Raw genomic sequence first — 57671 nt, forward strand, 5'->3', positions numbered from 1 at the left:
GCGCACCGCGCTCCGCGACGCAGGCCTGCCGCACACCCTCAACGACCTCTTCTGATCGGACAGGACCGCCCATGTACGACATCCCGGCTCCCATGCTCGCGAAGGCCGCGCCGTCGATCCCCGATCCGGCGAAGCGGCCGATGCTGTACGAGCCGAAGTGGGACGGCTTCCGCGGGCTCATCGCCTGGGACGGCGAGAGCCTCGAGATCGGATCGCGCGGGGCGAAGCCGCTCACCAGGTACTTCCCCGAGCTCGTCGAGCAGCTGGCCGAGATCCTGCCCGGCCCGTGCCTGCTCGACGGCGAGATCGTCGTCGCGACCGGAGCATCGGGCTCGCAGCGTCTGGACTGGGAGGCGCTGAGCCAGCGCATCCATCCCGCCGCGTCGCGGGTGGCGAAGCTCGCGGCCGAGACCCCGGCGATGTTCATCGCCTTCGACCTGCTCGCCGACGGCGATGAGGATCTGCAGCAGCATCCGTTTCGGAAGCGCAGGGCGCGGCTCGAGCACCTGCTGGCGGATGCCCGGCATCCGCTGCACCTGACCCGCACCACCGACGACCCCGACCTCGCGCGCAGCTGGCTGGCCGAGTTCGAGGGCGCGGGCCTCGACGGCATCGTCGCGAAACCGCTCGATGATGCGTACGCGCCGGGCAAGCGCACCCTGATCAAGATCAAGCACGCCCGCAGCGCCGACGTCGTCGCGCTCGGGTATCGCGTGCACAAGAGCGGATCGGGCGTCGGGTCGCTGCTGGTCGGGCTCTACGACGACGCGGGCGTGCTGCGGCAGGTGGGCGGCGTCGCCGCCTGGACGGATGCCATGCGCCGGCAGCTCGTCGACGACCTCGCACCCCTCGTCGAGCGCGACGAGGCGGGCGACGCGGTGACGGGTGAGAGCGAGCGCTCGCGGTTCACCGGCGCGAAGGACATGACGTTCGTGCGACTGCGCCCGGAGCGTGTGCTCGAGGTGCGCTACGACCAGCTCGAGGGCGACAGGTTCCGCCACACCGTGCAGTTCGAGCGCTGGCGTCCGGATCGCGACGCCCGGTCATGCACGTACGACCAGCTCGACACCGTGGCCGGCTACGACCTGGCCGACGTGCTGGAGTAGACCGCTCAGTCGTCGACCCGCTCGCCGTTCTCGTCCCAGTTCTCGGCGACCTTCTTGCTCGGCTGCACGCGCGGCGGCTCACCCGGCATCTTCGGGAACTCGGGTGGGAACGGCAGCTCGCCGAGCCCGTTCTCGACATCGCGGTTCCACCACTCGAGCAGCGTGTCGATGCGCGCGGGCGAGTCCTGCATGCCCGCCCACGGGTCGCCGATCTCAGCCAGCCGGGCGGGGACCGTGCGCACGGTGAACCTCGCAGGGTCCAGATCGTCCAGCTCGTCCCAGTGGATAGGCGTCGACACCGGGGCATTGGGCCGCGCCCGTGGGCTGTAGGCGCCGGCGATCGTGCGATCGCGGTTCGCCTGGTTGAAGTCGACGAAGATCCGCTCGCCGCGCTCCTCCTTCCACCAGCTGGTGGTGACCCGGTCCGGCATTCGCCGCTCCAGCTCGCGTCCCGCGGCGATCACCGCGTGCCGCACGGTGAGGAACTCCCACTCGGGCACGATCGGGCTGAACACGTGCAGGCCGCGGTTGCCGCTGGTCTTGATGAACGGATCGAGTCCCGCCTCGCGCAGCACCGCGCGCAGCTCGAGGGCCGCCGGGATGGCCTGCTCGATACCGGTGCCCGGCTGCGGATCGAGGTCGATGCGCAGCTCGACGGGGTTGTCGGTGTTCGACGCCAGAGACGCCCAGGGGTGGAACACGACGGTGTTCATCTGCACCGCCCACACGATCGCGCTGGGCCGGGTGAGCACGATCTGCGGATGCCGCCGCCCGCTGTTGTACGTGCACATCACCGATTCGACATAGTCGGGGGTGCCCTTGGGCGGGTTCTTCGAGAAGAACTGCTCACCGGAGATCCCGTCGCGGAAGCGCTCGAGCGAGACCGGGCGATGACCGGTGGACGTCAGGAACGCCGTCGAGACCTGCTGCACGTAGTCGGCGTACTCGGCCTTGGTGATCCCGGCGCCGTCGTCCGTCGGCCAGACCACCTTGTTCGGGCTCGACAGATCGACGACGCGTTCGCCGTCGGGGTCCTGCACGGTCAGCTTCACTCGTTCAGAGGCCATGCTCTGACACTAGGCCGTGCGTCGAGCCGAGCACAGGGGCTTGCGACCGCCGCCGTCGGAGGCCTCAGACCGTGCGGACGGCACGCGACATGTCTGCCGGCGACCCGCCCATCAGCGCAGGCGTCAGTCGTCGCCGATCTCGACCCCGAGCACCATCACCGCACTCAGCGAGTCGCGCTCGATGGCGATGGACGGGCCGGCGATGTCGACCAGGACGCCCGCGATCTCGGAGTGCTCACCGAGGATCTTCGCGAGCTGCTCGGGCTGGAACGGCATCGGCGAGTCCTTGCGGCCGAGTGCCACCACCTCGAGCGGGTGCGAGAACACCTGCAGGAACCGACGACCGTCGGTCGCGTGCGCTTCGGCGATCCCGACCGGCTGCCCGTTGGAGCCGTCGTTGACGGCCACCCAGCAGCGCGTGCTCGCGAGTGCCTCGGCGACGCGCACCGCACTCTGATCGTCGCGGGGCGCGGCCAGAGCCGTCTTGATCGCCATGCGCTCGTCGGCCTGCTCCATGGCCTTCTGCAGCAGCTCGGTGGGGAACACCGCCCGGTTCGGCGCCGAGCCGTTGTCGAGGATGATGCCGTTGAAGCCGCCGGCGATCACCTGCTGGTACACCGCCGTGGTGGGCTGGGCGATGGCGGACATCGCCGCGGCATCCTCAGCCCCCTGCAGGGACCGCTGCAGAGCCCGGCCGGAGCTGTACGCCAGCATGAACGAGCGGTCGCCGTCGCGCACCACGCCGACCGAGAGCGGCTTGCCCGCACTGATCTGCTCGCGCGCGTCGCCGTGCACGCGCAGGTACAGGTGGCCCTGCAGCGACTGGCGCATGACCCCCAGCAGCTGCTCGTTGGTGGCGCCCTCCGCCAGTTCGGCGAGCGCCTCGCGCAGCAGGACGTTGTCGGTGAGACCGTCGACCGTGTGCGTCTGCTCCGGCGGCATCGCGGGAGCCAGCGGCAGACGGGGCACCGCCTGCGCGGCGGGTGCGGCCTGTGCATCCGGAGCGACCTGCGCATCCGGAACGACCTGTGCGGACGGCGAGAGCGGGCGGCTCGGCGCCGGAGCCCCTGCCGTCGGCGCGGCACCCTCCGTCGGCAGGCTCACCTCGGGGCCGGCTTCCGCGCCCACGCCGCGGAACGCCTGCACCGAGATGCTGACATCGGGGACGGACTCCGTCGGCGCCTCGGACGCGGCCTCGTCGACCGTCTCGGCGTCGGTCTCGGACTCGGCGGCGGATGCCGTGTCGGCGGCCGGCTGATCGTCGGACTTCTTACGGCGTGAGAAGAGGGCCATATCAGTCAGCCTAACCGCACGCGGCGGGCGGGAGACGACGACGCCGGCGCAGTGGCCCGGTCGTCAGAGCTTGGTGATCGGGGCGATCTTGATGAGCAGCTTCTTCTGCCCCGCCGAGTCGAAGCGCACGTGCGCGATGCGCTTCGCCCCCTCGCCGGTGACGGCCTCCACGCGCCCCTCACCGAAGTCGTCGTGGCGGATGCGGTCGCCGGCGGCGAGCTCGAGCTCCCCGTTGTCGCGCACCTTGCCGGTGACCTTGTTCGGGAAGCGGTCCATCGCGGTCGACAGCGGCTTGAGCGACTCGCTGCGTCCGAGCGGCTGCGGGCTGAAGCGGTCCCGGCCCTGCGAGCCCCCACCCCAGCCGCCCGCGCGTCGGGCGTTCAGAGCACGGGACTGGGTGCCGCCGCGCGAGTTCACGTCGCCAGGCGACTGCCGCCAGTCGATGAGGTCGCCGGGGATCTCCTGCAGGAACCGGCTGGGCATCGCGACGGACACCTCGCCGAACTGGGCACGGGTCATGGCGAGCGAGAGGTGCAGGCGCTTGCGCGCGCGGGTGAGGCCGACGTAGAACAGGCGCCGCTCCTCCTGCGGCCCGCCGGGCTCTCCGGCCGAGATGCGATGCGGGATGAGATCCTCCTCGACCCCGGTGACGAACACCGCGTCGTACTCGAGCCCCTTCGCGGTGTGCATCGTCATCAGCGAGACGGTGCCCGACTCGTCGTCCAGGTCGTCGGCGTCGGAGACCAGCGCCACCTCGGTGAGGAAGTCGGCGATCGCGCCGTCGGGATTGTTGCGTGCGAAGTCGCGCGCCACGGCGACGAACTCGTCGAGGTTCTCCAGACGCGCCTCGTCCTGCGGATCGCGGCTGGCGCGCAGCATGTCGAAGTAGCCGCTCTTGTTCAGCAGCACCGTCAGCCCCTCGGCGACCGAGGTCGCCGGCGGCACCTCGCCGGATGAGGGGGTGAGGATCTCGGCCGCCTCGTTCAGCACCGCGTCGAGCTGCGTGATCGCGGCCTGGATCTTCGGCCCGACCCCCAGCAGCGGCGCGTTGCGCAGCGCATCGCGGAAGCTGAGGCCGTTCTCCTCCGCGAACCGGGCGATCGACGTCTCGGTGACGTCGCCGATGCCCCGGCGCGGACGGTTCAGGATGCGCCGGACGGCCATCTCGTCGGCCGGGTTCGCCACGGCCACGAGGTACGCGAGCGCGTCCTTGATCTCGGCGCGCTCGTAGAACTTGGTGCCGCCCATGATCTTGTAGGGCACCGCCGCGCGGATGAAGATCTCCTCCAGCGCACGCGACTGCGAGTTGGTGCGATAGAAGACCGCCATCTCGGAGTACGGGATGCCGGTGCGCCGCAGCGCCTCGACCTCATCGGCGACGAACTGCGCCTCGTCGTGCTGCGAGTACCCGGTGAAGCCGACGATCTTCTCGCCGGCGCCGCGGTCGCTCCACAGATTCTTCGCCTTGCGGTCGAAGTTGTTGCCGATCACGGCGTTCGCGGCCGAGAGGATGTTCTGGGTCGACCGGTAGTTCTGCTCGAGCAGCACGACCTTCGCCCCGGGGAAGTCGCGCTCGAACTCGCTGATGTTGCGGATGTCGGCACCGCGGAACGCGTAGATGGACTGATCTGAGTCGCCGACCACGGTCAGCGACGCGCCCTCTGCGTCGGCGCCGGACGGCGCCTGAGGCTCGGGCTCGAAGATCATCATGCCGTTCATGGCATACGGCTCGGGCTCGGCGCCCTGCCCGGAGACGGGACGCGTGAGCTCGTGGATCAGCGCGTACTGGGCGTGGTTGGTGTCCTGGTATTCGTCGACGAGGATGTGCCGGAACCGGCGGCGGTAGACGTCGGCGACATGCGGGAAGGCGCGGAACAGGTAGACCGTCTGGCCGATGAGATCGTCGAAGTCGAACGCGTTCGCCTTCTGCAGCGCCCGCTGGTAATCGGCGAAGATGTCGGCGAACTTCCGCTCGGCAGGGTCGCTGAGGTTCGCCTGACGAGCGAAGCCCTCGGCATCCGTCAGCTCGTTCTTCAGCTTCGAGATGCGCGACTGCACCGACCCGGGCGTGTGGCCGAAGGCGTCGGCATCGTGCTCCTTCACCAGACGCTTCAGCAGGGCTCGCGAGTCGCCGGAGTCGTAGATCGTGAACGACTTGGTGAACCCGAACTGCTCGGCCTCGCGCCGCAGGATGCGCACGCACGCCGAGTGGAAGGTCGAGATCCACATGCCGCGGGCGACGTCGCCGACGAGTCCGGTGACCCGCTCGCGCATCTCGGCCGCCGCCTTGTTCGTGAATGTGATCGCGAGGATCTGGCTGGGCCACGCCTCGCGCTGGCGCAGCAGAAGGGCGATGCGCCGGGTGAGCACGCTGGTCTTGCCGGAGCCGGCGCCAGCGACGATGAGCAGCGCGCTGCCGCGGTGGGTGACGGCTTCGAGCTGCTGCGGGTTGAGCCCCGCCAGCAGGTCGTCGCGCCCGTCGGAGGGGCGGGAGGTCGCGGAGGCGGGAACGATGAGAGGGGCGTCGGTCATGGCCCTTCGAGTCTATTCGGGGCCTCTGACACCGGGGTACGCTCGAAGCGAGCTGGGAAGGACGGTGCCGTGATGATGACCGAGCTGAGCGAGCAGGAGTGTCTCGAGATGCTCGCGACGACGACCGTGGGAAGGATCGGCTTCCTGGTGGACGACCGCGTGCAGATCATCCCGGTCAACTTCCTCCTCGACGGGCGCGACGTCGTCGTCCGCACCGCGTCTGACGGGCCGCTGAGCACGCTGCCGTCCAGCCCGGTTCTCGTGGCGTTCGAGGTCGACCATCACGAGGCTCTCGCGGCGACGGGCTGGAGCGTGCTGCTGAACGGACGCGTGTCGACGATGTCGGAGCAGCAGCTGGAGTCGATTCCCGGCTCGTCGACGCGGCTGCCGTGGGCTGAGGGCGACCGGTCTCTGGTGCTGCGCCTCACCCCCGAGTCGATCTCAGGACGGCGGGTGCACCGAGCCCGCTGAGCCGCGGCGGCCCGGCGATCACGATCAGGCGATGCGGGTTCCCGGTGGCAGCCGACGCGCCGGCGTGCGGGTGCGCGACCACGCGCCGGCGAACAGCCCTCCGGCGATCACCAGCTGGATGCCGAGACCCACGAACCAGCTCGGCACCGTGCCGCGGATCTGCTCCTCCGGCGTCGGCTGCGCATCGTATCCGCCGTCGCAGACGTCCCACCGCTGCGCGTCCGGCGGCAGCTGCGCCATGCGCACGCCGTACCTGATCTGGCCGAACATGTCCTGCGGGTAGCCGTCGTCGAACACCGTCGGCCATGACGACGAACGGGTTGGCGGCGAGGAAGCCCCATACGTAGTCGAACCGCGGCTGCTCGTAGGTGTACTCCTGCCACTCGTCGCAGATCGGCTCGCCGGACTCGTCCCAGCCGCGTTCGTAATGGGTCACCTCGGTGCGGATCGCCGATCCGCCGAGGCCAAACGCGATGAGCGTGCCGACCACGAGCGCCGCCACGACGAGGTAGGTGGCGGCGATCGAGAACAGCGGCCGGGCGATGAGCCCGCTGAGCCCGACTCCCATCGCGGCAACCACGACGATCTCGAGCAGCAGCACGAGCAGCGAGACGAAGAACATCCCCGGCGTCATCCCGCCGCCGAAGATCCCCGCCACGAGGAAGGGCACGGCGATCAGCAGGAACGCGCAGCCGGTGACCACAGCGGCCAGCAGCTTGCCGAGCATGATGTCGCCGGTCGTCGCGGCGGTCACCTGCACCGGGGCGAGGGTCGCCGCCTCGCGGTCGCCGTTGATGGCGTTGCCGCTGAGCGTCGGCGAGACCAGCACGACCAGCAGCAGCACGAAGTTCACGATGATCGAGAAGACGCCCGCTCCGGGCAGGTCGCTGCCGGAGTAGACCAGGAACGACAGTGCCGTGATGCCCAGCAGCAGCACGGCGAAGATGCCGAGCAGCACGTACCAGCCCACGCTGCGCAGCCGCTGCGTCAGTTCGAGCCGGGCGATGGTGAGGATGCGGGCGACGCTCATGACGCACCTCCTTCGTGAGGCGTCTGCTGCGGGGAATCGGCGCGAGACCCCGGATGCCTGAGTGCGAGGAACGACGCCTCCAGCGCGCTCTGCGCCGGAGCGTACTCCAGCACCGGCAGTCCGGCGCTCACGAGAGTGCGCAGCGCCGTGATCGCGGCGGCCTCGTCGGCGACGACGAGCAGTGCGTCGCCGCGGTCGGCGCCAACGAGATCGCGCGACATGCCCAGGGCATCCGCCACCGCGGCCGCTGCGTCGGGCCCTGCCAGACGCACCCGGTACGTGCGCGTGGTCGGCGCCTCCGCCGCGGCCACCACCGAGCCCGCGACGAGGAAGACCGTGTCGTCGATGACCTCCTCGAGCTCGGCGAGCACGTGACTGGAGATCAGGATGGTGGTGCCCTGCGCTGCGAGGTCGCGCAGCAGGAGCCGAAGCTGGACTCGCGCCTCGGGGTCGAGCCCGGATGCCGGCTCGTCGAGCAGCAGCACCCGCGGACGGTGCACGAGAGCCCGCGCGAGGCCCAGCTTCTGCTTCTGCCCGCGCGAGAGCACGCGCGCGGGAGAGCCGGCGTGCTCGGTGAGACCCACGAGGTCCAGCAGCTCGTCCGCCCGCGTCCCGGCGTCCGCGACCGGCATGTCATGCAGCCGCGCCGTGGTCACGATGCTCTCCCGTGCCGTCAGCGACGGCCACGCTCCGAGGGTGTCGGGCATCCAGCCGAGCATTCCGCGCACGGCCCCGGGGTCGTCGACGGGGTCGACGCCCTCGATGCTGATGCGTCCGGCATCCGGCGCGAGCAGCGACGCCAGCATCAGCAGCAGCGTCGTCTTCCCGGCCCCGTTCGGCCCCACCAGACCCGTGATCCGCCCGGGCATCGCGTGGAACGTGGCGTCGACCACCGCATCCACCGACCCGAACGACCGCCTGACCCCCTGCGCGACCACTCCGCTCATGGCCCGAGCCTAGGGCAGAGGTGACAGAATCAGCCCATGCGCACGATCCTCAACATCATCTGGGTCATCTTCGCCGGATTCTGGCTCTGGCTCGGATACATCATCGCGGGAGTCGTGCTGTGCATCCCGATCATCACCATCCCCTGGGCTGTCGCGTCGTTCCGCATCGCCGGCTACTCGCTGTGGCCGTTCGGACGCCAGGTCGTCGACCGGCCCACCGCAGGACTGGGATCGGCTATCGGCAACGTCGTGTGGGTGATCCTCGCCGGATGGTGGCTCGCCCTCGGCCACATCTTCTCGGGCATCGCCCTGTGCATCACGATCATCGGCATCCCGATGGGCATCGCCGACTTCAAGCTGGTGCCCGTCTCGCTCATGCCTCTGGGCAAGGAGATCGTGCCGAGCCGCGGCGGGGCCTTCCGGGCCTGAGATCGCGGCGCGCTCAGCGGAAGAAGCCGACCCCGAGATCGGGGTGGTCGACGAAGACTCCGTCGACACCGGAGTCGGCGATCTCGCGCCACTCGCCCTCGTAGTCGCCGAACGCGGCTTTCCCTCCGCCGGCACGGAAGCGCGAGTCGAGGAACGTGTTCTCGGGCCGGCAGGTCCACGTGAACACCCGAAGGCCCCGCGCATGCGCGTCATCGACGATCGTGCTGCCCGGCGCCAGCAGCATCCGCTTGCTCACGCTGATGCCGTCGACGGTGCCCGCCAGCCGATCGAGTCCTGCCGGCGTGACCGCCGAGGCGTAGTCGGGGGCGTCTCGGCCGAGAGAGGCGACGAGATCGTACGGCTTGCCGCTCGACTCGATGAGATAGACGAACGATGCCGCGATGCCGGTCTTCTGCAGCCGGTGCAGGATCGTCGATTCGAACGACTCGATGATCAGCGGCAGACCGCCGTCAGCCCAGCCGCCGGCGCGCAGGTCCCGCTCGATGAGCGGCGCGAGGTCGAGGCCGATGCTCTGGAAGTAGGTGGCGTGCTTGATCTCGAGCACGATGCCGATCTCGCGGCCGTGCTCCTGGGATCCGGTGCGCACCAGATCGAGCAGGTCGGGCAGGCGCAGGATCGGCTGGCCGTCGTCGAACGAGGCGCTGGAGCGGCGGATCTTCGGCAGCCGTTCGCGGGTGCGCAGGGTCGACAGCTCGGCCCAGGTGAAGTCCTCGGTGAACCAGCCCGTCAGCGAGACGCCGTCGATGCGCTTGGTGGTGCGGCGATCAGCGAACTCGGGGTGCGCGGCGACGTCGGTCGTGCCCGAGATCTCGTTCTCGTGCCGCAGAACGAGAACGCCGTCCTTCGTCGCGACGACGTCCGGCTCGACCGCATCGACGCCCATCGCGAGCGCGAGCTCGTACGACGACCGACTGTGCTCGGGGCGGTATCCGGGTGCGCCGCGGTGGCCGATAACGAGCGGTGTTCTCCTGGGCACGCTCACAGCGTAAAGCACCCGTTCCATAGGTTCTCGCGAGTATCTTTGAGGAAAGAGTTGACCGATCCCTCGGGAGCAGAGGCCACCATGAGCAATTTCGCATTCAACAACCCGGCGTTCCAGCAGCAGGATCCGCGAAATGTCGCGTCCTATCCCGGCTCGCCGCAGGGCACGTACGCCCCGCCGCCCGCGCCGGGTGCCGCCGGCAGCGCGTCGTTCCAGCACGCGGGGATGGATGCCGCCGCCAACGCCCAGCTCGAGGGCATGTACACCTCCCCCTCGGCCGGCGCTCTCGAGACCGACCGGATGACCGTCGAGGACACCGTCTGGAAGACGGCCGGCCTGTTCGGCATCCTCCTCGTCACCGCCGTCGCCGGCTGGGTGTGGACGGCTTCGAGCTTCATGAACACCGGCCAGGCGAACATGCTGCCGTGGATCGTCGGCGCCCTGGGCGGGTTCGTGCTCGCCATGGTCATCACGTTCACCTCTCGCAAGAAGGTGCGTCCCGCGCTGATCTGGGCCTACGCCGCGTTCGAGGGGCTCTTCGTCGGCGGCATCTCGGCGTTCTTCGAGATCGTCTGGCCCGGTGTCGTCGTGCAGGCCACGCTCGCGACCCTCGCCGTGGTCGGTGTGACGCTCGCCCTCTTCGCCAGCGGCAAGGTGCGCGCCAGCGGCAAGATGACGAAGATCGTCATGATCGCGATGGTCGGCTACCTCGTGTTCCAGCTGCTGAACCTGGTGCTCATGTGGACCGGCGTGCTCGACCCCGAGCTGACGTTCGGTCTGTACAGCGCGAAGGTCGCGGGCATCCCGCTCGGTGTCATCATCGGCATCCTGGTGGTGTTCATGGCCGCGTACTCGCTGGTCATGGACTTCGACCAGATCCAGCAGGGCGTGCGCAACGGCGCTCCCCGCAAGTACGGCTGGCTCGGCGCCTTCGGCATCATGGTGACCGTCGTCTGGCTGTACGTCGAGATCCTCCGCATCCTCGCGATCCTGCGCGGAAACGACTGATCAGAACTGATTCCTGAACGGGCCGCTATCTCCGGAGGGCGGCCCGTTCCGCGTTCCGGACCAGCTTGTACCGCATCCCGAACGCGAGCACAAGGGTATGCCGCGGATTCATCAGGTTCAGGCAGGGTTGATGCAGCCGGAAAACCCCGGTATCACTCACAGATCGGAGACAATCATGGGCTTCCTCGCCTTTCTCCTCCTCGGACTCATCGCCGGCGCCATCGCGAAGCTGATCCTTCCCGGCAAGCAGGGCGGCGGCTGGATCGTCACCCTTCTGCTCGGCGTGGTGGGCGCCCTGCTCGGCGGCTGGCTGGGCAGCGTCCTCTTCAACGCGCCTCTGGAAGAGTTCTGGAGCCTGCAGACCTGGCTGCTCGCCATCGGCGGCTCGATCATCGTGCTGCTGATCTACGGCCTCGTGGTCGGCCGCGGCAGCCGTCGCGCCTGACTCCCCCACCGGCCCGCCCCAGGCCGGAGAAGTGCGGCCGCTGCCCCTGGCAGCGGCCGCACTTCTGTGTCGGCGCGGACGCCAGACGCGCCCTGAGACGAAGAAGGGGCCGCTCTCGCGACCCCTTCTCTCACTCCCACTCGATGGTCGCCGGCGGCTTCGAGGTGACGTCGAGCACGACGCGGTTGATCTCGCGCACCTCGTTCGTGATGCGGTTCGAGATCTTCGCGAGCACGTCGTACGGCAGGCGGGTCCAGTCGGCCGTCATGGCGTCTTCGCTCGACACGGGACGCAGCACGATGGGATGCCCGTACGTGCGCCCATCGCCCTGCACACCCACAGAGCGGACGTCGGCCAGCAGCACGACCGGGCACTGCCAGATGGTCTGGTCGAGGCCCGCCTTGGTGAGCTCCTCACGGGCGATGGCGTCGGCCTCGCGCAGGATCTCGAGGCGTTCGCGGGTCACCTCGCCGATGATCCGGATGCCCAGGCCGGGGCCGGGGAAGGGCTGACGGCCGACGATCGCCTCGGGGATGCCGAGCTCGCGGCCGATTGCGCGGACCTCGTCCTTGAACAGGGCGCGCAGCGGCTCGACGAGCTCGAAGTCGAGGTCGTCGGGCAGGCCGCCCACGTTGTGGTGCGACTTGATGTTGGCGGTGCCCGCTCCCCCGCCCGATTCGACGACGTCAGGGTACAGGGTGCCCTGCACGAGGAACTTCACCGGAGCGCCGCCGGTGGCCTTGGCCTCTTCGACCAGATCGCGCTGCACCTGCTCGAACGCGCGGATGAACTCGCGCCCGATGATCTTGCGCTTCGTCTCGGGGTCGGTGACGCCCGCGAGGTGACCGAGGAAGGTGTCGACGGCGTCGACGGTGATGAGGCGCACGCCGGTGGACTCGACGTAGTCCTTCTCGACCTGCTCGCGCTCGCCCTTGCGAAGCAGCCCGTGGTCGACGAAGACGGCGGTCAGCTGATCGCCGATCGCCTTGTGCACCAGGGCGGTCGAGACGGCGGAGTCGACGCCGCCGGAGAGAGCCGAGATGACGCGAGCGTCGCCGACCTGCTCACGGATGCGCTCGATCTGCTCGGCGATGACGTTGTCGCTGTTCCAGTCGGCCGGCAGGCCCGCACCGCGGTGCAGGAAGTTCTCGATGATGGCCTGGCCGTGGTCGGAGTGCTTGACCTCCGGGTGCCACTGCACGCCGTACAGGCGACGCTCCTCGTTCGCGAAGGCGGCGACCTTGGTGGCGTCGGTGGTGGCGAGCACGTCGAATCCTTCGGGAGCGCGTGACACCTGGTCGCCGTGGCTCATCCAGACGTTCTGCTCGGCCGGCTGTCCGGCGAGCAGCGGGCTGGTGGTCTCAGGGATGTGCGCATCGGTCGCCCCGTACTCGCGCAGCCCGGTGTGGGCGACCTCGCCCCCGAGGGCCTGCGCCATGTACTGGAAGCCGTAGCAGATGCCGAGCGTGGGCACGCCGAGCTCGAACACGGCCGGGTCGAGCTGGGGTGCACCCTCCTCGTACACCGACGACGGGCCGCCGGAGAGGATCAGCGCCACGGGGTTCTTCGCGGCGATCTCCTCAGCGGTCGCGGTGTGCGGCACGATCTCGCTGTACACGCCTGCTTCGCGGACGCGGCGGGCGATCAGCTGCGCGTACTGCGCTCCGAAGTCGACGACCAGCGCAGGGCGCTGCTGAGTCTCGGTCTGCTCGGTCAACGGGCACCTTCCGGGGTGGTGGTCGCGGGGGCTGCGGACTGCTCCGCGGCCTCGCGGTGGGCGAGGTAGGCCTTCACGTCACGCGCGACGCGCGTCTCCATGAAGAAGGACAGCAGAGGGATGACGCCGCCGAGGGCGAGGAGGATGAACCGCACGAACGGCCAGCGCATCATGCTCCACATCCGGAAGCAGGCGAACAGGTATACGACGTAGAACCAGCCGTGGGCGACGAGGATGCCCTGCGAGACGTTGAATCCATCGCCGGTCGATTCGAGACCGTCGGCGGTCTCGACGACCTCGGCGAACCAGAGCGGCCCGCCGGAGCCGCCGAGGAAGAGTTCGAGGTGGATCGGCGTGTACTTCAGCACCATCTCGGTGACGAGCAGCAGCAGCATGACGCCGGTGATGATCGAGGCGATCTGGTAGAACTTCAGCGCTCCGCGGATCGCCGGAAAGCTGGCGACTCTGGGCTCGGGCATGCCCTCCATTCTACCCGCCGCGCTGATACGGCGAAGGCCGCCGGACACGTGCCCGGCGGCCTCCGCGATCAGGGTGTGATCACCAGCGGGAGATCAGGTCCCAGATCCAGTCGACGATCTGCTGGATGATGCCGGCCACGCCACCGGCGCGGTTGACGTGCACTGTCGCGGTGGCCGCGTCGCCGTCGGCCTGCACCACGGCCAGGGTGTACTTGCCCGGCTGAGTGCTCTTCGGCACGCGCACCGTGGTCGAGAACGTTCCGTCGTCTGCGACCTGCACGGTGCCGACCTGCACGGCCTGCCCCTTCTTGGGGCGCAGCTCGACGGTCACGGTCTCGCCCGGAGTGAAGCGCTCACCGCTCACCGCGAGGGTGCCACCGGCGCTGACCTTCGAGGAACCGGTCTGAATGGTGCCCTCGAACGGACCGGGCTCCGGCTCGTCCGCAGCGACGGTGAACGGCAGCGTCACCGCGGCGCCGACGTTCGGCGTCGCGACAAGCGGCTGGCCCGCGGATCCGGCCGGAACCGTGAACTGGATGCTCGCCCGGCCGACCTCGTCGGTCGTGCTCACGACGGCGGGGTCGACCGCGGCCGAGCCGACGGAGACGCCGCCCAGCGACAGCTCGACCGTCGTCGGCACCTGCTCGCCCGCACTGAACGCGAGCGACGACAGCGACACCGTCACCACGTCACCGGCCTGGTATCCGTCCGCACCCGGCCCCGGGGTGATGGTGGCTCCCACGGCTCGCTGGTCGAGGTCGGGGCTCGCCGTCTTGTTGGCGTCGAACCAGTCGACCATCGACTGCAGGTCGATCTTGCCGGTGTCCTTCGCGCTCGTGCCCTTCGCCAGTGTGAAGAAGTTGTCTCCACCGGCTGCCAGGAAGGAGTTCGCGGCCACAGTGTACGAAGCCGACGGGTCGAGCGCCGCGCCGTTCAGGGTGATCGACGTGATCCGCTCGCCCTGAGCCGCGGCGGGATCGTACGTGTACGACAGCCCCTCCGAGACGCCGAGCTTGAGGAACGGACGGCTGGCACCCGCCGGCTGCCACTGCTCTTCGAGCACGGCCTTCAGCTGTGCACCGGTGAGCTGCGTGGTGACCAGAGTGTTGGCGAACGGCTGCACCGTCGCCGCCTCACGGTAGGTGACGTTGCCGTCGGGGTCGTTCGCGTTCGACGAGGCGTAGGTGAGGTTGGCCCGGATGCCACCGGGGTTCATCAGCGCGATGTCCGCGCCGGTGGCCCACTTCTGCACATCGGCGACGAAGTTGCCGATCGTCGACTCGCCACCGCGGTTCTCGGTGCCGTCGGCCTGGCGAGCACGGTTGAAGTTCGCCGTGATGTCGCCGACCTTGACGGCGCCGAGCACGTCGGCCTCCTTCTTGGCGGCGTCGACGATGGCCTGCACCTCGGCGACCGGCTGGTAGTTGCCCGCCAGCGGACGGATCTCGTTGGTGATCGAGATCAGCTCGTTGCTCTCCGGGTCGACCTGCAGGTTCATCACGCCCATGTTCTCGCCGTACTGACCCGCCGACACGACCGGGCGGCCGTCGATGACGTGGTTGTAGGCGAGGTGGGTGTGCGCCGAGACGATCGCGCTCACGTCGTCGCCGACGCCGTAGACGATCTGTCCGAGCGCCGACTCCGGGGTGATGCTGTCGACGGAGACCGTCGTCGCGCCCTCGTGGACCAGCAGGATGATCACGTCGGCTTCGCCGTTGGCGTCGTCGCCGTCGCGGAGGTTCGCGGCTGCCGTGTTCACCGAGTCGACGATGTCGCGCACCTCGAGGTCGGCGATCCCGGCCGGCGACACGAGCGAGTCGAGCTCTTCCGTCACCGCGCCGACGAAGCCGACCCGGACCCCGTCGACCTCCTTCACCCACGACGGGGCGAGCGCGGTCTCATCGGTGCCCTTCAGGAAGACGTTCGACGAGATGTACTCCCAGTCCGCGCGCTCCTGCACGCGGTCGCGCAGGTCGGCCCAGCCCTGGTCGAACTCGTGGTTGCCGGCGGCGCTCACCTCGAGACCGGCGGCGTTGAGCGCGTCGATCGTAGGGTTGTCGTCCTGGATGAACGAGGTGAACGTCGATGCGCCGATCAGGTCGCCGGCGGCGGCGAAGATCGTGTTCGGGTTCGCCTCGCGCACCGACTTCACCGCACCGGCAAGCACTGCCGCACCGGCCGCCTTGCCGTCCGCCTCGATGCGACCGTGGAAGTCGTTGATCGTGGCGATGTCGATGCTCACGGGAGGCTCGGTGGCCGAGACGCCGACGAGGATCGGATCGTGGTCGCTCGAGCGGAACGGGGTGCCCGTCTCCGTGGCACCGTACGCGTAGCCGCGGTCGCTCCACTCCGGCGAGTTGATCGTCCACGCATCCGCACCGGTGATGGACCTCGCCAGTGACGGCGAGGCGATCACATGGTCGAGCGATCCCAGTTCTCCGTCGAACGTGTAGGTGTAGCTGCCCGGCGAGTGCGCGGGCACCGTGTCGACCCAGCCCTTCGACGTGAACACGTCGATCGGGTCCTCATGACCGTAGGCGTTGAAGTCTCCGATCAGCAGCATGTCGTCGCCGTTGGCGGCCTTCAGCCGGTCGGTGAAGGCGAGCAGCGACTGCGCCTGCTTCACCCGATCGGCGTTGAAGAACCCCTGTCCGTCGGCCGGCTGCGTGCCGCTGCCCGACTTCGACTTGAAGTGGTTGGCGATCACGGTGACCGTGCGCCCGTCCGCGTCGAAGGCCTGAGCGATCGGCTCGCGCGCGTTGCCCCACACCGTCTCGTCGTCGATGGTCTGCGCGTCGCCGACCGGCTTCACCTCCTTCGCCTTGTAGATGATCGCGTTCGTGATGAAGTCGGTGGTCGCCGCGTTCTGCAGCGACGTCGGTGTGGGCACGTACGCCCAGACCCCGCTGCCCGCTTCGGCGTTCAGCCCGTCGACGAGGTCGGCGAGGGCGGTGTCGGCGGGCTCGCCCAGCTTCACGGAGTTCTCGATCTCCATGAGCGAGACGACATCGGCATCCAGCTTGTTGATCGCCGAGACGATCTTCGACTTCTGGATGGCGAACTCCGCCGCGGTCTTCGCTCCGCGGGCGTCGGCGTTCTCGCTCACCAGCGTCGTGAAGTAGTTGTACACGTTGAACGACGCGATCTTCACGTCGCCGCCCACCGAGGGCACCTCGGGTCGCGGGTTCTTCGTCGTGAAGCTGAACTTCTCGGCCGCCGGCGATGCGCTGTCGAGCGGCGTCACCGGCTGCAGACGCCAGTCGTCGAAGCCGTACTGCAGCACCAGGCCCTTGCCGCCGAAGTCGACCGCGTCGCCGTTGCGCACGACCGCGTCCTTGGTGAAGTAGGGCTGGTCGTTCAGGTGGTCCTTGTTGGTCACCTGGATGTTGTAGCCGTCATCGAGCAGGATGCGATCGGCGCGGTTCGCCGCGGCGATGGCATCCGCCTCGGCGCCGGGGCGCTTGAGCTCGGTGCCCTTGACGTTGAGCTCGCCGGGGTTCAGCCACAGCGTGCCGAAGTTGAACAGCTGGTGGCTGGAGGCCACCAGGTAGTCTCCGGTGGGCAGCACGAGCATGTTCTCGTACGCCTCGCGTGCCGAGCCGACGACGCTCGTCGGCAGCGGGGTGAGGGCGGGTACGCCGACCGCTGCGGTGACGACCGAGACACCGGATGCCGATGCCGGGGCGATCTGCGTCTGGCCGAAGTACTCGTCGACGACGCCGGTCACCGAGACCAGGTCGCCGATCGCGCCGGGAACGGTCTTGCCGTCGAGGAAGACGAAGATGCCGTCGGATGCGTCGGGCGTCTTGTCGTCTGCTCCGCCGGACCCGGCGGTCTGGATGACGATGCCCTTGTAGCCGCCCGTGCGGTAGTCGGCGGTGATGACGCCCTGCACGGTGACGGTCTTGCCCTTGAGCGGCGAGACGTCGCCGGTGCCCTGCACCTCGGCGATCGTCGCCTTCACGGTCGGCTCGGGCTCGGGGTCGGGATCGGTGCCGCCCCCGCCGGTGCTGCCGGAGTTGGTGGGGGTGATCGTCGCCGACAGTGTGAAGTCGGCCTTGTTGACGTCGGTGTCCTTGCCGTCGGTGCGGTTCAGCGACTTCACGTCGGTGTTGCTCGCCGGTGCGCCGGCGACAGCGCCCTCGAACGTGTTCGAGGTGCCGTAGCCGAGCAGGTCGACGATGCCGTCGGCGCCGGCCGCGTCGCCGGCGGGCAGGGTGACGGCGGTTGCGCCCTGCACCAGGGCGATCGTGCCCGTGGTTCCGCTCGGGTTCAGCGATGTGGTGCTCTGGTCGGGGGTCGGCAGCGCAGCCCCGGCCGGGGTCGTGCCGTTGCCGGGCGCCTGCACCAGGAAGTAGCCGCCGGCCTTGATGGTGCCCGTGAGTGCGACGACGCTGTTCGACGCGCCGGTGCCGGTCGCCGAGCGGTACTGCAGCGACATCCCGTCGAGCACGACGTCCTTGTCGGTCGGGTTGTACAGCTCGATGAACTTGTTCTTGAAGGCGGCGCCGGAGCTGCCGCCGGAGAGGTAGGCCTCGTTGATGACGACGCCGGTTCCGGCGACGTTCGCGAAGGCGGGTGCGGCGATGAGCGTTCCCATGCTCATCGTGAACGCCGTGGTCAGCGCGAGCGCCGCGATGCGCCCCCGCTTCCTCTGGTCGGCGACCGGAACCGAGCGGTTCGGGTCAGCGGGGCGGGGCATCATGAATGCGGTCTCCTCGTTCAGAATGGTCGGCGGATCTCGTGAATCCGCCTTCGCGAGCGCGAAGACGCGCACGCGCATGAAAGTGACCATAGGCCTGACCTCCGACATGCGGCAAGAGCATTCGCCCACCGGTCACCGGATGGTCACCGGGTGGACGCTTCAGGCACGGGCGTCCTCGAAGTCCTCGACCTCGCGCTCCCACGCGTCACGCGCGAGGCGGTACCAGAGATAGAACGCGAATCCGGCGAAGATCGCCCATTCTGCGGCGTAGAAGATGTTCAGCCAGTTGACCGGCGACTTCTCGACGGGGGCGGGCGAGTGGATGTCGATGAGGCCGGTCGGGGCGGTGAGGGACGCCAGATAGGGCCGGTACACGTCGAGCTGCTCGATGTCGTGCCACTGGCCGAGCAGCGCAGCGGGAGACATCCGGGTCAGGGCGAAGACATCGTCAGCCGGGGGCAGCTCGACGCCCTCGTCGTCGATGAGGCGGCCGGTGAGCTCCACGTCGACGGCACCCTGCTCGGTGAGCGCCTCGGCAGCGGCATCCGCCTTCTCGCGCGTCGGCGCCCAGCCGAGCGCGACGGCGAGTGCTGTGCGCTCCGCGACCCGCAGCTGGCCGGTCACCCAGTAGCCCTCCTCGCCGTCGTTGAACCGCGACGAGACCACGATGAAGTCCTCGGCGACCCACTCGCCGCCGGTGCTGACCTTCTGTCCGCCGAGCGGCTCGGGCAGGTACTGCCCGGGCTCGATCACCTCTGTCAGCGGACGCACCTGCTCGGTCGCGCCGGGCGGCGGCGGGTCGGTGTCGATCGCGCGCGCCAGCTGCCACTGACCGAGCCAGGCGAACACCCCGGCGACGACGAGGCACAGCAGGAGCACGCCGATCCAACGGCCGCGCAGCATCACCTCGCGCAGGGTCGGCGGGAACTCCTGCGCGTCCGCGGTGGGCCGCTGCTCGGTCATCCCAGCTCGTACGGCGCGAGCACGACCTCGACCCGCTGGAACTCCTTCAGGTCGGAGTAGCCGGTGGTCGCCATCGACTTGCGCAGAGCGCCGATGAGGTTCGCGGTCCCGTCTGCGACGGGGGCCGGTCCGAACAGGATCCGCTCGAGGTCGGCGACGCGGTCGACCTCGACGCGGCGCCCGCGGGGCAGCTCGGGGTGGTGCGCCTCGGCGCCCCAGTGGAAGCCCTGGCCGGGGGCATCCGTCGCGCGCGACAGCGCCACGCCCAGCATCACGGCATCCGCGCCCATCGCGAGAGCCTTCACCATGTCACCCGACGTGCCCACGCCACCGTCGGCGATGACGTGCACATAGCGGCCGCCCGACTCGTCGAGGTAGTCGCGTCGCGCCGCGGCGACATCGGAGACGGCGGTCGCCATCGGCGCGTGGATGCCCAGGGTCACGCGCGTCGTCGACGCCGCTCCCCCGCCGAAGCCGACCAGCACACCCGCGGCACCGGTGCGCATGAGGTGCAGCGCCGCGGTGTACGTGGAGGCACCGCCGACGATGACGGGGACGTCGAGGTCGTAGATGAACTTCTTCAGGTTCAGCGGCTCGACGGCGCTGGAGACGTGCTCGGCCGACACGGTGGTGCCGCGGATGACGAACAGGTCGACGCCCGCCGCGACGACCGTCTCGTACAGCTCCTGAGTGCGCTGCGGTGTGAGGGAGCCCGCCACCGTCACGCCCGCCTCGCGGATCTCGGCGAGGCGCTGCTTCACCAGCTCGGGCTTGATCGGCTCGGAGTACAGCTGCTGCATGCGCACGGTCGCGTTCTCAGCCGGGAGCGCGGCGATCTCGTCGAGCAGGGGCTGCGGGTCGTCGTAGCGCGTCCACAGGCCCTCGAGGTCGAGCACGCCCAGTCCGCCGAGCCTGCCCAGGGTGATGGCGGTGGCGGGGCTGACGACGGAGTCCATCGGCGCGCCGAGCACCGGGATGTCGAACGAGAACGCATCGATCGTCCACGCCGTCGAGACGTCGGACGGGTTGCGGGTGCGTCGCGATGGGACCACCGCGATGTCGTCGAACGTGTACGCGCGGCGCGCGCGCTTGCCTCGGCCGATCTCGATGTCCATGCTCACCCTTCCAGCCTACCCGTGGTGCTCGCGTGGCCCCGATCGTGCGCTCACCGCCTCGGTTCAGTTCGGCCGCCCGGGTCGGTTCTCCTCCGAGGTAGGCGAACGCGCGGGCGTAGGTCGCATCGTGCTGCCGTCGTCCTACGCCGGAGCGTTCGCCTACCTCGGGTGAGTCGGCCAGGCGGCGCGACTCGTTCTGCACGACGCCCTCTGCGGCGGATTCCATCCACATTCGCGGTCTTCGCGGCGCGTCGGATGCCCCGGACAGGCACGCTCGTAGGCCATGACGATACCTCTGGTGAAGTGGATGCGCGAGCGACGCGGCGTCGCACACACCTCCGAGGTGCGTGCGGCCGGCTATTCAGCATGGACAGTGCGCACGGCGATCGAGGCGGGGAACATCGAGCGGGTGCACCGGTCATGGTTGGTGAGCGCCGACTGCTCGCCCGAGCGCCGGGCGGCGGCACACGTCAGCGGGCGGATCACGTGCGTCACCGCCGCACGCGAGAAGGGTCTGTGGACTCCGGATGCCGAGAAGATCCATGTGGCCGTCGCACCGACGGCATCCCGCAACGGCGGCGCGGGACTGAATGTGCACTGGGCGCAGGGGCCGCTCGCGGTGCCACGATTCAGCACCGACGAGCCGCTGCTGAACGTGCTGTTCCACGTGGCGCGCTGCCTCGATCCGAGCGAAGCCGCCGCCGTCTGGGAATCGGCGCTGCGGAAGGGATCCGTGAGTCTCATCCAGCTGAGGCGCACCCAGTGGGGCGCACTGCGACCGGCGCAGGTGCTCGAGATCGTCGGCGCACTGTCGGACTCCGGTGTCGAGACGACCTTCGTCTGGATCGCGCGGGCGTGCGGAGTCGAGGTTCGGCAGCAGGTCATGATCGACGGACATCGCGTCGATGCGCTCATCGGCGAGCGCCTCGTCGTGCAGCTGGACGGCTTCGAGTTCCACGGCACCGCGAAGGATCGCCGCCGCGATCTGCGTCAGGATGCCCGCCTCACCCTGCTCGGCTACACCGTGCTCCGTTTCGACTACCAGCAGGTCATGTTCGATGCGCGCTACGTGATGGAGACACTGATGAACGCCATCGCGCAGGGCCTCCATCTGGCATCCCGCCGCTGAGCGGTTCGCGGACGTAGGGGATCACGCGAACGTAGGACGACGCATCCGGCATCCGTCCTACCTCCGCCTGTTCGCCTACGCCGGATGAAGGACCCGGAGCACGCCCGCGGCGTCACGGCTCCGACATGCGGGCGAGCAGCTCGATGAGCAGCGCCTCGGCGACGGGTCGCGGCAGCCGCTCGATCAGCGCCATCAGCATGGCCGTCGGCTTGTCGGCCGGCACCGACCCGGCGCCGGCGAGCCGCAGCAGTCGCCACGCGGCGGCGGGGCCGGGAACGCGCCCGCCCTCGCCGTACCCGAGCACGCGCAGCACCGTCAGCAGCATCCGCGGGTCGGCCGGCGGCCGGCCGCGCACCTCGTCGGCGGCCGCGACGAGCGCGCGGATGAAGTCCTCCGAGCCCCGCTCGAGAACGGGGGTGAGCGTCAGGTGGGCGCTGTGCGGGATGCGCACGCCGTCACGCTGCACGAGACCGGGCTGCGGCTGGATCTTCCAGCCGTGCGTGAGCATCGCGTCGGCCAGCCGGTGCGGGTCGACGCGGTCCGGCGCGGCCAGGCTGTCGTCCGAGCCGAGCGCGATCGCGGGTCCGGTGGGGTCGCCGATCACCCGCAGACCAGGGATGCCGTCGACGGCCGCCCTGACGGCGAGGGCGACCCGGTGGATCGACCCGGTGAGCCTGCGGTACCCGTCATCTCCGAGATGCTGCGTGATCGCCCACGCGGCGGCGAGCGGCGACGCCGAGCGCGACCCGAGCAGGGTCGCGTTCACGACCGGGTAGCCCGCCCAGCCGGTCGTGGCGAAGAACTGCGCGCGGTGGCGGCGGCGTCCGCGCTGCAGCAGCACCGAGGCGCCCTTCGGCGCGTATCCGAACTTGTGCAGATCGGCCGAGATGCTGGTCACGCCGCGCACCCGGAAGTCCCATGCGGGCAGATCCGGCCACCACGGCAGCACGAATCCGCCGAAGCAGGCATCGACATGGCAGGAGATCCCCCGGGCGGATGCCGCGGCCGCGACCTCGGCGATCGGATCGAGCATGCCGGTGGGATACGACGGCGCGGAGACGACGACGAGCGCGACGTCGTCGTCGAGCCGGTCCGTCACGTCGCTCGCGGTGACGACGCCGTCCGGCGAGCATGGCACCAGGTCGAGATCGAGGTCGAACAGCTGCGCGGCCTTGGTGAACGCGGCGTGCGCGCTGGTCGGGGCGACCAGCCGGGGGCGCCGCCCGGTGAGCGCGGGGTTCGCCTGCCGCCACCGGTCGCGCGTCGTCTTCACCGCGAGCAGGCAGCTCTCCGTTCCGCCGCTGGTGACGGAGCCGACGACCGTGCGGCCGCCGTACAGCATCCGGCGGGTGAATCCGATCACATCGCGCTCCATCGCCGCGATCGACGGGAACACGGTCGGATCGAGCCCGTTCAGCGGCCGCGCGAGACGAGCGGCGGCGTCGGCCAGCTCCTCCAGCTCGTCGAGACCCGAGTCGTAGACGTACGACAGCACGCGGCCGCCGTGGGTGGGCGCGTCGGCGGCGCGCATCCGCCGCAGACGCTCGAGGATGTCGCTCACGCCGAGGTCCCGACGATGTCGTGCTCGCGCAGCCGGTAGCGAGCCAGCACCACGAGGCTGGCCAGCATGAGGGCCGCGGGAAGCAGGCTGAAGGCCACGGCGATGCCCGAGATCGCGGCGGCAGGCTGGGCGACCTCGACCTCGGCGGTGGTCTCGATGTACCCGGTCGCGGCGAGCACGATCGACAGCACGGTCGCACCGAGCGCCATCCCCGTCGTCTCCCCCGCCGTCCACACTCCGCTGAAGACCCCCGAGCGGTTGTCGCCGCCACCGGCCGTGCGATCGTGGGCGATGACGTCGGGCAGCATCGCCATGGGCAGCGTCTGCATTCCGGCGTACGCCGCACCGGCGAGAGCGACCGGCGCGAGGATCCACCATCCGGGCATCCACACCATCAGACCGAGAACGACGGTCGCGACGAGGAAGACCGCGCTCGCGAGCCGGAAGGCGCGCTCCTTGCCGACGCGGTCCGCGACGATCTTCCACACCGGCGCCATCAGCAGCGCGGGAGCGATCAGCGCGAGGAACAGCGGGGTCACCGCGCCCTCGTCGCCGAGCACCCAGCGGGCGACGAACTGCGCGGCGGCGAGCATGAGTCCGGTCGCGAGGCCCTGCAGCATGAAGGTTCCGAGCAGCACACGGAAGGGCTGACTCTCGCGCAGCGCGACCACGCCATCGCGGTAGTGCGTCGCGATCGACGCGCCGGGGCGCACGGGCAGCGGCGGACGGTCGGGGGCGACGGTCGACGCGACGAACAGCCCCGCGCCGAGAAGCACTGCCGCGACGGCAGCCATCACGAGGTAGCCGAGCAGCGGATCGTCGGGGAACATGCCGCGGATCTCCGGCCCGCCGGCACCGAACAGCAGGATCGCCACGGTCAGCATCACCACGCGCCAGGTGAGCAGGCGGGTGCGCTCGCGATAGTCGTCGGTCAGCTCGGCGGGCAGCGCGATGTACGGCACCTGGAAGAGACTGAAGCATGTCGCTGCGAGCATGAAGGCGATGAGCACCCAGGTCGCGGAGGCGAACGGGCCGATCCCGGCCGGCACCGCGAAGGTGAGGGTGAACGCGATGGGAAGCCCGATGGCCCCGATGAGCATGAGTCCGCGCCGCGACCCGGCGCGGGCGAGCGCGGTGTCGCTGATCCCGCCGATGACCGGGTCGATCAGCACGTCCCACACCTTCGCGCCGGTGACGATCGCGCCCGCGGCGAGCGCGGTCACCCCGAGCGAGTCGGTGAGGTAGTAGACCAGCACGAGCCCCGGCAGCGTCGCGAACCCGCCGGTGCCGAGTGACCCGGTCGCATAGCGGGCGATCTGTCCCCGAGTGAGCGGATTCGACGCTGAGCGCATGCGGCTCACTCTAGTGCTGGCGCCGCGGCCCGCGTCCGGCGGGTCGGACGCGTGGGCCTCGGACATGCGGCGGGGGCGGATGCCCGGCATCCGCCCCCTCCGTCAGGCCGTGACCCGAGGTCGGCTCACTTCTTGTAGTTCGGCGCCTCGACGACGATCTGCACGTCGTGCGGGTGCGACTCCTTGAGCCCGGCGGCGGTGATGCGCGCGAAGCGGCCGCGGGCCTTGAGCTCTTCGATGGTGCGCGCGCCGACGTAGAACATCGACTGACGCAGCCCGCCGATCAGCTGGTACGCGACGGCCGAGAGCGGCCCGCGGTACGGCACCTGCCCTTCGATGCCCTCGGGGATCAGCTTGTCGTCGCTGGGCACGTCGGCCTGGAAGTAGCGGTCCTTCGAGTACGAGGTCTGCTTGCCCCGCGTCTGCATGGCGCCCAGCGACCCCATGCCGCGGTACTGCTTGAACTGCTTGCCCGACTGGAAGACGATCTCGCCCGGCGACTCGTCGGTGCCGGCGAGCAGCGAGCCCAGCATGACGGCGTCGGCACCGGCGACCAGCGCCTTGGCGATGTCGCCGGAGTACTGCAGGCCGCCGTCGGCGATCACCGGCACGCCGGCCGGGCCGGCCGCGAGCGATGCCTCGTACACGGCGGTCACCTGCGGCACGCCGACGCCGGCGACCACGCGGGTGGTGCAGATCGAGCCGGGGCCCACGCCGACCTTGACGGCGTCGACGCCGGCATCAACCAGGGCCTGTGCGCCCTCGCGCGTCGCGACGTTGCCGCCGATGACGTCGATGTGCTCGAAGGTGGGGTCGGCCTTGAGCCGCTTGACGAGCTCGATGACGCCCTGCGACTGGCCGTTGGCGGTGTCGACGACGAGGATGTCGACGCCGGCATCCCGCAGCGCCTCGGCGCGCTCCCACGCGTCACCGAAGAAGCCGATCGCCGCGCCGACGCGCAGCCGACCCTGGTCGTCCTTGGTGGCGAGGGGGTACTTCTCGCTCTTGTCGAAGTCCTTGATCGTGATGAGGCCGGCGAGCTTGCCGTCCTCATCGATGAGCGGCAGCTTCTCGACGCGGTGCTTGGCGAACAGGGCGATGACCTCGCCGGCGGCGACACCGACCTTGGCGGTCACCAGGTTCTCGCTGGTCATGACGTCCTTCACCAGCGTCGTCTGGCGCTCGAAGCCCGACACGAAGCGCATGTCGCGGTTGGTGACGATGCCGACGAGCTTGCCGTCGTCATCGACGACGGGAAGGCCCGAGATGCGGTACCGGGCGCACAGGTTGTCGACCTCTTCGACGGTGGCGTCGGCGGTGGTGGTGATCGGGTCGGTGATCATGCCCGATTCGCTGCGCTTGACGCGGTCGACCTGCGACGCCTGGTCGGCGATCGAGAGGTTGCGGTGCAGAATGCCGATGCCGCCCTCACGCGCCATGGCGATCGCCATGCGCGCCTCGGTCACGGTGTCCATCGCGCTGGAGAGCAGCGGGGTGGCCACGGAGATGCGCCGGGTGATCCGCGAGGAGGTGTCGGCCTCACTGGGGATGACGTCGGTGTGCCCGGGAAGCAGGAGCACGTCATCGTAGGTGAGTCCGACGAAACCGAACGGGTCGTGCTGCTGCATGGAAGCTGGCTCCTCTGCGCCGGAGGCGCGATCGAATGACGAATGCGCGGGACGTCGGCGACCGGAGGGGGCTGACCCGCGGTGTATAGATTCTAAGCGCGCCGCGGCTGCGGTTATTCCGAGAACGCCGAGAGCCCCGACAGGGCACGGCGACCGGGCGGGACACTCCCGATATTCCGATCCGGCCGCGGATGGTGCGATCGGCGTCGGCGACGGGATACGCTCATTCCGACGCCCAAGCCGGACGACGACCCGAAGTCGTCCGAGGCACTCGATGTGGAGGATGCGTGGGACTCAGAACTGTGGCGCTTCAGCGCCCCCGAAACGGCGTGATCGCGGTGCTCGCGGCTCTGCTCGCCGCTTTCCTCATCTTCGGCGCTCCCGCCGGATCGGCCCACGCCGAGACGACGCCCGACGGGCAGGAGATCACCGACTTCTACTTCGGCGGCAACATCACCTACAAGGGCGAGCCGATCGAGGGCGTGAAGATGTCGGTCGACGGCAACGGCTTCAAGGCCGAGACCGAGACGGGTGCCGACGGCAAGTGGAGGCTCTACGTCCCCGAGAAGGAGAAGTACACGATCGCCGTCGACGAGGACACCCTCCCCGAGGGCGTGATCGTCGACGCGTCGCAGCTGCCCGAGGGCGTCACTCCCGTCGAGGGCACGAGCGGGTCGTTCGAGGCCGAGTTCGGTCTCACGGGCACGAAGATCGTCAACCTCTTCCTCGGTCAGGGTGAGCGGATCACCGTCTCGTTCGCCGATCAGCTCATCTCGCGCACGATCGGCGGCATCAACTTCGGCCTGCTGCTCGGCCTGGCCTCGATGGGCGCCGCGCTCATCTACGGCACCACCCGCCTGTCGAACTTCGCGCACGGCGAGATGGTGACCTGGGGCGGTGTCGTGGTCGTGCTGTTCACCTCGTTCTGGAACCTGCCGCTGTGGGCCGGCATCATCGCCGCCGTGATCGGCGGCGGAGCGCTGGGCTGGGCGATGGATGCCGGGATCTGGCGCCCCCTGCGCCGACGCGGTCTCGGCATCGTGCAGCTCATGATCGTCAGCATCGGACTCTCGCTCGCCCTGCGCTACGTGCTGCAGTTCATGATCGGCGGCGACACCGCGCAGCTGCCGGGCGCGAGCCCCGCCCCGATGCAGCTCGGCCCGATCTCGCTGTCGTACATCGACCTGATCGGCATGGCGATCAGCCTGGCCGCGATCCTCGGCATGGCGTACTTCCTCACCCGCACCCGGATCGGCAAGGCGACCCGCGCGATCTCCGACAACCCGCAGCTGGCGGCCGCCTCCGGCATCGACGTCGACCGCGTGATCCGCTACGTGTGGATCATCTCCGGCTCGCTGGCGGCGCTGTCCGGCATCCTTTGGGCCTACTTCCGCCCCGGCGTGAAGTGGGACATGGGCATGCAGATGCTGCTGCTGATCTTCACGGCGATCACGCTCGGCGGCCTCGGCTCGGCCATCGGCGCCCTGGTCGGCTCGCTGATCGTGGGCATCGCGGTCGAGGTCTCGACGCTGCTGGGTGTCCCCTCCGACCTCAAGTACGCCACCGCTTTGGTCGCGCTGGTCGTCATCCTGCTGGTCAGGCCCCAGGGCCTGTTCGGCCGCAAGGAAAGGCTGGGCTGACGCATGGACTTCGGATCGATCTTCGGCAACACCGCCGCCTATCTGTTCAGCCCGGTCACCATCGCCTACGCGCTGGCCGCGACCGGTCTCGCCGTGCACTTCGGCTACGCGGGTCTGCTCAACTTCGGCATGGCGGCGTTCATGGCCGTCGGCGCCTACGGCTACGCCATCCCCGTGCTCACCTTCGGCGCCCCGTGGTGGCTCGGCATGCTCATCGGCCTGGCCGGCGGTGCGCTGTTCGCGCTGCTGCTCGGCATCCCGACCCTCCGGCTGCGAGCCGACTATCTCGCCATCGCGACCATCGCGACCGCCGAGGTGGTGCGCCTGCTCTTCCTCACCCGCCTCTTCGAGGATGTGACGGGCGCCGCGGGCGGCCGCACCGGCTATCACGCCGGCTTCCGCGCGGCGAACCCGATCCCGGAGGGCACGTACGGCTTCGGACCGTGGACGTACAACGCCACCGAGCTGTGGAACATCGTCTTCGGGCTCATCCTGCTGGCGCTGTCGATCCTGCTGGTGTGGGCGCTGATGCGCAGCCCGTGGGGCCGCGTGCTCAAGGGCATCCGGGAGGACGAGGACGCCGTGCGCTCGCTCGGCAAGAACGTCTTCGCGTACAAGATGCAGGCGCTCGTCGTCGGCGGCGTGATCGGCGCCGCTGGTGGCATCGTGTTCGTGCTGCCCTCGGCCGTCGTGCCCGGCAGCTACTCGACCTCGCTGACCTTCTTCCTGTGGACGGTGCTGCTGCTCGGCGGCGCGGCCACGGTGTTCGGTCCGACGCTCGGCGCCGTGCTGTTCTGGGTGCTGTTCGCCTTCCTCGGCAACCTGCTGCCGCAGATGGCGACCGCGGGCTACCTGCCGATGTCGTCGTCGCAGGCCGAGATCGTGCGCTGGATCCTCGCGGGCGTGGCGCTGATGCTCATCGTGATCTACCGCCCGCAGGGCATCCTCGGAGACAAGAGGGAGATGACCTTTGTCAAGTGAGAACCAGCCGGTGGATGCTGCGGGCGCAGCCCCCACACCGGCGAAGCGTCAGAAGTCGACCGGCCTCGCCAAGGGGCCGGCCGCTCCCGGGGTCGCGAAGGTCGACCCGATCCTCGTCGTCGACGGAGTCGAGCGCCACTTCGGCGGCTTGACCGCCGTCAACGTCGAGCATCTCGAGATCCCCCGCGGGGCGATCACCGCCCTCATCGGCCCCAACGGCGCCGGCAAGACCACGCTGTTCAACCTGCTGTGCGGGTTCGACAAGCCCAACAGCGGCACCTGGCAGTACGACGGGAATAACCTCGCGGGCATCCCCTCGTTCAAGGTCGCCCGGATGGGGCAGGTGCGCACCTTCCAGCTGACCAAGGCGCTCTCGCTGCTGACCGTGCTCGAGAACATGAAGCTGGGCTCGCCGGACCAGCCCGGCGAGCGCTTCTGGCAGAGCCTGATCCCCGGCATCTGGAAGAAGAAGGAAGTCGAGATCGAGCAGAAGGCTCGGGAGCTGCTGACGCTGTTCAAGCTGGATGCCAAGGAGAAGGACTTCGCCGCTGCGCTCTCGGGCGGTCAGCGCAAGCTGCTCGAGATGGCCAGGGCGCTGATGAGCGATCCGCAGCTGGTGATGCTCGACGAGCCGATGGCCGGGGTGAACCCCGCGCTCACGCAGTCGCTGCTCGATCACATCCTGGGGCTGAAGGACCGCGGCATGACAGTGCTCTTCGTCGAGCACGACATGCACATGGTGCGCCACATCGCCGACTGGGTCGTCGTGATGGCCGAGGGCCGCGTGGTCGCCGAGGGCCCGCCCGAGACGGTCATGGAGGACCCGGCTGTCGTCGACGCGTACCTCGGAGCCCACCAGGACGTGGATCTCGGGGCCGTCACCGGCCGGATCGTGATCCCCGACAGCGGCTCGACAGCAGCCGCCACGCGTCTTCGCGAGCGGATCGAGGCCGAGGCCGAAGCAGAGGCCGAAGAGGAGAAGAAGTGATGGATGCCTCCGAAGAGGTCGTTGTCGAACTCACGAACGTGCACGCGGGCTACCTGCCAGGGGTGAACATCCTCAACGGAGCCAACCTCGTCGCCCGCAAGGGCGAGCTGATCGGCATCATCGGGCCGAACGGCGCGGGCAAGTCGACCCTGCTGAAGGCGATCTTCGGCATGGTGCAGGTGCGCGAAGGTGACATCACGCTGAACGGCTCGAGCATCGTCGGACTGAAGGCCGACAAGCTCGTCTCGCGGGGCGTCGGCTTCGTGCCGCAGACGAACAACGTGTTCCCCTCGCTGACCATCGCCGAGAACCTGCAGATGGGGCTGTACCAGAACCCGAAGGTCTACGGCGAGCGCCTCGAGTTCGTCACCGAGATCTTCGCCGAGCTGGGCAAGCGTCTGAACCAGCGCGCCGGCTCGCTGTCGGGCGGCGAGCGCCAGATGGTGGCGATGTCGCGAGCGCTGATGATGGACCCGTCGGTGCTGCTGCTCGACGAGCCCTCGGCCGGCCTCTCCCCCGTGCGGCAGGACGACGCGTTCATCCGCGTCTCCGACATCAACAAGGCGGGCGTGACGACGATCATGGTCGAGCAGAACGCCCGCCGCTGCCTGCAGATCTGCGACCGCGGCTACGTGCTCGACCAGGGCCGCGACGCGTACGAGGGCACCGGCCGAGACCTGCTGAACGACCCGAAGGTGATCGGCCTGTACCTCGGCACGCTCGGCCAGGACGCCGCCTGACCCCCGGCCGTCGTCGAGCGCGCGCCTCGTCGCCGGGAGCCACATGTCGGTCATACGCGCCGCATAACCGGCATCCGGCTCCTCGCGCGCACTCGCGCCCGCCACGCTCCCGCGACCGCCGCGCCCCCGCCGGCCGGGAGCCAAACGTCGACCGCGGGCGCCTGATAACCGGAATCCGGCTCCCGGACGCACTCGCACCCGCTGAGCCCCCCCGCCGGGAGCTAAGTGACGCCCACCGGCGCCTGATAACCGGCATCCGACTCCCGGACGCACTCGCACCCGCCGAGCCGCCCGCCGGGAGCCGAATGTCGGTCATCGGCGCCGCATAACCGGCATCCAGCTCCCCGCACGAGCCCGGACATGCAGAAGGCCCCGGATGCCGAGTGGCATCCGGGGCCTTTCCCCGCGACTTACTTGATGCGGGTGTTGTTGTTGTCGGCGCCGTACTCGTAGACGCCGATGGCCGCGCCCTTCGGGTCGTTGTTCTCGTCGAACGTGACCGAGCCGGACAGGCCCTCGTAGTCGGCGGTTCCGCCGTCGTTGATGATCTTGGCGCACTCCTCGAACGTGGTGCACTTCTCACCGTCGCCCTCGCCGCCGGACACCTCGCGCATCTTCGAGGCGATGTCCTTGCCCTCGACCGAGCGGGCCTCGAGCGCGGCCAGCGCGACGAGGATCGTGGCGTCGTAGGCCTCAGCCGAGTAGGTGACGTCGTTGATCTTGTCGTTGCCTGCCGCGGTCCAGACCTCGTTCAGCTGCTCGAGGAAGTCGTCGGGCAGCTCGGCGCCGGCACGGGTGCCCTTGGAGCCCTCGAGCTTGATCGGCAGGTTGTCCTTGCCGTAGTTCGAGAGGTTTCCGTCGACCATGTACAGCTTGCCGGTGTCGACGCCCGCGTTGCCGAGCAGCGGTGCGATCGTCTTGAACTGCTCGTACGAGACGATGGCGACGGCGTCGGGCTTGGCGGCCGAGACCGTCTGCACCTGCGCGTTGTACTGGCCGTCGCCCTGGTTGTACGAAGCCTCGGCGACGACCTTGCCGCCGGCCGACTCGAACGTGTTCTTGATGGCCTCTGCCAGGCCCGTGCCGTACGGGTCGTTCTGGTAGATGATGCCGAGGGTGGTGTTGCCGTCCTCGGCGATCTGGTTGCCGAGCACCTCGCCCTGCAGGTTGTCGCTCGGAGCGGTGCGGAAGTACATCGGGCTCAGACCGGTGAAGTCCGCCGAGGTGTTCGACGGCGAGACGGTGACGATGCCCGCGCCGACGTTGCTGTCGAGGATGAGCTTCGACACCGACGACGAGGCGGCACCGATCATGGCGGTGATGCCCGCGCTCTGCAGCTTGGTGATCGACGTCTCGTACGCCTTATTGTCGAGGTCGCCCTCGTCGGCGCTGGTGAGCTCGACCTGCACGCCGGCGTCGGCCTCGTTGATCTGCGAGACGGCGAGCGCGACACCGGCCTCCATCGGGGCGCCGAGGAACGCGAGCTGGCCGGAGACCGGCAGCAGCGAGCCGAGCTTGAGCGTGAGGTCGGCCGCTGCGGGCTTCTCGCCTGCGGGCTTGTCACTGGGGTTCTCCGCGGGCGTGCTGCTGCAGCCCGCGATGATGAGTGCGGAGGCGCTGACCATCGCAGCCGCCGCGAAGATCCTCGCCGGACGCGAGCCCTTCATTGCGTTCATGTTGCTCCCTTGCGTAACTGAACGTGGAATTCCACTTCGGGTGACTCTCACCCTATTGGTTCGTGTGCGCAGGGGCCCGCCGCTTCGATCTCGGTCGCCTAACGATCCGCACGCCGGGCGGGACGGTGTTCAGACGAGGTCGACGGGAGCCGTGACGGGCGACCCCGTGTGCGTTCGGCGGCTGTTCAGCAGCAGGTCTGCGACGAACACCACGATCGCGATCCAGACGATGGTGAAGCCGATCCAGCGCTCCAGCGGCATGGGCTCCCCGAGCAGCGCCCACCCGACGACGAACTGCATCACGGGGGTGATGAACTGCAGCATCCCGACCAGGCTTAGGTCGATCCGCCTGGTGCCCGCGGCGAACAGCAGCAGCGGTACGGCGGTGGCGATGCCGGCTCCGGCGACGAGCGCGGTGTGCAGCGGCGAGATCTGGCCGAACGTGAGACCGTCGGTCTGCCCGACGATGATGAGCGTGACCACCGCGATCGGGATGAGCCAGAACGATTCGAGGGTGAGCCCGCTCGTGGCATCCACCGCCGCCCCGATCTGCTTCTTGACGAGCCCGTAGACGCCGAACGAGGCGGTGAGGGTCAGTGCGATCCACGGGAACGTGCCGTAGGCGATGACGATCACGACGACGGCGAGCGCCGCGACGCCGATCGCGACCCACTGCAGCGGCCGAACCCGCTCGCGCAGCACGAAGACCCCCAGCAGCACTGTGAAGATCGGGTTGATGAAGTAGCCGAGGCTGGTCTCGATCACGTGCCCGGTGAGGGTGCCGATCAGGAACGTCTGCCAGTTGACGTAGATCAGCACTCCGGCGAGCGCCGTCCAGCCCAGCAGCCGGGGCTGACGGATGATCGCGATGAGCGCGGGCCAGCCGCGCATGACCGTGAGCAGGATGCAGCAGAAGACGAACGAGAGCAGCACGCGCCACGCGACGACCTCCCACGGGCCCGTGGGAACCAGCGCGAGGAAGTACAGCGGCAGCACCCCCCAGAGCAGGTACGCGCCGATCGTGTACGCGACCCCGCCGCTCTTCGTGCTCACCGATCAAGCTTAGCGATCACTGCCTCTTCCATCCGTGCACCCTTGCATCTACCATGGGTCGATACTCAAGGCTGAATTCTGGGGAAGACGGCGATTCACGATGGGGACAGCAGAGCTGCTGCTCGCCCTGGACGCAGGGCATACCCGTCTGCACGCGATGGTGGTGTCGGCGGGGGCGGATGACGAGGCGATCACGCGTCGGCTGCGACTCGGCGCGGATCGCGATGAGGTGAGCGCCGGCGCGTTCATCACCGAAGACGGCGAGGTGCTCTTCGGTGACGAGGCGCAGCAGCGAGCTCTCGCGCAGCCCGAATGGTGGGTGCGCGACGTCGTCTCCCACGTGGGCGATCCGGTGCCGCTCGTCGTGGGCGGCTTCGCCGTGCCCGCCGAGGAGCTGGTCGCCCGGATGGTGCGGTGGGCCGTGGCCGCCCTCGTCGCCGCGCACGGCGCGGCACCGAGCTGCATCGCCGTGACCCACCCCACCGGATGGCGGGGACACCGCATCGGCGCGCTGCGCGCCGCGCTGCAGGCAGCCGATGTCGGCGATGTGCTTCTCGTGCCGGCGGGCTACGCCGCGGCCCGGCATGCGGCGGCGAGCGGACGCGCGCGGGTGATCGCGGTGTACGACCTCGGCGGCGAGACGTTCGAGGCGAGTGTGCTCGACGGCGCGGAGCTGGCCGGCCCTCCGAGCACGCTGGCGCTCGGCACGACGGATCTGGATCTGTCGCTGCTGGAGCACGTCGTCGCTGTGGCTGGCGGCGCGGGCACACGCCGCCCGGGGACCGCCGGAGAGCTGGTGGCCTCACGCGCCTCTGTGTCCGGTGCGAAGGAGGAGCTCTCGCACCGTTCGGATGCCGCGGTCGCGCTGCGACTGCGCGGCACCGAGACGCAGGTTCGGCTGACCCGGGCCGAGCTGGAGGATGCCGCCGAGCCGATGATCGAGCGCACGGTCGATGCGCTCGATCGCGCCCTCGACGACGCCGGTGTGCGCGCGGATCAGCTCGATGAGATCGTGCTCGTCGGCGGAGGCTCGCGACTGCCTCTGGTGGCGCAGACCCTGTCGCGTCGGATGGATCGTCCTCTCACCGCACCGGATGATCCGCAGTTCGCCGCGGCGCTGGGTGCCGGGCTCATCGCGTGGGAGCACACCGCCGACCGTCGTCGTGAGCGCGCCGCGATCGCCCCGCCGGAGGCCGCTCCGCCCGAGCGCACCCCGCTGCTGGCCGCTCTGCTCGCAGGGATCCGCGGCGTGCGGGTGCCCTACGGTGCGGCCACGGCGCTGGTCGCCGCGGGCGTCATCATCGCCGCAGGCATGGTGTTCGGCGCCGGCACGCCGATGAACGAGTCGATCAGCACCGCAGCCGGTGCGGCCGGGGCGGATGCCGAGGACGACGTCGGAGTCCGCCGCGCCACGTCGGGGTTCAGCGCTGCCGACTCCGAGCCGGCTGATGATGCGGCGGAGGAGACGGACGGCGCCGTCCGCGCGGAGCCGGACGCCGAGGATCCCGCCGCGCAGGCGACGGATGACGAGCCGGAGTCCACCCCGGCAGGCGGTGGCTTCCGGGTGGCGCCGGCCGACGACCCCGCTGCCGATGCGGACCCTGTGCCGTCCGGCGCCACGGGTTCGAGTTCGGCTCCGCAGGCGGCAGGTGGCACGGGCACGTCCACCGGGTCCGGATCCGCACCACAGCCGACGACAGAGCCGGCGCCTCAGCCTGTGACAGAGCCGACGGCGGGGCCCACGCCGCAGCCCGCACCCGAGCCGGAACCAGGGCCCGCCCCCGCTCCCGCGCCGGAACCCGAGCCCACGCAGGACCCGGAGCCTGCCCCCGCTCCCGAGCCCACGCCGGAACCCGAGCCCACGCCGGATCCCGTGACCGATCCGGCGTCAGGATCCGAGCCTGAGCCGCAGCCCACCCCCGACCCCGGCGGCCCGACGCCCGAGCCCACGCTCAGCGCAGAACCGCTCGCCGAGCCCGCGTGACCCATGTCCACGGCATCTGCAGAGCGCTCGTCGGCCATGCCGGCGCCGTTCCTGTCGTGGGAGCGGCACGCCCGCCCGGCACTCGAGACGCTGCCGACTCAGACGCCGCGGGTCGTCGTGGTCGGCTCTGCGGGTGCGGGCAAGTCCCGCGCCCTGAATCGCCTGCGCGCCCTCGTCGACAGCTCGCCGCGGCGCACGCTGCTCACCACCGCCGCCGACGATCTCGGCGGCGTACCGGCAGAGGACGTGCTGCTCGTCGACGACCTGCATCTGCTGGATGAGCAGACCCTGACCGCGCTGCGCGAGCGTGCCGCCGATCCGCGCGCGGCGCTGATCGCGGCCACGCGCCCGGGGCCGCTGTCGCCGACGGCGCAGGCCGTCGTCCGGCTGCTCGAGCGGGGAACCCCGCCGATCGTGCTGGGTCACGTCTCGCGCTCCGACCTGCTCGATCACCTCGACGCGCTGCAGCGGCCGATGCCGTCGCCGTGCGTCGACCACATCCTGCGCGAGACCGCGGGCGTGGCGTGGCTCGTGGTCGCGGCGCTGCAGCATCACGATCCCCGCGATTGCGCCGATGATCCGGGGCACCGTGAGCTCGAGCGGGCACTGGCCGAACTCGTCATGCACCGCTTCGACACCGCCGATCTCTCCCTGCAGCGCGCGGTCGAGCGGATCTGCGTCGCCGGCCCGCTGGCGGGACCGCTGCCCGACATCCTCGGCGAGAGCGGCAGCACGCCCGCCGACGACGGTGCTCACGACGAGCTGCTGCTGCGCGGACACGCCGAGGGCCTGCTGCTGCGCGGCGGCGACGCGGCCCCGATCGTCCGCACGGCGGTGCGGCGCTTCCTGCCCACCCACCGGCTCGTGACGCTCAGCGCGGCGCTGCCCGACACGGTCGACCAGCCGGTGGAGCTGCGCCGGGTGCACAGCGCCCGCGTCGCCGCGGCGCTGGAGGCGCGCGCCGACCGCCTGCTGGCGTCATCCCCCGACCGCGCGAGCGCCCTCTACGACGCGGCCATCGAGTGCGGCGCTTCTGCGGCGCACTCGGCCGAGCGCCGGGCGCGCGCCGCCTGGGCGGAGGGCCGGATCGACGCGTGCGCGGCGATCCTCGACACCGCCGTCGACGACGACCCCGGGTTCCTGCACGGCGAGGCCCTGCGCCTGTCCGCCGCGGTGTGGTCGGCGCGGGGAATGCTGGCGCGGGCGGATGCCGCGTATCGACGCTCGCCGGGCGGCGCCGCCCCGGCGGTGACGCGGGACGCCGGGCACGCGCCGACATCCGGGGAGGATCTCACCCGCGCGGATGCCGCGGTCGCCGCGCTCGGTGCGGGTCGTCGGGCCGAACCGCAGCGCGAGGCGTCGCAGACGCCCTCGGCAGCCCCGACCGTCGCGGATCCGGACGCCGCGACGACCATGAGCGCGGCCGCCCAGCTGCTGCGCGACGGCCTGCGACGCACGCTCGCCGAGGAGGTCGACGAGGCGAGCCTTGCGGATCTCGCGCGAGCCGCTGAGCTGTACACCGCGACCGGTGGTGACGGCCCGCTGTGCGAGCCGCCCGCCGTCATCGCCGCGATCGTCGCCCTAAACCTCGGGCGCCCCGTCGCCGCGGCGCAGGTGCTCATCGACGCCGCCGAGCGCCGTCACGGCGGGCGCTGGGCGCGACGCCGGCTGCTGCTGTGGGCCGCGTGGGTCTGCGTGCAGCGCGCCCAGCCCGCTCGGGCGCTGCAGCTGCTCGCGCAGGCCGACGACGGTCGCGCCTGGACCCCGCGCGACGCGCTGCTGCGGCATGCCGTGCACGTGGCCGTCGCGCGCCGGCAGGACGACGCCGCGGCCCTGAGGGCGGCATGGGAGCGTGCGCGGCCCGCCCTGCTGCGCGTCGATCCCGACGTCTACCTGCTGCATCCGCTCGGCGAGCTGATCATCGCCGGCACCCAGCTCGGCGATGCGGCCCGGGTGTCGCTGCATCGCGACCGCGCCCTGGATCTGGTGGGCAGCCTGGGCGAACCGCCGCTGTGGTCGGCGCATGTGCACTGGGCAGGCGTCCAGCAGGGCATCCTCACCAGCAGTCCCGCGCTGCTCGCCCCGCACGCGAAAGCTCTCGTCGCCGAGGCGCCGCACAGCCGCGTCGCAACGGGCATGGCGAGGGCGGGTCGGGTCTGGACGGAGGTGCTCGCCGGCACGGTCGACGCGTCGGCGGTGATCTCGGCGGCCAAGTCGCTGGCGGCGGTGGGCCTGCTCTGGGATGCCGCGCGGCTCGCCGGCCATGGCGCCGCTCGCAGCTCCGACCGCCGCGTGGCCGCCCAGCTGCTCGCGTGCGCTCGCGATCTGCACCCCAGCACGGCTCCGCGCACGGAACCCGACGCCGCGGCGGATCACGCCGACGACGCCGCCGCTCAGCTCGCCGTGCTCAGCGATCGCGAGATCGAGGTGGCTCGGCTGGTGATGCAGGGCAAGACCTACGCCGAGATCGGAGCGAAGATCTTCATCTCCCCCCGCACGGCCGAGCACCACATCGCGCACATCCGACGTCGGCTCGGAGTGCAGACGCGATCCGAGATGCTGACGCGTCTGCGGACGCTGCTGGGATCGGACGAAGGCGCCGCCGCAACCCCGCAAGCAACCCCCGTAGATCGGCGCCGCACAATCGGGGGATCCCCCGATGCCACGGGTACGACGCCGTCATAGCATCGCCTTCAGGCTCCTCGGCTTCGCACCCCGAAGACCCGGGGGACGGCGAATTCGCACGCGTTGAAGGGGACAGCTGATGACTTCACCGATCGAGACCATCGCGGACGCGCTGATCGCATTCATCCTGAGTCTGCTGAACGATCCCGAAGCCGCCGCGGAGTTCACCGCCGACCCGCAGTCGGCTCTGAACGAGCACGGTCTCAGCGGCGTCTGCATGGCGGACGTGGCTGCGGTGCGCCCGGTCATCGTCGATCGTCCGGACGTGATCCACTACGTGCGTCCGCCGAACTGGCCGCCGCCCGGTGACGACGAAGATGCCGGACCCATCCGCGAGATCGTGCGGATGATCCAGCAGTACACCACGACGATCGAGCAGAACACGGCGATCGATGCCCGCTCGACGCTGGTGGATCAGTCGGTGAATCAGAACATCTGGACCGAGGGCGGGGATGTCACCCAGCTGTTCGACCAGGAGGCCGTGATCGCCTCGGGCGACCACTCGGTCGCCGCCGGCGACGACGTCGCGGTCGTCGACTCCGACGTCGACGTGACGATGGGCGATGTGTCGGTCGGCAACGAAGAGTACGACGGCAGCTTCAACCAGGTCGGCGGCGACGCCGACGACGCGCCGCCCGCCGTGCCGGAGGACACCGCGGACGAACCGAACGCACCGGTCGCCGTGGCGGCGCCCGCGGATGCCGCAGCGGCCGCCCCTGCCGCAGCCGACCCTGTGCCGGCTGCTGCGCAGAGCGCCCCGGTCGCCGACGCCGCACCGACCGCTGCGCCGGCCGACGTTCCCGAGCCCGCCGACGTGCTCGAGAGCGACATGACGGCGGGCGCCAGCGACTCGTACGAGACGGATGCCGCCGCGGCGACCCTCGACGACCAGCCGGCCGATCTGCCTCTCGACGATGACTGAGCAGGCCCGGTCGGCGGTGCCGGCGCACTCCGCCACGGAGCGCACCGGCACCGTGGAGGGCGCCGGCACCGTGGAGCCGTTCAGCGCGAAGCGCCGGCCCGAACGGCCCACGCTCGCCAGTCCCTACGCGCCCCCGGTCGTCGTGAAGGTGCCGCCGCCGTTCTCGGTGCGGTTGAGCCTGCTGCTCTGGGTGCTCAGCTTCACCGTGGGCGCCTTCGCCGCCGTGTATCTGTTCATCATCCGCAAGGATCTGCTGCCGCTCATCGCCGACGTGGCCGAGGGCGTGACCTCGGGCCGCAGCGCGGCGACCTACGAGTCGGCGGCCGACATCGTCTTCTGGGTGTTCTTCGGTGCCGCGGTCACGGTGCTGGCGGTGCAGATCACGCTGCTCGTGTCGTTCATGGGCCGCCGGGGCAACGTGCGCTGGTGGCAGCTGGCGACGCTGGTGGTGCTGGCTCTGCTGGTGCTGCTCTCACCGGAATGGGTGGCGCTGGGCGCCGAGGGCGCGGTGCTGCAGCCGCTTCTCACGGCGCAGGCGGCGCTGGTCCTGCTCGCCCTGCTCGCGGCCACCCTGCCCCGCGCCATCGCCTGGTCCGCCCGTCACGTGGATGTCCGGCGCGGGCCGCAGGGGGCGAGCGGCGGCGACTTGTGAGCTGACCTCGTCCGCGGCGAGGATCTCGGCGAGGCTGCGCAGCACCGCCTCGCACACCGCGACGCTCTCGCGCGGAGCCAGCGGCGCCGCCGCCAGCACCCGCCACCGGTCGACCAGCGACGACGCGGCCGCCGCGACCTCGGCATCCGTCGCCGTGGCCGCGAGCCCCAGGCGGGTGCGCGCGTCCAGCCCCTCCGCACCGAGGAGGCGCTCCGCCGTGCTGCGGTGCTCGGGCGGCAGGGGCAGGCCCTGCGATCGTGCCTGGGCCAGCAGCTCGAGCTCGCGCAGGGTGTGCGCCGAGGCGGTGAACCGCTCGACGCACGCCTCGATCCGCTCCGCGCCCGGCCGCGGCGAGCGGCGCAGCAGCGCCTGCACCTGCAGGATGACCCCGCGCGCTTTGAGCACGGCGGCCCGGGGGTGCAGCTGTGTGCGCACGAACTCCTGCAGCTCGTGCACTCCGCTCTGCTCGACGAGTCCCTCCGAGAGCGCCGAGGACGTGTGCGCGCCGGCACGGATCAGGGCCGTGGCGAGCCGCACACCGAAGATGCCGAAGCGTGCCAGCAGATCGCGGCGCACGCTCTCGCTGAGCCCGGTCGCAGAGCTGGGTCGGGTGAAGCGGTCGGCTGAGACCAGCAGCGCCTCACGGTCGGCGCGGTCGAGTCCGGCGAGCTCGCGCAGCGCGATGAACTCGCTCTCGCGCAGAGTGCGGGCGCCCTCGGCGAGCAGCCCGGCGACCGGGATGACGCGCAGCGCCAGCGCGGCGAGGCTGCCGTCGCGCTCGTAGCGCAGCGCCACACGGCGGGCCGACAGCAGGGAGTCGATCCGCCCCGAACCCACCTCGTCGGCCCGCGAGAGCACGGCCACCGCGCACACGCTCTGCGCGGCGCCGGCGGCGGTGTCGCGGAAGGCCTGCAGGAACTTCACGTCGGCGCCGTGCAGGTGGCGCAGCAGATAGATCACCGCGTCCGCGGACGACGCCGCGTCGTCCGAGGTGAGGAAGCGCTCGGTGCGCGCTGCCACCTCCGTCGAGAGCGAGGCGATGCCGGGGGTGTCGATGAGGATGGCCGACGACAGGCCGTCCAACGGCCAGCCGACGTCGATCCAGTCGATCTCGTCGGCGCCGCGCCCACCCAGGTCGAACGCCAGCAGCCCCCCGGAGCGACGGATCGGCATCCGCGTCGTCGAGCCGTCTGCGAGGTGCATCGTGATCGTCGGCGTCGCCGAGTGGCGGTACCAGGTGACGATGCGGGTGCACTCCTCCGTGTCGGTGGCGGCGATCCGCTCGCCCAGCAGGGCGTTGAGCAGCGTCGACTTCCCCGCCTTGACCATGCCGGCGATCGCGAGCCGCAGCGGCTCGTCCAGCCGCACCTCGAGCCGGTCGATCAGCGCGACGGCCGCGCGATCGCCGGCGTACACCTCGCGTGCCACGCGGAGCAGATCGCGGGTCTCGTCGATCACCGCGGCGGTCATCGTCGGCCTTCGGTGGCGGTCATCGTCGGCCTTCGGTGGCCGAGTCGGCTGCGCCCGCGACACCGGCGGAGCCGACGGTGACCGCACGGGGCGCGGTCCGTGCCGAGACGGCCGCGTGCTCGGGCAGCGCCGGGATCGCTCGACGTACCCGCTCGAGGTCCTCGATGCGCTTCTGCAGCTGCTGCACGCGCTGGTCTCGGCTGGCGGTGAATCCGGATGCCGCCTGCCGCGCCTTGAGCAGGGCATCCGAGAGCGAGCTGTGCAGCTCTTCAGCGAGCGACCCGAAGTGATCGCGGGCCCCGCGCTGCACCAGCCGCAGCCGGTCCTTCAGCTGCTTGCCGACCTGGAAGGTCACCTCGTCGATGTAGCGCCGCACGATCATCTTCGCCTCCTGCTGACGACGCGAGAGCCGGTTGCCCATGTCCTCGCGATATGCGCGCCGGCCCACCAGCACCCCGGCCAGCAGCGAGAGCGGGTTGATGAGTGCCATGCCGATCAGGCCCGTCGCCAGGCCCACCATCAGCACGCCGCCGTACGACCCGCGGACGCCGATGTAGATCTTCTCGCCGGCGCTGAGCTGCCCGGCATCGAGCCCTGCGATGTCGTCGATCGGGTCGAGCACGCCGCCGATGTCCGACACGTCGACGATCGGGATCTCCGATTCATCCTTGCTGAACAGCTCGGCGACCTCCTCGGCGAGCCAGCGGGAGCGCTCGTCGGTCCAGACGAAGGTCTCCGACACCGCTGCGGTGACCCGCTGCTCGAGCCATTCCCGGATCTGATCCCAGATCGGGCCCGGGTCTCCCTCGTCGATGGCCTGCTCGGCCTCGCGCTGCACCTTGCGCAGGCGGTCGCGCACGTCGTGCTCCATGTCGGCGACGAGGTCGGCGATGCCGTCCGACAGCGTGACCTGCCAGCGTGCCGACCGGCCCCGGAACTCGTCGGCTCTGGCCTTGGCGGCCTCGAGCTCGGCGATCATCCGCGGGGTGTCCTCCGGGTGCTGCAGTGCGTTCAGCTCGGCGTGCAGCGAGATGCCCAGCTGGTCGACCACCGAGATGAGGTCGTGCACCGCGCTGCGCTGGTGGATGCTCTCGGCACGGCCCAGCACCTCCCGGCGCAGATGGGCCACGAGCGCGGGGAACCCCGACTCGTCGTTGAGCTCGCGATCCTGCAGCTCGGCGGCGAGCAGGCGCAGATCACTCGAGACCGAGAACAGCGGCACGTCGCCGTCGTCGACGAGGTGCGCGCGGTCGATCTCTTCGATCCGCCGCCACTCGGGGTACAGGTCGGTCTTCGCGAGCACCGCCGCGACATTGGGCGAGATGCGCATCGCGTGGCGCAGGAACTGCAGCTCGGGTTCGGTGTACTCCTGCGAGGCGTCCGAGACGAGCAGCACCGCATGGGCCGAACTGAGCGCCGAGAGGGTGGCGAGGAAGTTCGCCGACTCCAGACCGCCCACCCCCGGTGAGTCGACCAGCTGCAGACCGCCGCGCAGGATCTCGCGCGGCAGCAGCACGTCGGCCGAGAGGATCTGGCGTTCGTTTCCGGGGTTGCCGCGCTCGGAGACCCACTCCGACAGCTCGTCGAGATCGATGCGCCGACGCGTCGGTGCCGCGCCGGGTGAGACCGGCTTCTCGGTCACCCAGGCCGAGGGCTGCGGGGCGTAGCCGACCGTGGTCGGCACGGTCGTGGCGACATCGTCGTCGACCGGACAGGCGGGCGCATTGACGAGGGCGTTGATGAGCTTGCTCTTGCCCTGTTTGAACTCGCCGACGACGATCACCCGGATCGCCGGGTCGACGAGTCGGTCCCTCGCCTGAGCGAGTCGGACGGCCAGGTCCCCCCTGCCCGCGGACACGGCGAGATCGCCGGCGTCTCGGATGACGCCGGCGATCTGCTGTGTTCCGTTCGCGTTCTCCTCCTGCACGAGTCTCCCCAGTTCCTCGTCGGACCGTCGCGGATCAGCCGAAGAGCTCCCCGCCGAGTGCATCAGCACCCGGATCCGTGGTATCCACAGCATCCCCCCAGAGCTCGTTCGTGTCCAGGTCCCAGTCCGATTCGGAGATGTTCACGATCTCCCGGGTGAAGATGTCGTCGCCGAACGGGTCGACTGCGCCGTCGATCCCCTCCCCCGCCCCCAGTGGGTCATCTGCGTACGCGCCTTCACCCGGCATCACGTATCCTCCGAATCGGAGTGGTCATCTGGTGCGCCCAGCCGCCGCCACCGAAGGGGCGACGGCCGGGCGGTCGTGGCCCTGAGTGTACTCAGAAGCTCAGGGCGTTCCCGTCACCGAACGGGCTGTCGACGTTGCTGTTCGTGATGTCGACATCCATGTCCGCGCTCATCGAGTTGTCCTCGAACGACTCGGTGACGTCCCAGTCCTGCGAGTTGTCGGTCATCGAGTTGTCCTGGAACGAGTCGCTGGCCGTCCAGTTCGTCGAGTTGTCGGTGATCGAGTGGTCCTGGAAGGAGTCGTTGATCGACCAGTTCTCGGAGAAGTCCTCGTTGAAGGAGTCGGTCGTCCACGTGTTCCCGGTCCAGACATCGCCCATCGTGGTGTTCGTGGTGATGTTGTGAATCGTGGCGTCACCGCCGGCAGCCTGCGATCCGTCGCCCGAGGCGATCACGCTGTTCTGGTTGAACGTCTGCGTGACGTTGCCGCCCGAGGAGTCGCCCCCGGATCCGGAGCCGCCGCCGCCGGGCATGCGATCTGCGAAGGACTCGCCGCCGCCGGCTCCCGCAGCGCCCCCCGCGGATGCCGTGGAGATGCTCTGGTTGACCGACTGGTCGTTGAGCGTGGTGCGCGCGTCGATGCTGAACGTGCCACCGCTCAGGCCCGCGACTGCGCCCATGGTTCCGCCGCCGGCGCCGATGCTCACGTCGCCGAAGCCGGAGTTGTACTGCCGCACGCCCGTGGTCACCGAGTTGTCGTACAGCGTGTTGTACGAGTCGGTCACCGAGTGGTCGGAGTTGTCACGCCACGAGTGATCCGAATTGTCGGAGTTGTCGTTGTACGAGTCGTTCGTCGAGTTGTCCGAGTGATCCGAGTTGTCCGAGTTGTCGTTGTACGAGTCGTTCGTCGAGTTGTCCGAGTTGTCGGAGTTGTCCGAGTTGTCCGAATTGTCCGAATTGTCGGAGTTGTCGTTGTACGAGTCGTTCGTCGAGTTGTCCGAGTTGTCGGAGTTGTCCGAGTTGTCGGAGTTGTCCGAATTGTCCGAGTTGTCCGAGTTGTCCGAATTGTCCGAGTTGTCCGAGTTGTCGGAGTTGTCGTTGTACGAGTCGTTCGTCGAGCTGTCGTCGACCGAATTGTCGGAGTTGTCCGAGTTGTCGGAGTTGTCCGAGTTGTCGGAGTTGTCGTTGTACGAGTCGTTCGTCGAGTCGTCCCTGACCGAGTTGTCGGAGTTGTCGTTGTTCGAGTCGTTCGTCGAGTCGTCCCTGACCGAGTTGTCGGAGTTGTCGTTGTACGAGTCGTTCGTCGAGTTGTCCCTGACGGAGTTGTCGGAGTCGTCGTTGCCCACGTTGTCCATCCCGGTGTTGACCTGCGTGCCGAGAAGGTTGACGTTGTCGTCCAATGCCATGATCAATGTCCCCTGTTCGTGTGAGCGCCGCATTGCGCTTGCTCCGAGTGTGCGACGACGGGGCGAGCAGGGCATCGGGGCCGTGCCCGGGGACCTCGGGCACGCGGCGGGGGGAATGCGGGGTGGTGGGCGGGCGGAATAGGGGTGGCACGGCAGAGGGCCCGGATGCCGTGGCATCCGGGCCCTCTGAGAGCTGGTGTCGAACCGCGTCAGCGGACGACGACGGCGAGCACGTCGCGAGCCGAGAGCACGAGATACTCGTCGGCGCCGAACTTCACCTCGGTGCCGCCGTACTTGCTGTAAAGCACGCGGTCACCCACGGCGACGTCGAGCGGAACGCGGTTGCCGTTGTCGTCGATGCGGCCGGGGCCGACTGCCACGACCTGCCCCTCCTGGGGCTTCTCCTTCGCGGTGTCGGGGATGACCAGACCGCTTGCGGTGGTCTGCTCTGCCTCGACCTGCTGGATGACGATGCGGTCCTCGAGCGGCTTGATGGAAACCGACACGGTGTACCTCTTCTTTCGTGACTGAGATCAGAAGACTGTTAGCACTCTCGAGGTGAGGGTGCTAACTCCAGTGTATGCCGAGCGCTGGCACTCATGCAATGCGAGTGCCAGCCCGTAGGCTCTTCACTGTGGAGATGTCCGAACTCACCGCACTGATGACGCGCGAGGGGCTCGCGCTGCTCGACGAGGTCGGCGCGGTCGAGTCGTCGGCCGACGTCGCACGATCGGTGTCGCGGCTGCGTGCCGCCGGGCACTCGCCCGACCTCGTCTCGGCCGTCGTCGGGCAGGCGCATCTGCGGATGCGGGCCCGGGCGAAGTTCGGCGAGTTCGCCGACCGGATGCTGTTCACCCGCGCCGGACTCGAGCAGGCGACCCGCCTGAGCGTGGCCACCATGCACGCCGTGCGGATGCGGCGTGCCGGCATCACCCGCGTCGCCGACCTCGGCTGCGGCATCGGCGGCGACAGCCTCGCCTTCGCCGGCGCCGGGCTCGCGGTCGACGCCGTGGATGCCGACGAGGTGACCTCGGCGATCGCGGCGTACAACCTCGCGCCTTTCCCCGACGCGAGCGTGCGGCAGGGCACGGCCGAGTCCTCTCTGCCCGCCGAAGGCGCCGTGTGGCTCGACCCCGCCCGCCGCACCGCCGGACACAGCGAGACCACCCGAACCTCGGCCGCCGACTGGTCGCCGTCGCTGGACTGGTGCTTCGAGGTCGCCCGCGAGCACCCGACCGGCATCAAGCTCGGCCCCGGTCTCGACAGAGATCTCATCCCCGACGACGTCGAGGCGCAGTGGGTCAGCGCCGACGGCAGCGTCGTCGAGCTGGTGCTGTGGAGTGGCGAGCTGGCGCGCCCGGGCATCCGCCGATCGGCGCTGGTGATGCAGTCGGGCGAGACGCACGAGCTCACGGCGGCGGCGGATGCCGGCGACGAGCCGGTGCGCGAGCTCGGCGCCTTCGTGCACGAGCCCGACGGCGCGGTGATCCGCGCCCGGCTGATCGGCGACGCCGCCCGGATGCTCGAGGCCGGCATGCTCGACGAGCAGATCGCGTATCTCACGGGCGACGCGGCGCTGACGTCGCCGTTCGTGCAGTCGTTCCGGGTGCGCGAGAGCATGCCGGCACACGTGAAGACGATCAATCAGGCGCTGCGAGCCAACGACATCGGGCGCCTGGAGATCAAGAAGCGCGGCATGGACATCGACCCGGCGTCGTTCCGGAAGAAGCTGAGCCTGAAGGGGTCGAAGGCGGCCACCCTGATCCTCACCCGCACGGCAGCCGGCCGGATGGCGATCCTCGCCGACCGGGTCTGACCGCGCGGCCGCATGGGATCAGCCGCCGGTTCCCCCGGTCTTGTCGTCGACGCCGCAGTAGCCGGAGTCGGTGTCGCAGATGATCGAGTCGGGCGTTCGGATGATCGTGAGCCTCGGATCGACGTTCTGCGTCAGATTCAGCTGGTAGACGCCCGCGTCGGTGCTCATCTCGATCCGGCTGCCCACCGCCGAATCGAACTCGGCGCACGCCTCGCCGATCAGCGCGGTGGGCTCGGCGACGAGCATGCAGACCTCCGAGCCGTCGAAGGTCATCCACACCGGAGTCTTGTCGTCCCAGCCGATCAGCTGCAGGGAGTCTCCGTCGTAGCCTGACGCGTCGAGGAACTCGGCGATCTCGAGCTCGAGCCCCGAGTACTGCGCACGCCAGTCGTAGGCGCCGTCGTCGGCGAGCAGCTCGCGCTGGATGACGCTCACCCGCTCGCCGTCGGCATCATCGAGCAGCACCGCCCAGACCATCACCCGCTCGTCATCGACCAGCAGCTCGAGATTCGCTTGCAGGCCGAACGCCTCAGGGGCCTCCTTCTTCTGACAGCTGACCCGGCGATCCTCGTCGGCTGCCTCCGTCTTGTCGTCGGCGACGAGCACCAGGCACTCGTTCTCTTCGAGGTCTTTCGTGGCGTACCACGCCTCGACGCCGTGCTTGGCGCCCACGAATTCGATCGAGCCCGGGTCGAACTCGTTCGAGGAGTCGAGCTGCACCAGGGTCGCGCGCTGCGCGTCGGTCATCGCGTGCCCGCCGGCGGCGCGACCGAAACCGAGCCAGCCGATGCCCACGCCGAGCAGCACGGCGACGATCGCAGACAGCACAAGAACCGGAATGCTCGGGCGGCGCCGGGCGGTCTGGCCGGAGGGAGCGGGAGGGTCGTCGAGTCCGGCGTCCGCAGGCGCGGGGTCGCGCTGGTCGGACGCGACGCTCTCCGACGCGGCGCGCTTCGCCCCGCTGGGCTCGGTCTCCGGGACGGAGTCGATCAGCGCGGCAGCGGCGAGCGGCGACTGCACGGCGCTCTCCGGTTCGGCAGCCGGCGGCGGGGGCGTCACCGGTCGGGCGGCGGCACGGGCATCCAGTTCCCGCAGCTCGGCGAGCTCCGCCTCGTCCACTCCCCCGCCCGCAGCGAAGGCCCGGCGCTGCAGCTCACGTCGTCGTGAGCTCTCCGCCTCGTTCAGCATCCGTCACCCCAGACTCTCGAGCTGCATCACGGCCCACAGCAGCCACCCCGCGCTGAACAGCGTCGCACACAAACCGAGCACCAGCGCCCAGATCGCCACCTCGCGGTTCTCGATCGGCCGGCGCAGCGACATGATCGCAGCGATCACCGCGATGATCGCGACCGGGATCCCCCAGCCGACGAACATCGACGTCGCCAGCGCGACGATCGCCGCGACGAGCGCCCAGGGCGCGAGCCGCGCATCGTCAACCGGCTGCGCGCCCGTCGAGGGCTCCCATTCCGGCTGCGCATCGGCATCCGGATGCGCCGCCGCCGTCTGATCCACGGGCACCGGCGCGGTCGGCAGCTTGCCGTACCCCTTCGCCGCTCCGGGCAGGGCCGCGTCGCCGCCGGGCTTCGCGACCTCGGGGGTGGGATGCTCGATGCGCGGATCGCTCATGCCGGGCTCACCTGGATCTCGGTGACCGGCAGCGTCGAATCCGCCCCGAAGGCGAGGGTCGACGGGCCGCGGCCACTCGCGATCAGCTCGGCGGCGAGGCCGGCGATCATCGCCCCGTTGTCGGTGCACAGCGACAGCGGAGGAATGCGCACGGCGACACCCGCCGCGGCCGCCCGCTCGAGAGCGACCTCACGCAGCCGCCGGTTGGCGATCACGCCGCCGCCGAGCAGCAGCCGCGGAACGCCGCGATCCTGGCAGGCGGCGAGCGCCTTGGTCACGAGCACGTCGATGACCGCCTCGCGGAAGCTCGCGGCGACATCGGCCACCGGCACCTCGTCGCCCGCCTCCTCGGCGCGCTCGACCCAGCGCGCGACGGCGGTCTTCAGGCCCGAGAACGAGAAGTCGTAGCGGTGCTTGGCCATGTCGGATGCCTTCGACAGCCCGCGCGGGAAGCGGATCGCCTTCGGGTCGCCGTCGGCCGCCGCCCTGTCGATCTGCGGTCCGCCGGGGTACGGCAGTCCGAGCAGGCGCGCGACCTTGTCGAACGCCTCGCCGGCCGCGTCGTCGACGGTCTCGCCCAGCAGCTCGACGTCGGTGGTGAGGTCGCGGACGTGCAGCAGCGAGGTGTGCCCGCCCGAGACGAGCAGCGCGATGGTCGGGTACTCGAGCGGCGCGGTGGCGCGGTCGTCGGAGGTGAGGATGTCGGCGGCGATGTGCCCGACGAGGTGGTTCACCGCGTACAGCGGCTTGCCGAGGCTCACCGCCAGTCCCTTCGCGGCGCCGACGCCGACCATGAGGGCTCCGGCGAGGCCGGGGCCGCTCGTCACGGCGATCGCGTCGAGCTCGTCGAGGCTCACCTGCGCCTCGGCGAGCGCCCGCTCGATGGAGGGCTGCAGCGCCTCGAGGTGCGCTCGCGCGGCGACCTCGGGCACGACACCGCCGTAGCGGGAGTGCTCGTCCATGCTCGAGGCGATGGTGTTCGACAGCAGCTGCCGCCCGCGCACGATGCCGATGCCGGTCTCGTCGCAGCTCGTCTCGATTCCGAGCACCAGGGGGCCGGTCATGCGTTCGTCTCCTCTGCGGCATCCGGGCCCGCGGCGGCGTCCCGCGCATCCGAAACGCCGGACTTCTCGCGAATCGCAGGAGCAGATCCGGCATCCGCTCCTGTGTTTCGTGCGTTCTCCTGCGTTTCCTGTGCGGGCGCATCCACCCACGCGCGCAGGTCGAGGCGCATGACGACCGCGTCGACACCTTCCGGCTGGTAGTACCCGGGCCTCCGGCCGAGTTCCCTGAAGCCCTCCGACGCGTACAGCGCCTGGGCAACGGCGTTGTCGTCGCGCACGTCGAGGAACAGCTCACGCGCGCCACGCTCGACGGCGATGGCGATCAGCGCGCGCAGCAGCGCCCGCCCTCTCCCCCGGCCGCGGAACGCCGGATCGAGCGCGATGGTCTGGATGTCGGAGTCCGCCGACCCCTGCAGGGCGCGCACCCCGCCGTAGCCCACGATGCGGTCGCCGTCGACGTCGACGAGATACGCGTTGTGCCGGCTCGAGATCTCGGTGCCCATGGTCTGCTCGCTCCACGCATCGGTGGGGAAGCCGCGCCGCTCGAGGTCCATGATCGCGGGCAGGTCGTCGAGGGTCGCGGGTCGGAGGGTCATGAGCCCACCCGCTTGGGCGCGCCGGGCTGCACGACGTCCGGTGAGCGCAGGTACAGCGGCTCGGCGTCGGCGAGCGTCCGCCCGCTCGCGATCGCGCGGGCGCCGACGCGTGCGAGGGCGGCGGCCGACAGCCCGGTCGCCTCGTGCTCGGGCTGCGCGAGCTCGGTGCCCTGCTTCTCGAGGCGCGTCGGCTGGAGCAGGTTCGGGATGCCATCGGCATCCGTCCCGTCGAACACGCTCACGGCGATCTCGCGCCGACGCGCGTCGGTGACGACCGCGAACGGCCCGTCGATACCCGCGTCGAGGGCGATCGCGAAGTGGCTGGGAACCGGGATGAGCGGGATGCCGCGGCCGAGAGCGAACGCGCGCGCGGCGGCGATCCCGATGCGCAGTCCGGTGAACGGGCCGGGGCCCATGCCGGCCACGACGTGCGTGATCTCGGGGCGAGCCACCTGGGCGAGCAGGTCGCCGATCACTTCGGCGTGGCCGAGCGGGTCGGGGGTGCCGACCTCGGCGACGGTGCGCCCGTCGGCGTCGATGACGGCGACGGCCGTTCCCAGAGACGTGTCGACGGCGAGGATCACCCCTCCAGATTAGTCGGGGTGGACGACGTGCCACCCCGCGCCATCCGCGCCTTCGGGGCCCAGTCTCATACTTTCGACTGAGCCGGACTTCACTCCTCCTCGCGATGTGCCGCCGCCGCCGCGCTGGTGGAGTGGATGTCATGCCAGATTCTGCTGTTCGCCCCTCCCTCTCCGACCGGCTCACCTCACGACGCGGCGCGTGGGTGTCGCTCGGCCTCGTCCTGTTCGTCATGGTGCTGCTGTTCGGCGCCTTCGGCTCGGCGAAGGCCCCCGAGGGCAATGCCGCAGCCCCGACGGACTCGGAGTCGGCACGAGTGAGCGCGCTGCTCGACGAGTTCCCGAACGCCGACCGCCAGTCCGTGCTCGTGGTGACCACGCGCGATGACGGTGCGAAGCTCACCGACAGCGACCTGACCGGGCTCGAGGAGCTGCTGCCGGTGCTCGACGCGCGGACGGATACCGACACCACCGGTCCTCTCGTGAGCGAAGACGGCAAAGCTGCGCTGCTCGTCGCGCCCATCGCCGTCGGCGACACCAACACCGAGACCGCAGAGGTGGTCGGTGCGATCCGCGCCGATCTCGCAGACCACCCGCTCGACGGGCTCAGCTCGCAGGTCACCGGCGGTCCGGCGTTCGGCGCCGACGTCGCCTCGGCGTTCGAGGGAGCCGACTTCACCCTGCTTCTGGTGACGATCCTCATCGTCGCCGTGCTGCTGATCGTCACCTACCGCTCGCCCGTGCTCTGGCTCATCCCGCTCGTCGTGGTGGCACTCGCCGACGGACTCGCGGGGCGGATGACGGCTGCCGCGGGCGCCGCGTGGGACCTGCAGTTCGACGCCGGCATCATCAGCGTGCTCGTCTTCGGCGCGGGCACGAACTACGCGCTGCTGCTGATCTCGCGCTACCGCGAAGAGCTGCTCGAGACCGAGAATCACCGCCGCGCGCTGAGCATCGCTTGGCGGCGCACAGCCCCCGCCATCCTCGCCTCGAACGTGACCGTCGTCCTCGCTCTGCTCACCCTCGTGCTCGCGGTCATCCCCGGCACACACGGACTCGGTGTCTCCAGCGCCATCGGACTGCTGATCGCACTGACCGCGGTGCTGTTCCTGCTGCCGCCGCTGCTGGCGGTGTGCGGCCGGGGCGTGTTCTGGCCCTTCGTGCCGCGGCCCGGTCAGACCCGCGCGCAGGGTCGCGCCTGGCGAGCGCTCGCCACTCGAATGGTGCGCCGACCCGTGCTGAGCCTGATCGGCGGCGCCGCGCTGCTGGCCGTCATGGCGACCGGCCTGCTCGGCACCTCAGTCGGCCTCGACCAGATCGAGAAGTTCCGCGTGCAGTCCGAGTCGGCCACGGGTCTCGAGGTGCTCTCGCAGCACTTCCCCGCCGGCGAGGCGCAGCCCATCCTCATCGTCGCCGACAGCGACCACGCCGACGCCGTGCTCACCGCGATCGACGACGTCGACGGCGTGGTCCGCGCCCATCCGGCCGGTGAGAGCGCCGACGGGTCGCTGACGAAGCTCATGGTGACCAGCGAATACGCCCCGAGCACGCCCGAGAGCCTCGAGCAGATCAGCTCGCTGCGTGACGCGGTGCACGACGTCGCCGATGCGGATGCGCTGGTGGGCGGTGCCGTCGCGACCGACCTCGATGCGCGCACCGGAAACGAGCAGGACCTGATGCTGATCGCCCCGCTCGTGCTGGCCGTGAGCTTCATCGTGCTGCTCGTGCTGCTGCGCTCGATCGTCGCGCCCGTGCTGCTGCTGGTGGTCAACCTGGCCAGCGCGGTCGCGGCGATCGGAGCGGGCGCGTGGCTGAGCCGGGTGCTGCTCGGTCAGCACGCCCTCGACCTGCAGGTGCCGCTGCTCGCGTTCCTCTTCCTCGTGGCGCTCGGCATCGACTACACGATCTTCCTCGTGCACCGTGCGCGCGGCGAGGCGGCGCGGCACGGCACCCGCACCGGGATCGTGGAGGCGGTCACGCACACCGGCGGCGTGATCACCAGCGCCGGAATCGTGCTCGCCGCGGTGTTCGCCGCGCTGGGCGTGCTGCCGCTGGTCACCCTGGGCCAGCTGGGGCTCATCGTCGGCGTCGGCGTGATCGTCGACACGCTGGTGGTGCGCACGGTGATCGTGCCGGCGATCTTCGCCCTCGTCGGCGAGCGCATCTGGTGGCCGAGCCGCCCCGGCTCTTCGCGCACGGGCACTTCGGAGGAAGAATCGACCCATGAGTCTCGTGAGCATGCCGCTGTCGCCCGGTGACGAGCCGGCCGGCGGCGCGGGGCACGGCGAGCGGATGGGGCCGGCATCCGCCGCCCCGACCGTGCGCGCGATGGAGATCGGTCAGCATGTCATCGCCGCGGGGCTGGCCTTGATCGGGGTGATCCGCGCGATCGCCGCCGGCACCCCGGTCGCCGCCGCCATCATCGCGGGGGTCGCGCTCGCCGCCTGGCACACCGCGGGGGCGCTGCTGCCGCTGCGCGGGCGTTCGCACCGCGCGGCGATCTCGTGGCTGATGGGGTTCGCCCTGGTGTGGGTCGCGGCGGTCGCCGTCTCGCCCGAGTTCGTCTGGGTGGCCTTCCTGCTGTGGCTGCTCGCCGGGCACCTGCTGCCGCTGCGGTGGGGCCTGGTGTTCTCGGGCGTCGTCTTCGCGGTCGTCGTGCTCGGGCCGATCGCCCACCACGGCACCACGAGCTATGCGAACATCTTCGGACCGCTGATCGGCGGGGTCTTCGCCTTCGGGATCTCCCGCGGCTACCTGCAGCTGCTGCGTGACGCCGCCGAGCGCGAGCGCCTGGTGAGCTCGCTCACTGTCGCCCAGCGCGAGATGGCCGAGCTGCAGGACGAGCTGGCCCTCGCCCAGCGTGAGGCCGGCGCGATCGCCGAGCGCACCCGCATCTCACGGGACATCCACGACACCGTCGCTCAAGCCCTCTCCTCGATCCGGCTGCTCGCGCACGCCGGTGCCGCGCGCAGCGCCGACGCCGAAGCCGCGCGCACCCTGGCGCAGCTGGAAGACCTCGCCGGCGACAGCCTCGGGGATGTGCGGCGCATCATCGCCGCCCTCGCGCCGGCCGAGCTGGAGGAGGACGTGCTCGCCGAGGCGCTGGAGCGGATGCTCGAGCGCGCGAAGCGCGAGGCGGGGGTGCGCTGCGAGCTGCACGTCGACGAGTCGCTGCCGCAGCTCTCCACGGCCGTCGAGGTGGCGCTGCTGCGCACGGCGCAGTCGGCTTTGGCCAATGTGCGGCTGCACGCGCGAGCATCGCGTGTGGTGGTCAGCCTCATCGACGACGACGGCTCGGTGCGGCTCGACATCATCGACGACGGCACCGGGTTCGACATCCACTCCTGGGAGAGCGATCTCGAGTCCGGGTCGTCGAGCTATGGGCTTCGCTTCATCCGCGCGCGACTGCGCGAGCTGGGCGGCACCCTTGACATCGAGAGCGCGCCCGGTGAGGGCACCGCGATCTCGGTGTCGGTGCCGATCCATTCCGAGCAGGCGGCACCGGCATCCGCTCGACCCGCCCCGTCCGGCACGAAGGAGACCCCGTGAGCACGACCGTTCTGCTCGTCGACGACCACCCCGTGGTGCGCAGCGGTCTGCGCAGCGTGCTCGACACCGACACCGTGCGTGTGGTCGGTGAGGCGGCGACCGGCGAGGAGGCCATCGCCCTGGCGGGCCACCTGCGGCCCGATGTCGTGCTGTGCGATCTGCGCCTCGGAGCCGGCATCGACGGCATCCGCACCACCGCCGCGCTGCGCGCCCTCGATCCCGCCCCGGCGGTGCTGATCCTGACCACCTTCGACCGCGATGCCGAGATCCTCGGCGCGATCGAGGCGGGAGCCGCCGGCTACCTGCTCAAGGACGTCGCTCCCGAGGTCATCATCGACGGCATCCGTCGCGCGCATGCCGGCGAGACGATCCTCTCCCCCGATCTCGCCGCCCGTGTGCTGAAGGGCATGCGCAACCCGCTGCCGAAGCTCACCGACCGTGAGGTCGAGGTGCTGCGACTGATGGCCACGGGCGCGGCGAACCGCGAGATCGCGAAGGCGCTCTTCGTCACCGAGGCGACCGTGAAGAGCCACATCGCGCACATCTTCACCAAGCTCGACGTCGACAGCCGCTCCCGGGCGATCCACGTCGCCCAGCAGGTCGGCCTGCTGTGACCGCCGCAGAGGACGCGGCGGGCGCACGCGAGGCATCCGCCGACACCGCGGCCGACCGCGCGCCCACCCGACGCGAGTGGATCGCGCTGGCGGTGCTCTCGATCGGGCTCGGTCTCATCGTGCTCGACGGCACCATCGTCGGGGTCGCGTTGCCGGCGATCATCAGCGATCTGCGCCTCGACCTCACCGACGCGCAGTGGGTGAACAGCCTCTACGCCGTCGTGCTCGCGGCGCTGCTGCTCTCGACGGGCAGCCTTGCCGACCGCTGGGGGCGCAAGCGCCTCTTCCTCGCCGGGCTCGTCGTGTTCATGGGCGGCAGCCTGCTCGCCGCCGTCTCGGCGAGTGCTGGAGCGCTCATCGGCGCCCGCGCGGTGCAGGCCGTCGGCGCCGCGCTGATCATGCCCTCGACCCTGTCGACCGTGAACGCGATCTTCCGCGGGCGGTTCCGCGCGGCGGCCTTCGGGGTATGGGGTGCGGTGATCTCGGGCGCCGCCGCGGTCGGTCCGCTGGCCGGGGGTGCGCTGACGCAGTGGGCGTCATGGCACTGGATCTTTCTCGTGAACCTGCCGGTGGGCGTGCTGCTGCTCGTCGCCGCGGCGATCGTCGTGCCCGAGACCCGCGGCCGCAAGACGCGGCCGGGCGTCGACGTCGACGGCGCGCTGCTCAGCGCCATCGGGTTCGGCGCGCTTGTCTTCGCCGTCGTCGAGGGCCCCGACCTCGGGTGGTGGACGCCGAAGGGCGATCTCACGCTGCTCGGCTGGAGGTGGTCAGCGGATGCCCCGATCTCGGCCGTTCCGGTGGCCCTGGCCGTCGCGATCATCGCGCTCGTGCTGTTCGTCGTGTGGGAGCGACATCGCGAGAAAGTGCAGCGTGAGGCGCTGCTCGATCTCGGGCTGTTCGCGTTCTCGACCTTCTCGTGGGGCAACCTGACCGCGGCGATGGTCGCCATCGGCGAGTTCGCGCTGATCTTCGTGCTGCCGCTGTATCTCATCAACGCCCTCGGGCTCGACGTGATGGGCGCCGGTCTCGTGCTTGCCGCGATGGCGGTGGGCGCCTTCCTGTCGGGGGCCGCCGCCCGTCACCTCGCCGCCCGGTTCGGCGCCGCGGGCACCGTGCTGCTCGGCCTCGGACTCGAGATCGTCGGTGCCCTGGCGCTCGCCCTGCTGCTGCGCGCCGACAGCCCCGGCTGGCTGATCGCCCTGCCGCTGATCGTGTACGGGCTGGGCCTCGGGCTCGCGTCGGCGCAGCTGACCGGCACCGTGCTGCGCGACATCCCCGTCGCCGTGTCGGGCCAGGGCTCAGCCACCCAGAGCACCGTGCGCCAGGTCGGATCGGCCCTCGGCACCGCGCTGGCCGGCACCGCCCTGTCGGTGTGGCTCGCCGTCTCGCTGCCGGCCGCGCTCGACGATGCGGGCATCACCGGCGCGAGCGCCGATCGGCTGGCCGAGTCGACGCGCCTGTCGGCCGGGACGACGATCGCGCAGCTGCGTGCGCAGGGCGCGGGATCGGCGTACGGCGATCAGACCCCGACCGTGATCGACGCACTCACCGGCGGCTTCGCGGATGCCACTCGCGGAGCCCTGCTGGTGGCCGTGGTGTTCCTCGCCCTGGGCTTCATCGGAGCGCTGCAACTGAAGCGGGCCGCCGAGCGCGCATAGCCCGGGTCAGCCGTCGACGCGCTCGATCGTCACGATGCGCGGGGCATCGGCATCCAGATCCTCGTCGTCGAGGTCGTGGTCGCCGCCCACCGGACGCTCGAACTCGATGTCCCACCACGCATCGGCGACGGCGGATGCCATCGGCCGGCCCCACTCGATGACCACGACCGAGCGGGTGAAGTCGATGTCGAGGTCGTCGAGCTCGGCCGCCGACCCGAGCCGGTATGCGTCGACGTGCACGAGCGGCGCTCCCCCGACCAGCGAAGGGTGCGTGCGGGCGATGACGAAGGTCGGGCTCTGCACGGGTCCGCGCACCCCGAGGCCTTCGGCCAGACCCCGCGTGAAGGTGGTCTTGCCGGCGCCGAGGGGCCCGGTGAGGATCAGCAGGTCACCCGGCCGCAGCTGCTCGCCGATGCGTCGGCCGAGGTCTTCCATGGCATCCGCGGTGCGGATCTCGCGGCGACCGAGCAGGGCGGGATCGAGGCTCACGAGTGCGACCTCCGGGGCACCCGTGCGCCGATGCGCGTGACGATCTCGTAGTTGATGGTGCCCGCGGCATCCGCCCAGTCGGTGGCGCTGGGCAGGGCATCCGCCGGGTCGCCGAAAAGCACCACCTCGTCGCCGGGGCGCACCGGGTCGTCGCCGACATCGACGACGAACTGGTCCATGGCGATGCGGCCCGAGACGGTGTAGCGGCGGCCGTTGATCGACACCGGGCCGCGGTCGGATGCCTGGCGCGGAACCCCGTCGGCATAGCCCAGCGGCACGAGCGCGAGGGTCGTCTCGTTCTCGCAGCGGTACGCGTAGTCGTATGAGACCCCGGTGCCGGCCGGCACGCGGCGCACCGCCGCGACCGCCCCGCGCAGCGTCATGGCCGGGCGCAGCCCGAGGTCGGCGGAGGTGCGGTCGGCGAACGGTGAGAGCCCGTACATCCCGATGCCGATGCGCACCGCATCGAGCCGCGCCTCGGGGATGTCGATCGCGCCGGCGGTGGCGGCGAGATGCCGGAACTCGGGGCGGATGCCGTGAGCCTCGGCCTGCGCGACGATCTGCTCGTACCGGGCGAGCTGGGCGCGGTCATCGGCACCGCTCGCGCCGGACAGGTGGCTGAAGATGCTGAGCACCCGGATGCGGCCGATCCGCTCCAGGCGGGCGGCTTCGGCGAAAACGCGGTCGAGGTCGGCGGGCGCGATGCCGTTGCGTGAGAGGCCGGTGTCGACCTTGAGGTGGACGGATGCCGGCGGCGTCGCCGTCTCGGATGCCGAGAGCAGCTGCTCGTGCGACGAGATTCCGATCTCGATGCCGGCCTCGACGGCGTCGTCGAAGCGCCTGTCGTGAGCGTGCAACCAGGCCATCAGCGGCGCGGTGATGCCGGCCTTGCGCAGTGCGAGCGCCTCCTCGAGGGTCGCGGTGCCCAGGCGGGTGGCGCCTCCGGCGAGCGCGGCGGTGGCGACCTCGGGGGCGCCGTGGCCGTAGGCGTTCGCCTTCACGACGCCGATGACCTCGACGCCGGTGAGTGTGCGCAGGCGCCGGACGTTGTGTGCGATCGCGCCGAGGTCGATCGTCGCCTCGCGGAACGGGAAATGGGCGGTCATCCGGCATCCGTCCTCTCGGCGATCACGTACGCGATGGCGAGGCCCGCGTCGTGCGTCATGCTCAGGTGCAGCGCGGTGATGCCGCGCTCGGCGACCACCGCTGCTGTCGAGCCGGTCAGCTCGAAGCGGGGCTTGCCCGACGGCTCGGCGCCGATCTCGATCTCAGTCCAGTACACGCCGTCACTGCCGCCGAGCGCCTTGATCAGCGCCTCCTTCGCCGCA

General features: G+C 70.3%; 48 protein-coding genes (2 of these 48 only partly in view). 19 read left to right on the forward strand and 29 right to left on the reverse strand.

The annotated features are described in order from the left end of the window. Both V2S04_RS05960 and V2S04_RS05965 read left to right on the forward strand, forming a co-directional pair. Positions 1 to 55: the end of a phytoene desaturase family protein gene (locus V2S04_RS05960; protein WP_413637526.1), read on the forward strand. It extends 1394 nt beyond the left edge of the window; only the last 55 of its 1449 coding nucleotides appear in the window; the start codon falls outside the window, past its left edge; its stop codon occupies positions 53 to 55. 16 nt (positions 56 to 71) lie between these two features. Next, complete coding sequence (locus V2S04_RS05965) at positions 72 to 1106, forward strand: ATP-dependent DNA ligase (RefSeq protein WP_413637527.1); 1035 nt, start codon at positions 72 to 74, stop codon at positions 1104 to 1106. A gap of 5 nt (positions 1107 to 1111) precedes the next feature. Here V2S04_RS05965 and ligD read toward each other — a convergent pair whose 3' ends face one another. The 3 genes from ligD to V2S04_RS05980 all read right to left on the reverse strand — a co-directional run bounded on the left by ligD (position 1112) and on the right by V2S04_RS05980 (position 5998). Beyond that, a complete protein-coding gene (ligD, locus tag V2S04_RS05970) occupies positions 1112 to 2173 on the reverse strand; it encodes a non-homologous end-joining DNA ligase (protein WP_413637529.1) in 1062 nt (353 codons plus the stop codon). A 123-nt stretch (positions 2174 to 2296) separates the two neighbouring features. Further along, positions 2297 to 3466, reverse strand: a complete 1170-nt coding sequence (locus V2S04_RS05975) for an SseB family protein (RefSeq protein WP_413637530.1) — start codon at positions 3464 to 3466, stop codon at positions 2297 to 2299. Positions 3467 to 3529: 63 nt separating this feature from the next. Further along, on the reverse strand, positions 3530 to 5998 hold the full coding sequence (locus V2S04_RS05980) for an ATP-dependent helicase (RefSeq protein ID WP_413637531.1): 2469 nt from the start codon (positions 5996 to 5998) through the stop codon (positions 3530 to 3532). 72 nt (positions 5999 to 6070) lie between these two features. Here V2S04_RS05980 and V2S04_RS05985 point away from each other — a divergent pair, with 72 nt between their 5' ends. Next, positions 6071 to 6469, forward strand: a complete 399-nt coding sequence (locus V2S04_RS05985) for a pyridoxamine 5'-phosphate oxidase family protein (RefSeq protein ID WP_413638109.1) — start codon at positions 6071 to 6073, stop codon at positions 6467 to 6469. On the opposite strand, the gene V2S04_RS05990 is transcribed toward V2S04_RS05985, so the two are convergent. Together V2S04_RS05990 and V2S04_RS05995 are read right to left on the reverse strand one after the other, a co-directional pair. Then, positions 6423 to 7499 (reverse strand): ABC transporter permease, encoded by a 1077-nt coding sequence (locus V2S04_RS05990; protein WP_413637532.1) that lies wholly within the window; start codon positions 7497 to 7499, stop codon positions 6423 to 6425. The two genes, V2S04_RS05985 and V2S04_RS05990, sit on opposite strands and share 47 nt — an antisense overlap. Further along, a complete protein-coding gene (locus V2S04_RS05995; protein WP_413637533.1) occupies positions 7496 to 8446 on the reverse strand; it encodes an ABC transporter ATP-binding protein in 951 nt (316 codons plus the stop codon). Before V2S04_RS05995 ends, V2S04_RS05990 begins: the two co-directional genes overlap by 4 nt. A 36-nt stretch (positions 8447 to 8482) precedes the next feature. Here V2S04_RS05995 and V2S04_RS06000 point away from each other — a divergent pair, with 36 nt between their 5' ends. Beyond that, positions 8483 to 8875 (forward strand): YccF domain-containing protein, encoded by a 393-nt coding sequence (locus V2S04_RS06000; protein WP_413637534.1) that lies wholly within the window; start codon positions 8483 to 8485, stop codon positions 8873 to 8875. Between the two features lie 13 nt (positions 8876 to 8888). Here the strand turns inward: V2S04_RS06000 and V2S04_RS06005 are convergent, their stop codons facing one another. After that, complete coding sequence (locus V2S04_RS06005) at positions 8889 to 9872, reverse strand: glycerophosphodiester phosphodiesterase family protein (RefSeq protein WP_413637535.1); 984 nt, start codon at positions 9870 to 9872, stop codon at positions 8889 to 8891. An 87-nt stretch (positions 9873 to 9959) separates the two neighbouring features. Between V2S04_RS06005 and V2S04_RS06010 the strand changes: the two genes are divergently transcribed. Both V2S04_RS06010 and V2S04_RS06015 read left to right on the forward strand, forming a co-directional pair. Beyond that, the gene (locus V2S04_RS06010; protein ID WP_413637536.1) at positions 9960 to 10886 is read left to right on the forward strand and encodes a Bax inhibitor-1/YccA family membrane protein; all 927 of its coding nucleotides are present in this window, start codon (positions 9960 to 9962) and stop codon (positions 10884 to 10886) included. A 175-nt stretch (positions 10887 to 11061) separates the two neighbouring features. Further along, entirely contained in the window at positions 11062 to 11331 is a 270-nt protein-coding gene (locus tag V2S04_RS06015; RefSeq protein ID WP_099196557.1) for a GlsB/YeaQ/YmgE family stress response membrane protein, read from the forward strand. A 130-nt stretch (positions 11332 to 11461) separates the two neighbouring features. On the opposite strand, the gene guaA is transcribed toward V2S04_RS06015, so the two are convergent. The 5 genes from guaA to V2S04_RS06040 form a co-directional block, all read right to left on the reverse strand. Further along, on the reverse strand, positions 11462 to 13048 hold the full coding sequence (gene guaA / locus V2S04_RS06020) for a glutamine-hydrolyzing GMP synthase (protein WP_413637537.1): 1587 nt from the start codon (positions 13046 to 13048) through the stop codon (positions 11462 to 11464). Then, positions 13045 to 13527 (reverse strand): DUF3817 domain-containing protein, encoded by a 483-nt coding sequence (locus V2S04_RS06025; RefSeq protein WP_099196555.1) that lies wholly within the window; start codon positions 13525 to 13527, stop codon positions 13045 to 13047. The genes guaA and V2S04_RS06025 overlap by 4 nt, the downstream gene beginning before the upstream one ends. Before the next feature lie 79 nt (positions 13528 to 13606). Continuing rightward, positions 13607 to 18322: an ExeM/NucH family extracellular endonuclease gene (locus tag V2S04_RS06030; RefSeq protein ID WP_413637538.1), complete on the reverse strand. Its 4716-nt coding sequence runs from the start codon at positions 18320 to 18322 to the stop codon at positions 13607 to 13609. A 69-nt stretch (positions 18323 to 18391) separates the two neighbouring features. After that, entirely contained in the window at positions 18392 to 19195 is an 804-nt protein-coding gene (locus V2S04_RS06035) for an SURF1 family protein (protein ID WP_413637539.1), read from the reverse strand. After that, entirely contained in the window at positions 19192 to 20310 is a 1119-nt protein-coding gene (locus tag V2S04_RS06040) for a GuaB3 family IMP dehydrogenase-related protein (RefSeq protein WP_099196324.1), read from the reverse strand. Before V2S04_RS06040 ends, V2S04_RS06035 begins: the two co-directional genes overlap by 4 nt. Positions 20311 to 20593: 283 nt before the next feature. On the opposite strand from V2S04_RS06040, the gene V2S04_RS06045 reads away from it, so the two are divergent. Then, positions 20594 to 21439 carry an endonuclease domain-containing protein gene (locus V2S04_RS06045; protein WP_413637540.1) on the forward strand — a complete coding sequence of 282 codons (846 nt, stop codon included), beginning with the start codon at positions 20594 to 20596 and terminating at the stop codon, positions 21437 to 21439. A 112-nt stretch (positions 21440 to 21551) separates the two neighbouring features. On the opposite strand, the gene V2S04_RS06050 is transcribed toward V2S04_RS06045, so the two are convergent. From V2S04_RS06050 to guaB, 3 genes are all read right to left on the reverse strand, one after another. Continuing rightward, complete coding sequence (locus tag V2S04_RS06050) at positions 21552 to 23000, reverse strand: pyridoxal phosphate-dependent decarboxylase family protein (protein WP_413637541.1); 1449 nt, start codon at positions 22998 to 23000, stop codon at positions 21552 to 21554. Then, complete coding sequence (locus V2S04_RS06055) at positions 22997 to 24352, reverse strand: MFS transporter (RefSeq protein ID WP_413637542.1); 1356 nt, start codon at positions 24350 to 24352, stop codon at positions 22997 to 22999. The genes V2S04_RS06050 and V2S04_RS06055 overlap by 4 nt, the downstream gene beginning before the upstream one ends. A 125-nt stretch (positions 24353 to 24477) precedes the next feature. After that, positions 24478 to 25980 carry an IMP dehydrogenase gene (gene guaB, locus V2S04_RS06060; protein ID WP_413637543.1) on the reverse strand — a complete coding sequence of 501 codons (1503 nt, stop codon included), beginning with the start codon at positions 25978 to 25980 and terminating at the stop codon, positions 24478 to 24480. Between the two features lie 287 nt (positions 25981 to 26267). Between guaB and V2S04_RS06065 the strand changes: the two genes are divergently transcribed. Genes V2S04_RS06065 through V2S04_RS06080 form a run of 4 tightly spaced genes read left to right on the forward strand, consistent with a single transcriptional unit; the run spans position 26268 to position 30329 of the window. Beyond that, on the forward strand, positions 26268 to 27620 hold the full coding sequence (locus V2S04_RS06065; protein ID WP_413637544.1) for a branched-chain amino acid ABC transporter permease: 1353 nt from the start codon (positions 26268 to 26270) through the stop codon (positions 27618 to 27620). A gap of 3 nt (positions 27621 to 27623) precedes the next feature. After that, entirely contained in the window at positions 27624 to 28601 is a 978-nt protein-coding gene (locus tag V2S04_RS06070) for a branched-chain amino acid ABC transporter permease (protein ID WP_413637545.1), read from the forward strand. 10 nt (positions 28602 to 28611) lie between these two features. Next, on the forward strand, positions 28612 to 29589 hold the full coding sequence (locus tag V2S04_RS06075) for an ABC transporter ATP-binding protein (protein WP_413638110.1): 978 nt from the start codon (positions 28612 to 28614) through the stop codon (positions 29587 to 29589). Continuing rightward, entirely contained in the window at positions 29589 to 30329 is a 741-nt protein-coding gene (locus V2S04_RS06080; protein ID WP_413637546.1) for an ABC transporter ATP-binding protein, read from the forward strand. Before V2S04_RS06075 ends, V2S04_RS06080 begins: the two co-directional genes overlap by 1 nt. Before the next feature lie 410 nt (positions 30330 to 30739). Here the strand turns inward: V2S04_RS06080 and V2S04_RS06085 are convergent, their stop codons facing one another. Both V2S04_RS06085 and rarD read right to left on the reverse strand, forming a co-directional pair. Further along, a complete protein-coding gene (locus tag V2S04_RS06085) occupies positions 30740 to 32005 on the reverse strand; it encodes an ABC transporter substrate-binding protein (protein WP_413637547.1) in 1266 nt (421 codons plus the stop codon). 129 nt (positions 32006 to 32134) lie between these two features. Next, positions 32135 to 33058, reverse strand: a complete 924-nt coding sequence (gene rarD / locus V2S04_RS06090; RefSeq protein ID WP_413637548.1) for an EamA family transporter RarD — start codon at positions 33056 to 33058, stop codon at positions 32135 to 32137. A 100-nt stretch (positions 33059 to 33158) separates the two neighbouring features. On the opposite strand from rarD, the gene V2S04_RS06095 reads away from it, so the two are divergent. The 3 genes from V2S04_RS06095 to V2S04_RS06105 all read left to right on the forward strand — a co-directional run bounded on the left by V2S04_RS06095 (position 33159) and on the right by V2S04_RS06105 (position 38649). After that, positions 33159 to 35042, forward strand: a complete 1884-nt coding sequence (locus tag V2S04_RS06095) for an Hsp70 family protein (protein ID WP_413637549.1) — start codon at positions 33159 to 33161, stop codon at positions 35040 to 35042. 3 nt (positions 35043 to 35045) lie between these two features. Beyond that, on the forward strand, positions 35046 to 37727 hold the full coding sequence (locus tag V2S04_RS06100; RefSeq protein WP_413637551.1) for a LuxR C-terminal-related transcriptional regulator: 2682 nt from the start codon (positions 35046 to 35048) through the stop codon (positions 37725 to 37727). 79 nt (positions 37728 to 37806) lie between these two features. Continuing rightward, positions 37807 to 38649, forward strand: a complete 843-nt coding sequence (locus V2S04_RS06105; RefSeq protein ID WP_413637552.1) for an IniB N-terminal domain-containing protein — start codon at positions 37807 to 37809, stop codon at positions 38647 to 38649. A gap of 472 nt (positions 38650 to 39121) precedes the next feature. Here the strand turns inward: V2S04_RS06105 and V2S04_RS06110 are convergent, their stop codons facing one another. The 5 genes from V2S04_RS06110 to groES all read right to left on the reverse strand — a co-directional run bounded on the left by V2S04_RS06110 (position 39122) and on the right by groES (position 44856). Beyond that, positions 39122 to 40771, reverse strand: a complete 1650-nt coding sequence (locus V2S04_RS06110) for a GTPase (RefSeq protein ID WP_413637554.1) — start codon at positions 40769 to 40771, stop codon at positions 39122 to 39124. Between the two features lie 19 nt (positions 40772 to 40790). After that, a complete protein-coding gene (locus V2S04_RS06115) occupies positions 40791 to 42698 on the reverse strand; it encodes a dynamin family protein (protein ID WP_413637556.1) in 1908 nt (635 codons plus the stop codon). Positions 42699 to 42732: 34 nt separating this feature from the next. Continuing rightward, on the reverse strand, positions 42733 to 42945 hold the full coding sequence (locus V2S04_RS06120) for a hypothetical protein (RefSeq protein ID WP_413637558.1): 213 nt from the start codon (positions 42943 to 42945) through the stop codon (positions 42733 to 42735). A 91-nt stretch (positions 42946 to 43036) separates the two neighbouring features. Further along, entirely contained in the window at positions 43037 to 44350 is a 1314-nt protein-coding gene (locus tag V2S04_RS06125; protein WP_413637560.1) for a hypothetical protein, read from the reverse strand. A gap of 209 nt (positions 44351 to 44559) precedes the next feature. Then, the gene (gene groES, locus V2S04_RS06130) at positions 44560 to 44856 is read right to left on the reverse strand and encodes a co-chaperone GroES (protein ID WP_099196502.1); all 297 of its coding nucleotides are present in this window, start codon (positions 44854 to 44856) and stop codon (positions 44560 to 44562) included. Between the two features lie 128 nt (positions 44857 to 44984). Here groES and V2S04_RS06135 point away from each other — a divergent pair, with 128 nt between their 5' ends. Next, on the forward strand, positions 44985 to 46166 hold the full coding sequence (locus tag V2S04_RS06135) for a THUMP-like domain-containing protein (protein WP_413637562.1): 1182 nt from the start codon (positions 44985 to 44987) through the stop codon (positions 46164 to 46166). Between the two features lie 18 nt (positions 46167 to 46184). Here the strand turns inward: V2S04_RS06135 and V2S04_RS06140 are convergent, their stop codons facing one another. The 5 genes from V2S04_RS06140 to tsaB are packed head-to-tail and all read right to left on the reverse strand — an operon-like array spanning position 46185 to position 50036. Beyond that, on the reverse strand, positions 46185 to 47354 hold the full coding sequence (locus V2S04_RS06140) for a hypothetical protein (protein WP_413637564.1): 1170 nt from the start codon (positions 47352 to 47354) through the stop codon (positions 46185 to 46187). A 3-nt stretch (positions 47355 to 47357) separates the two neighbouring features. Beyond that, a complete protein-coding gene (locus V2S04_RS06145) occupies positions 47358 to 47792 on the reverse strand; it encodes a hypothetical protein (protein ID WP_413637566.1) in 435 nt (144 codons plus the stop codon). Next, on the reverse strand, positions 47789 to 48856 hold the full coding sequence (tsaD, locus tag V2S04_RS06150; RefSeq protein WP_099196506.1) for a tRNA (adenosine(37)-N6)-threonylcarbamoyltransferase complex transferase subunit TsaD: 1068 nt from the start codon (positions 48854 to 48856) through the stop codon (positions 47789 to 47791). Before tsaD ends, V2S04_RS06145 begins: the two co-directional genes overlap by 4 nt. After that, a complete protein-coding gene (gene rimI / locus V2S04_RS06155; RefSeq protein WP_413637568.1) occupies positions 48853 to 49452 on the reverse strand; it encodes a ribosomal protein S18-alanine N-acetyltransferase in 600 nt (199 codons plus the stop codon). The genes tsaD and rimI overlap by 4 nt, the downstream gene beginning before the upstream one ends. Further along, positions 49449 to 50036 (reverse strand): tRNA (adenosine(37)-N6)-threonylcarbamoyltransferase complex dimerization subunit type 1 TsaB, encoded by a 588-nt coding sequence (tsaB, locus tag V2S04_RS06160; protein ID WP_413637570.1) that lies wholly within the window; start codon positions 50034 to 50036, stop codon positions 49449 to 49451. The genes rimI and tsaB overlap by 4 nt, the downstream gene beginning before the upstream one ends. Before the next feature lie 140 nt (positions 50037 to 50176). Here tsaB and V2S04_RS06165 point away from each other — a divergent pair, with 140 nt between their 5' ends. The 4 genes from V2S04_RS06165 to V2S04_RS06180 are packed head-to-tail and all read left to right on the forward strand — an operon-like array spanning position 50177 to position 55854. Next, a complete protein-coding gene (locus V2S04_RS06165; RefSeq protein WP_413637572.1) occupies positions 50177 to 52291 on the forward strand; it encodes an MMPL family transporter in 2115 nt (704 codons plus the stop codon). Beyond that, the gene (locus V2S04_RS06170) at positions 52257 to 53582 is read left to right on the forward strand and encodes a sensor histidine kinase (protein WP_413637573.1); all 1326 of its coding nucleotides are present in this window, start codon (positions 52257 to 52259) and stop codon (positions 53580 to 53582) included. The genes V2S04_RS06165 and V2S04_RS06170 overlap by 35 nt, the downstream gene beginning before the upstream one ends. Then, a complete protein-coding gene (locus tag V2S04_RS06175; protein WP_099196510.1) occupies positions 53579 to 54196 on the forward strand; it encodes a response regulator in 618 nt (205 codons plus the stop codon). Before V2S04_RS06170 ends, V2S04_RS06175 begins: the two co-directional genes overlap by 4 nt. After that, positions 54193 to 55854: a DHA2 family efflux MFS transporter permease subunit gene (locus V2S04_RS06180; RefSeq protein WP_413637575.1), complete on the forward strand. Its 1662-nt coding sequence runs from the start codon at positions 54193 to 54195 to the stop codon at positions 55852 to 55854. The genes V2S04_RS06175 and V2S04_RS06180 overlap by 4 nt, the downstream gene beginning before the upstream one ends. 6 nt (positions 55855 to 55860) lie before the next feature. On the opposite strand, the gene tsaE is transcribed toward V2S04_RS06180, so the two are convergent. The 3 genes in view from tsaE to V2S04_RS06195 are tightly spaced (each overlapping or abutting the next) and all read right to left on the reverse strand, a layout consistent with a single transcriptional unit that may run on beyond the window. After that, positions 55861 to 56343, reverse strand: a complete 483-nt coding sequence (gene tsaE / locus V2S04_RS06185; RefSeq protein WP_413637577.1) for a tRNA (adenosine(37)-N6)-threonylcarbamoyltransferase complex ATPase subunit type 1 TsaE — start codon at positions 56341 to 56343, stop codon at positions 55861 to 55863. Further along, positions 56340 to 57449, reverse strand: coding sequence for an alanine racemase (gene alr, locus V2S04_RS06190; protein WP_413637578.1), 1110 nt, complete (start codon positions 57447 to 57449; stop codon positions 56340 to 56342). Before alr ends, tsaE begins: the two co-directional genes overlap by 4 nt. After that, positions 57446 to 57671: the 3' portion of a holo-ACP synthase gene (locus V2S04_RS06195; protein ID WP_413637579.1), read on the reverse strand. It continues 137 nt past the right edge of the window; 226 of the gene's 363 nt are visible here — the last part of the coding sequence; the start codon falls outside the window, past its right edge — the gene reads right to left on this strand; the stop codon is at positions 57446 to 57448. Before V2S04_RS06195 ends, alr begins: the two co-directional genes overlap by 4 nt.

The sequence above is a fragment of the Microbacterium sp. OR21 genome, from assembly GCF_047306785.1.
GTDB classification, from domain to species: domain Bacteria; phylum Actinomycetota; class Actinomycetes; order Actinomycetales; family Microbacteriaceae; genus Microbacterium; species Microbacterium esteraromaticum_E.

Excerpts from the sequence above, each read along its gene's own strand:
- V2S04_RS05965 (WP_413637527.1), top strand. The coding sequence starts at position 72 with ATGTACGACATCCCGGCTCCCATGCTCGCGAAGGCCGCGCCGTCGATC.
- ligD (WP_413637529.1), bottom strand. The coding sequence starts at position 2,173 with ATGGCCTCTGAACGAGTGAAGCTGACCGTGCAGGACCCCGACGGCGAA.
- V2S04_RS05975 (WP_413637530.1), bottom strand. The coding sequence starts at position 3,466 with ATGGCCCTCTTCTCACGCCGTAAGAAGTCCGACGATCAGCCGGCCGCC.
- V2S04_RS05980 (WP_413637531.1), bottom strand. The coding sequence starts at position 5,998 with ATGACCGACGCCCCTCTCATCGTTCCCGCCTCCGCGACCTCCCGCCCC.
- V2S04_RS05985 (WP_413638109.1), top strand. The coding sequence starts at position 6,071 with ATGATGACCGAGCTGAGCGAGCAGGAGTGTCTCGAGATGCTCGCGACG.
- V2S04_RS05990 (WP_413637532.1), bottom strand. The coding sequence starts at position 7,499 with ATGAGCGTCGCCCGCATCCTCACCATCGCCCGGCTCGAACTGACGCAG.
- V2S04_RS05995 (WP_413637533.1), bottom strand. The coding sequence starts at position 8,446 with ATGAGCGGAGTGGTCGCGCAGGGGGTCAGGCGGTCGTTCGGGTCGGTG.
- V2S04_RS06000 (WP_413637534.1), top strand. The coding sequence starts at position 8,483 with ATGCGCACGATCCTCAACATCATCTGGGTCATCTTCGCCGGATTCTGG.
- V2S04_RS06010 (WP_413637536.1), top strand. The coding sequence starts at position 9,960 with ATGAGCAATTTCGCATTCAACAACCCGGCGTTCCAGCAGCAGGATCCG.
- V2S04_RS06015 (WP_099196557.1), top strand. The coding sequence starts at position 11,062 with ATGGGCTTCCTCGCCTTTCTCCTCCTCGGACTCATCGCCGGCGCCATC.
- V2S04_RS06025 (WP_099196555.1), bottom strand. The coding sequence starts at position 13,527 with ATGCCCGAGCCCAGAGTCGCCAGCTTTCCGGCGATCCGCGGAGCGCTG.
- V2S04_RS06030 (WP_413637538.1), bottom strand. The coding sequence starts at position 18,322 with ATGGTCACTTTCATGCGCGTGCGCGTCTTCGCGCTCGCGAAGGCGGAT.
- V2S04_RS06035 (WP_413637539.1), bottom strand. The coding sequence starts at position 19,195 with ATGACCGAGCAGCGGCCCACCGCGGACGCGCAGGAGTTCCCGCCGACC.
- V2S04_RS06040 (WP_099196324.1), bottom strand. The coding sequence starts at position 20,310 with ATGGACATCGAGATCGGCCGAGGCAAGCGCGCGCGCCGCGCGTACACG.
- V2S04_RS06045 (WP_413637540.1), top strand. The coding sequence starts at position 20,594 with ATGACGATACCTCTGGTGAAGTGGATGCGCGAGCGACGCGGCGTCGCA.
- V2S04_RS06055 (WP_413637542.1), bottom strand. The coding sequence starts at position 24,352 with ATGCGCTCAGCGTCGAATCCGCTCACTCGGGGACAGATCGCCCGCTAT.
- guaB (WP_413637543.1), bottom strand. The coding sequence starts at position 25,980 with ATGCAGCAGCACGACCCGTTCGGTTTCGTCGGACTCACCTACGATGAC.
- V2S04_RS06070 (WP_413637545.1), top strand. The coding sequence starts at position 27,624 with ATGGACTTCGGATCGATCTTCGGCAACACCGCCGCCTATCTGTTCAGC.
- V2S04_RS06080 (WP_413637546.1), top strand. The coding sequence starts at position 29,589 with ATGGATGCCTCCGAAGAGGTCGTTGTCGAACTCACGAACGTGCACGCG.
- V2S04_RS06085 (WP_413637547.1), bottom strand. The coding sequence starts at position 32,005 with ATGAACGCAATGAAGGGCTCGCGTCCGGCGAGGATCTTCGCGGCGGCT.
- V2S04_RS06095 (WP_413637549.1), top strand. The coding sequence starts at position 33,159 with ATGGGGACAGCAGAGCTGCTGCTCGCCCTGGACGCAGGGCATACCCGT.
- V2S04_RS06100 (WP_413637551.1), top strand. The coding sequence starts at position 35,046 with ATGTCCACGGCATCTGCAGAGCGCTCGTCGGCCATGCCGGCGCCGTTC.
- V2S04_RS06105 (WP_413637552.1), top strand. The coding sequence starts at position 37,807 with ATGACTTCACCGATCGAGACCATCGCGGACGCGCTGATCGCATTCATC.
- V2S04_RS06110 (WP_413637554.1), bottom strand. The coding sequence starts at position 40,771 with ATGACCGCCGCGGTGATCGACGAGACCCGCGATCTGCTCCGCGTGGCA.
- V2S04_RS06120 (WP_413637558.1), bottom strand. The coding sequence starts at position 42,945 with ATGCCGGGTGAAGGCGCGTACGCAGATGACCCACTGGGGGCGGGGGAG.
- V2S04_RS06125 (WP_413637560.1), bottom strand. The coding sequence starts at position 44,350 with ATGGCATTGGACGACAACGTCAACCTTCTCGGCACGCAGGTCAACACC.
- V2S04_RS06140 (WP_413637564.1), bottom strand. The coding sequence starts at position 47,354 with ATGCTGAACGAGGCGGAGAGCTCACGACGACGTGAGCTGCAGCGCCGG.
- V2S04_RS06145 (WP_413637566.1), bottom strand. The coding sequence starts at position 47,792 with ATGAGCGATCCGCGCATCGAGCATCCCACCCCCGAGGTCGCGAAGCCC.
- tsaD (WP_099196506.1), bottom strand. The coding sequence starts at position 48,856 with ATGACCGGCCCCCTGGTGCTCGGAATCGAGACGAGCTGCGACGAGACC.
- rimI (WP_413637568.1), bottom strand. The coding sequence starts at position 49,452 with ATGACCCTCCGACCCGCGACCCTCGACGACCTGCCCGCGATCATGGAC.
- V2S04_RS06165 (WP_413637572.1), top strand. The coding sequence starts at position 50,177 with ATGCCAGATTCTGCTGTTCGCCCCTCCCTCTCCGACCGGCTCACCTCA.
- V2S04_RS06170 (WP_413637573.1), top strand. The coding sequence starts at position 52,257 with ATGAGTCTCGTGAGCATGCCGCTGTCGCCCGGTGACGAGCCGGCCGGC.
- alr (WP_413637578.1), bottom strand. The coding sequence starts at position 57,449 with ATGACCGCCCATTTCCCGTTCCGCGAGGCGACGATCGACCTCGGCGCG.